The 52696-nt window shown below is 46.3% G+C and carries 58 protein-coding genes; 3 read left to right on the top strand and 55 right to left on the bottom strand.

The annotated features are described in order from the left end of the window. Positions 1 to 103 precede the first annotated feature (103 nt). From IEY34_RS19910 to IEY34_RS19890, 5 genes are all read right to left on the bottom strand, one after another. Positions 104 to 328, bottom strand: coding sequence for a hypothetical protein (locus IEY34_RS19910; protein ID WP_189014374.1), 225 nt, complete (start codon positions 326 to 328; stop codon positions 104 to 106). A 184-nt stretch (positions 329 to 512) separates the two neighbouring features. Then, positions 513 to 2018, bottom strand: coding sequence for an AAA family ATPase (locus tag IEY34_RS19905; protein WP_189014373.1), 1506 nt, complete (start codon positions 2016 to 2018; stop codon positions 513 to 515). Next, entirely contained in the window at positions 2011 to 2541 is a 531-nt protein-coding gene (locus IEY34_RS19900) for a hypothetical protein (RefSeq protein ID WP_189014371.1), read from the bottom strand. Before IEY34_RS19900 ends, IEY34_RS19905 begins: the two co-directional genes overlap by 8 nt. Positions 2542 to 2657: 116 nt before the next feature. Next, positions 2658 to 3146, bottom strand: coding sequence for a cell wall elongation regulator TseB-like domain-containing protein (locus tag IEY34_RS19895; RefSeq protein WP_189014369.1), 489 nt, complete (start codon positions 3144 to 3146; stop codon positions 2658 to 2660). Between the two features lie 42 nt (positions 3147 to 3188). Next, the gene (locus IEY34_RS19890; RefSeq protein ID WP_189014367.1) at positions 3189 to 4484 is read right to left on the bottom strand and encodes an amidohydrolase; all 1296 of its coding nucleotides are present in this window, start codon (positions 4482 to 4484) and stop codon (positions 3189 to 3191) included. A 256-nt stretch (positions 4485 to 4740) separates the two neighbouring features. Between IEY34_RS19890 and IEY34_RS19885 the strand changes: the two genes are divergently transcribed. Together IEY34_RS19885 and IEY34_RS19880 are read left to right on the top strand one after the other, a co-directional pair. Next, the gene (locus IEY34_RS19885; RefSeq protein WP_189014365.1) at positions 4741 to 5367 is read left to right on the top strand and encodes a DUF47 domain-containing protein; all 627 of its coding nucleotides are present in this window, start codon (positions 4741 to 4743) and stop codon (positions 5365 to 5367) included. Between the two features lie 61 nt (positions 5368 to 5428). Continuing rightward, positions 5429 to 6430, top strand: coding sequence for an inorganic phosphate transporter (locus IEY34_RS19880; RefSeq protein WP_189014363.1), 1002 nt, complete (start codon positions 5429 to 5431; stop codon positions 6428 to 6430). Between the two features lie 477 nt (positions 6431 to 6907). Here IEY34_RS19880 and IEY34_RS19875 read toward each other — a convergent pair whose 3' ends face one another. From IEY34_RS19875 to IEY34_RS19810, 14 genes are all read right to left on the bottom strand, one after another. Then, positions 6908 to 7528, bottom strand: a complete 621-nt coding sequence (locus IEY34_RS19875; protein WP_189014361.1) for a redox-sensing transcriptional repressor Rex — start codon at positions 7526 to 7528, stop codon at positions 6908 to 6910. After that, on the bottom strand, positions 7525 to 10392 hold the full coding sequence (gene dinG, locus IEY34_RS19870; protein ID WP_189014359.1) for an ATP-dependent DNA helicase DinG: 2868 nt from the start codon (positions 10390 to 10392) through the stop codon (positions 7525 to 7527). Before dinG ends, IEY34_RS19875 begins: the two co-directional genes overlap by 4 nt. A gap of 89 nt (positions 10393 to 10481) precedes the next feature. Further along, entirely contained in the window at positions 10482 to 11075 is a 594-nt protein-coding gene (locus IEY34_RS19865) for a tetratricopeptide repeat protein (protein WP_189014357.1), read from the bottom strand. 78 nt (positions 11076 to 11153) lie between these two features. Continuing rightward, positions 11154 to 11537: an aspartate 1-decarboxylase gene (gene panD, locus IEY34_RS19860; protein ID WP_189014355.1), complete on the bottom strand. Its 384-nt coding sequence runs from the start codon at positions 11535 to 11537 to the stop codon at positions 11154 to 11156. A gap of 5 nt (positions 11538 to 11542) precedes the next feature. Beyond that, positions 11543 to 12406 (bottom strand): pantoate--beta-alanine ligase, encoded by an 864-nt coding sequence (gene panC / locus IEY34_RS19855; RefSeq protein WP_189014389.1) that lies wholly within the window; start codon positions 12404 to 12406, stop codon positions 11543 to 11545. Positions 12407 to 12429: 23 nt separating this feature from the next. Further along, entirely contained in the window at positions 12430 to 13287 is an 858-nt protein-coding gene (gene panB, locus IEY34_RS19850; protein ID WP_189014353.1) for a 3-methyl-2-oxobutanoate hydroxymethyltransferase, read from the bottom strand. Between the two features lie 248 nt (positions 13288 to 13535). Then, positions 13536 to 14504 (bottom strand): biotin--[acetyl-CoA-carboxylase] ligase, encoded by a 969-nt coding sequence (locus IEY34_RS19845; protein ID WP_189014351.1) that lies wholly within the window; start codon positions 14502 to 14504, stop codon positions 13536 to 13538. Between the two features lie 366 nt (positions 14505 to 14870). Further along, entirely contained in the window at positions 14871 to 16163 is a 1293-nt protein-coding gene (locus IEY34_RS19840; RefSeq protein WP_189014349.1) for a CCA tRNA nucleotidyltransferase, read from the bottom strand. Positions 16164 to 16190: 27 nt separating this feature from the next. Beyond that, positions 16191 to 17363, bottom strand: a complete 1173-nt coding sequence (gene bshA / locus IEY34_RS19835; protein ID WP_189014347.1) for an N-acetyl-alpha-D-glucosaminyl L-malate synthase BshA — start codon at positions 17361 to 17363, stop codon at positions 16191 to 16193. 18 nt (positions 17364 to 17381) lie between these two features. Then, complete coding sequence (bshB1, locus tag IEY34_RS19830) at positions 17382 to 18074, bottom strand: bacillithiol biosynthesis deacetylase BshB1 (RefSeq protein ID WP_189014345.1); 693 nt, start codon at positions 18072 to 18074, stop codon at positions 17382 to 17384. Position 18075: 1 nt separating this feature from the next. Next, positions 18076 to 18495, bottom strand: coding sequence for a methylglyoxal synthase (locus IEY34_RS19825; protein ID WP_189014343.1), 420 nt, complete (start codon positions 18493 to 18495; stop codon positions 18076 to 18078). A gap of 26 nt (positions 18496 to 18521) precedes the next feature. After that, a complete protein-coding gene (dapB, locus tag IEY34_RS19820) occupies positions 18522 to 19325 on the bottom strand; it encodes a 4-hydroxy-tetrahydrodipicolinate reductase (protein WP_189014342.1) in 804 nt (267 codons plus the stop codon). 33 nt (positions 19326 to 19358) lie between these two features. Then, on the bottom strand, positions 19359 to 19862 hold the full coding sequence (locus IEY34_RS19815; protein WP_189014340.1) for a tetratricopeptide repeat protein: 504 nt from the start codon (positions 19860 to 19862) through the stop codon (positions 19359 to 19361). A gap of 63 nt (positions 19863 to 19925) precedes the next feature. Further along, positions 19926 to 20264: a nucleotide pyrophosphohydrolase gene (locus tag IEY34_RS19810; protein WP_189014338.1), complete on the bottom strand. Its 339-nt coding sequence runs from the start codon at positions 20262 to 20264 to the stop codon at positions 19926 to 19928. A 112-nt stretch (positions 20265 to 20376) separates the two neighbouring features. On the opposite strand from IEY34_RS19810, the gene IEY34_RS19805 reads away from it, so the two are divergent. Next, positions 20377 to 21249, top strand: coding sequence for a YitT family protein (locus IEY34_RS19805; protein ID WP_189014336.1), 873 nt, complete (start codon positions 20377 to 20379; stop codon positions 21247 to 21249). Positions 21250 to 21320: 71 nt separating this feature from the next. Here the strand turns inward: IEY34_RS19805 and IEY34_RS19800 are convergent, their stop codons facing one another. From IEY34_RS19800 to IEY34_RS19625, 36 genes are all read right to left on the bottom strand, one after another. Continuing rightward, entirely contained in the window at positions 21321 to 22199 is an 879-nt protein-coding gene (locus tag IEY34_RS19800) for a sporulation protein YpjB (protein ID WP_189014334.1), read from the bottom strand. 65 nt (positions 22200 to 22264) lie between these two features. Further along, on the bottom strand, positions 22265 to 22879 hold the full coding sequence (locus IEY34_RS19795; protein ID WP_229757732.1) for a DUF1405 domain-containing protein: 615 nt from the start codon (positions 22877 to 22879) through the stop codon (positions 22265 to 22267). A 111-nt stretch (positions 22880 to 22990) separates the two neighbouring features. Next, positions 22991 to 23881: a menaquinol-cytochrome c reductase cytochrome b/c subunit gene (locus IEY34_RS19790; protein WP_189014330.1), complete on the bottom strand. Its 891-nt coding sequence runs from the start codon at positions 23879 to 23881 to the stop codon at positions 22991 to 22993. A gap of 20 nt (positions 23882 to 23901) precedes the next feature. Then, on the bottom strand, positions 23902 to 24573 hold the full coding sequence (gene qcrB, locus IEY34_RS19785) for a menaquinol-cytochrome c reductase cytochrome b subunit (RefSeq protein ID WP_028554311.1): 672 nt from the start codon (positions 24571 to 24573) through the stop codon (positions 23902 to 23904). A 17-nt stretch (positions 24574 to 24590) separates the two neighbouring features. Then, entirely contained in the window at positions 24591 to 25136 is a 546-nt protein-coding gene (locus IEY34_RS19780; protein ID WP_189014328.1) for a QcrA and Rieske domain-containing protein, read from the bottom strand. Positions 25137 to 25418: 282 nt separating this feature from the next. After that, positions 25419 to 25850 (bottom strand): DUF2487 family protein, encoded by a 432-nt coding sequence (locus IEY34_RS19775; protein ID WP_189014326.1) that lies wholly within the window; start codon positions 25848 to 25850, stop codon positions 25419 to 25421. A gap of 70 nt (positions 25851 to 25920) precedes the next feature. After that, positions 25921 to 26946: an LCP family protein gene (locus tag IEY34_RS19770; RefSeq protein WP_189014324.1), complete on the bottom strand. Its 1026-nt coding sequence runs from the start codon at positions 26944 to 26946 to the stop codon at positions 25921 to 25923. Between the two features lie 606 nt (positions 26947 to 27552). Further along, on the bottom strand, positions 27553 to 27741 hold the full coding sequence (locus IEY34_RS19765; protein WP_189014322.1) for an IDEAL domain-containing protein: 189 nt from the start codon (positions 27739 to 27741) through the stop codon (positions 27553 to 27555). Between the two features lie 216 nt (positions 27742 to 27957). Beyond that, entirely contained in the window at positions 27958 to 29073 is a 1116-nt protein-coding gene (locus IEY34_RS19760) for a hypothetical protein (protein WP_189014388.1), read from the bottom strand. A 137-nt stretch (positions 29074 to 29210) separates the two neighbouring features. Next, entirely contained in the window at positions 29211 to 29792 is a 582-nt protein-coding gene (locus IEY34_RS19755) for a histidine phosphatase family protein (RefSeq protein ID WP_189014320.1), read from the bottom strand. A 50-nt stretch (positions 29793 to 29842) separates the two neighbouring features. Next, complete coding sequence (locus tag IEY34_RS19750; RefSeq protein WP_189014318.1) at positions 29843 to 30472, bottom strand: anti-sigma factor family protein; 630 nt, start codon at positions 30470 to 30472, stop codon at positions 29843 to 29845. A gap of 7 nt (positions 30473 to 30479) precedes the next feature. After that, the gene (locus IEY34_RS19745; RefSeq protein WP_189014316.1) at positions 30480 to 31061 is read right to left on the bottom strand and encodes an RNA polymerase sigma factor; all 582 of its coding nucleotides are present in this window, start codon (positions 31059 to 31061) and stop codon (positions 30480 to 30482) included. A 414-nt stretch (positions 31062 to 31475) separates the two neighbouring features. Beyond that, on the bottom strand, positions 31476 to 32348 hold the full coding sequence (locus IEY34_RS19740) for a polysaccharide deacetylase family protein (protein WP_189014314.1): 873 nt from the start codon (positions 32346 to 32348) through the stop codon (positions 31476 to 31478). 153 nt (positions 32349 to 32501) lie between these two features. Further along, positions 32502 to 33590 carry a prephenate dehydrogenase gene (locus tag IEY34_RS19735; RefSeq protein WP_189014312.1) on the bottom strand — a complete coding sequence of 363 codons (1089 nt, stop codon included), beginning with the start codon at positions 33588 to 33590 and terminating at the stop codon, positions 32502 to 32504. Positions 33591 to 33613: 23 nt separating this feature from the next. Beyond that, on the bottom strand, positions 33614 to 34714 hold the full coding sequence (gene hisC, locus IEY34_RS19730; RefSeq protein WP_189014310.1) for a histidinol-phosphate transaminase: 1101 nt from the start codon (positions 34712 to 34714) through the stop codon (positions 33614 to 33616). Between the two features lie 18 nt (positions 34715 to 34732). Continuing rightward, on the bottom strand, positions 34733 to 35548 hold the full coding sequence (gene trpA, locus IEY34_RS19725) for a tryptophan synthase subunit alpha (RefSeq protein WP_189014308.1): 816 nt from the start codon (positions 35546 to 35548) through the stop codon (positions 34733 to 34735). A 3-nt stretch (positions 35549 to 35551) separates the two neighbouring features. Continuing rightward, positions 35552 to 36748 carry a tryptophan synthase subunit beta gene (gene trpB / locus IEY34_RS19720; RefSeq protein WP_189014307.1) on the bottom strand — a complete coding sequence of 399 codons (1197 nt, stop codon included), beginning with the start codon at positions 36746 to 36748 and terminating at the stop codon, positions 35552 to 35554. After that, positions 36745 to 37443 carry a phosphoribosylanthranilate isomerase gene (locus tag IEY34_RS19715; protein ID WP_189014305.1) on the bottom strand — a complete coding sequence of 233 codons (699 nt, stop codon included), beginning with the start codon at positions 37441 to 37443 and terminating at the stop codon, positions 36745 to 36747. Before IEY34_RS19715 ends, trpB begins: the two co-directional genes overlap by 4 nt. A 24-nt stretch (positions 37444 to 37467) precedes the next feature. Next, entirely contained in the window at positions 37468 to 38265 is a 798-nt protein-coding gene (gene trpC / locus IEY34_RS19710) for an indole-3-glycerol phosphate synthase TrpC (RefSeq protein ID WP_189014303.1), read from the bottom strand. Further along, entirely contained in the window at positions 38255 to 39295 is a 1041-nt protein-coding gene (gene trpD / locus IEY34_RS19705; RefSeq protein ID WP_189014301.1) for an anthranilate phosphoribosyltransferase, read from the bottom strand. The genes trpC and trpD overlap by 11 nt, the downstream gene beginning before the upstream one ends. A gap of 29 nt (positions 39296 to 39324) precedes the next feature. Then, positions 39325 to 40872, bottom strand: a complete 1548-nt coding sequence (trpE, locus tag IEY34_RS19700) for an anthranilate synthase component I (protein ID WP_189014299.1) — start codon at positions 40870 to 40872, stop codon at positions 39325 to 39327. 287 nt (positions 40873 to 41159) lie between these two features. Beyond that, positions 41160 to 41546: a chorismate mutase gene (aroH, locus tag IEY34_RS19695; protein ID WP_189014297.1), complete on the bottom strand. Its 387-nt coding sequence runs from the start codon at positions 41544 to 41546 to the stop codon at positions 41160 to 41162. Positions 41547 to 41549: 3 nt separating this feature from the next. Next, a complete protein-coding gene (gene aroB, locus IEY34_RS19690; RefSeq protein WP_189014295.1) occupies positions 41550 to 42644 on the bottom strand; it encodes a 3-dehydroquinate synthase in 1095 nt (364 codons plus the stop codon). Between the two features lies 1 nt (position 42645). After that, complete coding sequence (gene aroC, locus IEY34_RS19685; RefSeq protein WP_189014293.1) at positions 42646 to 43809, bottom strand: chorismate synthase; 1164 nt, start codon at positions 43807 to 43809, stop codon at positions 42646 to 42648. Between the two features lie 169 nt (positions 43810 to 43978). Beyond that, positions 43979 to 44143: a hypothetical protein gene (locus tag IEY34_RS19680; protein ID WP_189014291.1), complete on the bottom strand. Its 165-nt coding sequence runs from the start codon at positions 44141 to 44143 to the stop codon at positions 43979 to 43981. Between the two features lie 133 nt (positions 44144 to 44276). Beyond that, positions 44277 to 45059 carry a CheR family methyltransferase gene (locus tag IEY34_RS19675; RefSeq protein ID WP_189014290.1) on the bottom strand — a complete coding sequence of 261 codons (783 nt, stop codon included), beginning with the start codon at positions 45057 to 45059 and terminating at the stop codon, positions 44277 to 44279. Positions 45060 to 45187: 128 nt separating this feature from the next. Further along, positions 45188 to 45631, bottom strand: a complete 444-nt coding sequence (gene ndk / locus IEY34_RS19670; protein ID WP_189014288.1) for a nucleoside-diphosphate kinase — start codon at positions 45629 to 45631, stop codon at positions 45188 to 45190. Positions 45632 to 45711: 80 nt separating this feature from the next. Then, positions 45712 to 46689 (bottom strand): polyprenyl synthetase family protein, encoded by a 978-nt coding sequence (locus IEY34_RS19665; protein WP_189014286.1) that lies wholly within the window; start codon positions 46687 to 46689, stop codon positions 45712 to 45714. Further along, positions 46686 to 47549, bottom strand: a complete 864-nt coding sequence (locus IEY34_RS19660; RefSeq protein ID WP_189014284.1) for a menaquinone biosynthesis protein — start codon at positions 47547 to 47549, stop codon at positions 46686 to 46688. Before IEY34_RS19660 ends, IEY34_RS19665 begins: the two co-directional genes overlap by 4 nt. Next, positions 47530 to 48141 carry a UbiX family flavin prenyltransferase gene (locus IEY34_RS19655; protein ID WP_189014283.1) on the bottom strand — a complete coding sequence of 204 codons (612 nt, stop codon included), beginning with the start codon at positions 48139 to 48141 and terminating at the stop codon, positions 47530 to 47532. Before IEY34_RS19655 ends, IEY34_RS19660 begins: the two co-directional genes overlap by 20 nt. Continuing rightward, on the bottom strand, positions 48138 to 49013 hold the full coding sequence (locus IEY34_RS19650; protein WP_189014282.1) for a UbiA-like polyprenyltransferase: 876 nt from the start codon (positions 49011 to 49013) through the stop codon (positions 48138 to 48140). The genes IEY34_RS19655 and IEY34_RS19650 overlap by 4 nt, the downstream gene beginning before the upstream one ends. Positions 49014 to 49020: 7 nt before the next feature. Then, positions 49021 to 49770: a demethylmenaquinone methyltransferase gene (locus tag IEY34_RS19645; RefSeq protein WP_189014387.1), complete on the bottom strand. Its 750-nt coding sequence runs from the start codon at positions 49768 to 49770 to the stop codon at positions 49021 to 49023. Between the two features lie 19 nt (positions 49771 to 49789). After that, a complete protein-coding gene (locus IEY34_RS19640) occupies positions 49790 to 50656 on the bottom strand; it encodes a heptaprenyl diphosphate synthase component 1 (RefSeq protein ID WP_189014281.1) in 867 nt (288 codons plus the stop codon). A 97-nt stretch (positions 50657 to 50753) separates the two neighbouring features. Next, entirely contained in the window at positions 50754 to 51287 is a 534-nt protein-coding gene (locus IEY34_RS19635; RefSeq protein ID WP_189014280.1) for a hypothetical protein, read from the bottom strand. Between the two features lie 115 nt (positions 51288 to 51402). Next, entirely contained in the window at positions 51403 to 51654 is a 252-nt protein-coding gene (gene mtrB, locus IEY34_RS19630) for a trp RNA-binding attenuation protein MtrB (RefSeq protein ID WP_189014279.1), read from the bottom strand. Positions 51655 to 51732: 78 nt separating this feature from the next. Next, entirely contained in the window at positions 51733 to 52650 is a 918-nt protein-coding gene (locus IEY34_RS19625) for a phosphatase PAP2 family protein (protein ID WP_229757737.1), read from the bottom strand. Between the last annotated feature and the right edge of the window lie 46 nt (positions 52651 to 52696).

Genomic DNA, 52696 nt, shown 5'->3' with positions numbered 1-52696 from the left:
TAACATGTCTGTAACTCGACCTTAGGGGTTTTTTTGTGTTTTGTCCAGAAAAATACATCATTTAATTACATATTTAGGAATATATTCTAACGAAATATTCATGTTAGGTTTTTTGCAAAGCTTCTGTCCACGGTGCTCCTTCTCTGACAGTAACGTTGTTTTTCAACGTTAAAGCTCCCTCTTTGGCCACAGGTGCCGCCATAACGCTATTTTTCATCCTTATCTCACCTGAAATGCCTCCACGGCGCTCCTTCACGTCGGTAACGTTGTTTTTCAACGTTAAAGCTCCCTCTTTGGCCTCAAGTGCCGCCATAACGCTGTTTTTCATCCTTATCTCACCTGAAGTCACCTAAAATGCTGTCCACACTGCTCCTTCACCGCCGGTAACGTTGTTTTTCAGCATTAACGCTCCTCTTTTCGCCTCCGCCTCCGCCAGCAGCGCTGCTTTTCATCCCGATCTCACCAGCTACACGCAAACACAAAAACCGTTGACCAATGGCCAACGGTTTTCTCTACGCAATCTGTGTCACAGATGCATCAAACAGCGTGCGGAATGTATCGCCTGACAAGACTTCTTCTTTCATCAGTATCGCGAACGAATGATCAAACACACTGCGTTGCTGTTCCAACAGCGACTTCGTACGAATCATAAGCGCCTCGAGAATCGCTGTATTCTCTTTCATTAATTGATCTTTGGTCACCATTTCACGATCGATAATGCCTAGAGAGGTCAAGCCGGAATCCATCATATTGCGGACCATGGACAACGCTTGTTCAAAGTCATTGCGCGAACCTGTGCTGCGCCCGCCATAGAAGATTTCCTCCGCGGCGGCTCCGCCCAAAGCAATCATGATCTGATGCTCAATATAATCTTTGGTATATAGATAATGGTCCTTAGGTGGATTATGACGCACATAACCTAAGGCTTTCCCGCGCGGGCTGACCGTAACTTGAGACACGGAACCGGGACGAACCAATTCGGCGATAATCGCATGTCCTAATTCATGGTAAGCAACACGTTCCTTCTCCTCTTGCGCGGTTTCTTTATCTGTTCTTTCCCCCATCATCACCTTATCAATCGCAGATGCCAAATGATGCTGTTCAATGGCTGTTTTTTCTTCACGCATCGCATAAATCGCAGCCTCATTCAGCACCCCTTCGAGCTGTGCTCCTGAGAAGCCAAACGTCTGATCAGCTATCGTATCCAAGGATACTCCCTTGGATAACGGTTTATTTTTCACATGAATATCCAGAATAGACAGACGGCCTTTCTTATCGGGCAAATCAACTTCAATATGACGGTCAAATCGACCAGGACGCAATAACGCGCTATCCAGCATTTCCTTACGATTCGTAGCGGCAACAATTAAAATGCGAGGTGCGTCATTCGTATGAATCCCATCCATTTCCGTCAACAACTGATTGAGCGTCTGATCATATTCTCTTTGCTGACCGCCATCACGCTTTCCACCGATCACATCGATCTCATCAATAAAGATAATCGCATTATCCTTGCCTTCTTTGGCAGCGCGCGATCTAGCTTCTTTGAATAAATCACGTACACGGCTCGCGCCAACACCCACATACATCTCCACAAACTCACTGCCTGAAGCGGCTAAGTAAACAGAATTCGTATAATGAGCAGCGGCTTTGGCCATTAATGTTTTCCCGGTCCCCGGAGGACCCGTAAGCAGTATCCCTTTGAGCGGGCGAATACCCAGCTTCTTAATTTCCTCATGTTTGATCAAAAAATCCAGCGCTTCCGTCAACTCTTTCTTCGCTCGATCCTGACCGCCAATCTCCTCGAAAGTTAAGTAGGATGGCGTGCGATTTTTGCTTTTGCGGTCGCCACCGCCAGTCGTAATCCCGACACCGCCGCGGCCGCGAATCATATAAAATAACGATACACCTAGCACGGCCACGAAGAGAATCGGTATAATATTCACACCGAGAAATATTAAAAAAGCAAGCAAAACAGGAATAAACCCAATACCAATTTCCTTATAAAGTTTACTCATTCGGCCACACCCCGATCTGAGAAGTTCTAGGCAGCATAATGAATTTCGTCGCATCACCATCTGTCAAGCGAATGTACACATACGTCTGATCCATTTCACTTTCCACTTTCATTGTCGGCACTTCACTTGCATACTTCTGCAAAGTAGTTGGTATATCGGCATAATGCTTCGTTTCCATCGCTTGAGCAACTTCAAATAAAGCTTTCGACCACCACTGGTCCAGCTTGTCTGAAGGGTTATCTTTGATATGAATATTAACCGTCCGTTTACCAATAATAGAAGCGCTATCCTTATGAATACGATCAACTACCGTTCTTAAATTCGCATCTTTATTTAGTGAAACTTCAATATCAACACGCTCACTATCCAATTTCATCGTCGAGCTCGTGACACCGGGAACTTTGCTTATGATGTCGTTTAACGGATTTTCCATAGCCAAGCTTGTATAGGCAAACCATCCACCAAACAAAACACCGGCAGAAATGATTACACTGATTACGACAGGTAAGAGACGCAGCTTCATCAGTCAACGTCCCCCTTTCTCCAAATTATTTTGTTTCGTCCTTTTCTATACGAATAGTATATCACGCGGTATACACCTTTGCTTTATGAAAAGAGTGGAAACGAAAAAACTCAGCCCTAGTGCAGGCTGAGTCGGTACGTATCCAGATAGCTTCCATCTTTGAATTTATAGTAATCATAGAAATAACGTGTTCCGCTATCTTCTTGCTTCTTATAGAACACTTCCCAAACATATTCCTGACCAAGCTTACCTGGGATTACCCGTTCAATTTCGAAGTCCGCGTCCTTTTTGAGCATCGTCTCCCGAACTTGGTCCTCCGTAATAGCATCCGCGGTCATCTCGGTGTGCGTATCTTTGTCAGAAACCCAGACAATGACGCCTTGACCTAACTTATCTTCCCCATAAACGATTTGCAGGGGTTCGTCTCCATAGAAGAAATCCACATTCGTCGCTTTGGTCATGATGCTTTTCTCATAAGCCTTTTCAACTGCTTTGCTTTTTTCATCCCAATGTTCATCCTGAACATTTAAGTAAAAGCGGCTAAGTACAACACCCAGTGTGACAACAATGAAAACACCGAGCATGATGGATCGCTTTGTATTCATGTTCGCGGATCACCTCCCCAGACGAACTTAACGGCAAGTGGCTTAACCAATCAGCCTGTCAAAGGACTGCACAAATTCACGCTTAATTTTTTCTTCATCCAGCGTCAAGCACTCGCCCTTGCGAACGATCCAATTACCATCTACACAAACATCAACTACATCTTTGGCGCAAGCCGAGTACACAATATGAGAAACGAAATCCGTCCGCGGCAGGAAATGCGGCTGATCGATATCCAAGGCGATGAAATCAGCCTTCATCCCCGGCTGCAACGAACCTACATCATCCAACCATACAGATTCTGCACCCATGCGCGTCCCGAGCAGAAGTGCTTGCGCCGCTGGTACTGCGAGCGGATCGCCGGAAACGCCTTTATGAATCAATGCAGCCAATCTCATTTCTTCAAACATATCCAAATTGTTATTGGAAGCAGCGCCGTCCGTACCCAGGGAAACCTTTACCCCAGCGCGCAAAAGCTCTGGAACACGAGCTACACCGCTAGCTAATTTCAGGTTGCTGCCTGGATTATGGGATACACGAACATCATATTGCTTAAGTATGCCGATTTCCTCATCCGTCAAATGCACACCATGTGCGACGAGCGTCGGTCTGCTGAACACGCCGATCTTCTCTAGGTGAGCAACAGGGCGCAGGCCGTATTGATCAACGTTTGCTTGCACTTCACGGCTCGTTTCCGACATATGCGTATGAATCGGCAGATTCAAATCATGGGCAGCCTGCACGATACGTTCGATGTAATCCGGCGGGCATGTATAAGGAGCATGCGGAGACATCATCGTGGTGATTCGGCCATTCGCTTGACCATGCCAATTTTTCGCAAACTCTGTCGCTTCGATCAGCTTGGAGGTTTGAACATCGGGCGGGCATAGGCCAATGACACCACGTGTGAGCACGCCGCGCATACCTGACTCCTCCACAGACTTGGCCACTTCATTCATATGATCGTACATGTCAACAACGGTCGTAGTGCCGCCTTTGATCATTTCCATAATGGACAGCTGTGTCCCCCATTTGACATCCTGGGATGTGAATTTGGCTTCCATCGGCCACATTTTCTCTTCCAGCCAAACTTGCAGTGCCAGATCATCCCCGTATCCACGCAACAGTGACATTGCCGCATGTCCATGTGTGTTGACGAGACCAGGCATGTATAGTTTGTTCGTTCCATCGATCACTTCATCATAGTTTTCGCGCGGTTCTGGGCTTTGATCACCAATGTATGTAATTTGATTGCCTTCAATCACCATACAACCTTGGATTGACGATTTCGCTTCATTATTAGAAATAAAAATTCCGTTCGTAATTAATGTTTTTTTCATACTAAAAAACCCTCTCTATGCTCATTCTAAAGACAAACACTGCTTTATAAACTTTACAACTTCGAGCATCTAAAATCAAGAATTCATCGCCATGTTAAGAAAATGTAAATTGTCACGGAATTTTCGTTGCTTAAAGTACGATTGATATGATACTTTTAGCATTGTGAGTTTTTTTCTACATATTGGTCTGTTTATCCTGAAAAAGACGATAATTTGATCAAAAATTTCTACATATAGTAAATAATAGGAGGATTATATGACAACGTTATTCACAAAAAAGAACGAAGTCGATTTCTTGCAACTACTAATACGTGCTGCTGAAAACGCACTCCAAACCGCACAATTGTTCCGCACAGCTATGATGGGTGATAAACCTCCAATTGAATATGTTAAACCCATTCACGATCTGGAACACGCTGGTGATTCGATTACGCACGAAATCTTCAAAGGCCTGAACAAAGTTTTCATTACCCCTATTGATCGGGAAGATATTATGGTCCTCGCTTCCAAAGTAGATGATGTGACCGATGGTATAGAAGCCACGATTGCTCGATTCGATTATCTCTCTGTCTCCCACACAGATTCCTATATGAAAGAATTTTCAGCCGTGATTGTTGACTCCTGTCAGCATATGCTGGATGCCTTCAAACTCCTTGCCAAGAAAAAATATATGCAAATCCCAGAGCACACCGTAGCTATCAACTCCCTCGAAAATGATGGAGACCGCTTGATGCGGGAAGGCATTCGCCAAATTTTCATCACGCGCAAAGACCCGTACGAAGATTTCAAATTGAAAGAAATTTATGAGCGTCTCGAAGAAACCACGGATGCTTGTGAAGATGTTGCCAATATCCTAGACAGTGTCGTGCTTCGTTATTCATAGGAACTTTCGTTGCTATGACGCGAAGAAAGTTTTCCAATCGGAAAACGCTTAGGAGGAAATCATGTTAACCTATTTAGTTATTATTGTCATTCTCGCTTTGCTTTTTGACTTCATCAATGGCTTTCATGATACAGCCAATGCGATTGCAACTTCCATTTCAACACGAGCGCTTAGCCCGCGGGTAGCCATCATCATGGCTGCAACGCTTAACTTTGTAGGCGCTATGGTTTCTTCCAAAGTTGCCAAAACGGTCGGAGGCAGCATCGCGAACCCTGCCAAGATTGAGAATGGCGTAGAAATTGTCATAGCCGCCTTATTGGCAGCTATTATCTGGAATCTTTTAACCTGGTACCTTTCCATTCCATCTTCCTCTTCTCACACTTTGCTTGGCGCATTAGCAGGTGCGGTAATTGCCGGTGCAGGCGTCCATGCGGTCAACTGGGATGGATTTACGCAAATCATCATTATCCTGCTTTTGTCGCCTCTCATTGCTTTTGGACTAGGTTATCTCATCATGGTGCTGATCAAATACATTGTCATCTGGTCGGGAAATACATCAAGATCCAAATTGAATCGAATGTTTCGTACGCTGCAAATTATTTCCGCGGGTCTGTTATCCTACTCCCATGGTGGAAATGACGCTCAGAAGGCAATGGGTATTATCGTCTTCGGTCTCGTAGCTGCCGGTGTACAAACCGATCTCGATGTCCCTCTCTGGGTAAAAATTTCAGCCGCCTTGGCGATGGGGCTTGGTACTTCCATCGGCGGATGGCGCATCATCAAAACGGTTTCCGGTAAAATTGTTAAAATTGAACCCATCAATGGCTTTGCATCTGATTTAACTTCATCCATTGTTATTCAATTCTCGACTTTCATCGGCAAACCCCTTTCCACAACACATGTCATTTCGTCCGCGATCATTGGGACAGGCAGTGTGCTGCGGTTTCATGATGTTCAATGGGGCACGGTTGGGCGGATGCTCATAACTTGGATCATCACCATTCCAATCAGCATCATTTTGGCCTTCTCGATTTACTTCGTATTGTTTAGACTTATTTTTTAAAGGTCCAATCTTGTTCGAATGAAGAAAAACGGCTTCACTGCCCTGATAGATCAGTCTCTTCTAGCGGCAAAACCTTGTAAGGGAACTAGAGGACGCTAATTAGGCAAAAAGTAGGGATGCGTGACTAATAGCGGAACTACAGGGTCTCATTTCCACGAAAACGTTGAAAATTCCCATGAAACGGCAAAATAGCGTACTGTAGTTCCCTCACCCTACCGAAAATGACACTTTTGGCTTTTTGGCTAGAATAGCGCACCATAGTTCCCTTACCTCCGCGCGAGGCAGCGGGAATAATTCCGCGTTCACTCCAAAACATATAAACTCTTATATATTTAAAGAAAAAACCGTCAGGTACATCCTGACGGTTTTTCTATGTGTACATCTAGGGGGGCTACCGCGTCGCGCGTTTCCACCCTCACGCCCACCTGTTCTATTTTGAGCTGCTGCTCTGCTCTGCACAGCTCTGCTCAGCTCCTGCTAATCCAGATAATACGCCAAGCTTTGCAGCTCCGTCGTGAAATCCGCGTAATGCACGCGCACTTCCGCAGGCACCTTGATGATAACAGGCGCAAAATTCAGGATCGCTTCAATGCCGCAGTCAACGAATTGATTGGCTACATTTTGAGCCTCGGCCGCCGGTACAGTAATAATCCCAATACGCACGCCCAGCTGCGATAATACGCTCTTCATCTCGGACATCGGCTGGACGATCAAATTATTGATCATCTCCCCCGCTTTTTCAGGCATCGCATCGAACAAAGCGACTATTTTCATATCATTACGCAGATAGGTATTATAATTGCACAACGCACGGCCCAGATTGCCCGCCCCGACAAGAGCTACTTGAATATGCCGGTCAAGCTTAAGAATTTGTCTAATTTTCTCGATCAAATAAGAGATGTCGTAGCCGATGCCTTTTTTCCCGAATTCTCCGAAATAAGCCAAATCTTTGCGAATTTGAGCAGGATTCAGATCCAGCTTTTGGCCCAAATCCTGCGAGGATACCGTCGACACATTTTTCATCGAAAGCTCATTCAAATACCGTAAATAAATGGGCAATCTGCGTACGACAGCCTCTGATATTTTCTGCGTTTTCATCTTTCGGCATCCCCCATCCCCATCCACTGCTCAATCCTTGGTAACATTTGTTCCGTCGTCATATGCTCTATCTTAGGCCCAGGCAGTGAGTAGAGGAAGTGTTTGCCATAGTAAGTATCGATGACGCGGGTATCGTAGATGATAACGATTCCTTTATCAGAAGCCCTTCTGACAAGCCGTCCAAACCCTTGCTTGAAACGAATGACAGCCTGCGGCACCGAGAATTTCATAAACGGATTTTCATTTCGCTTCTTGATGTTCTCGCATTTGGCTTCGACCAACGGGTTGTTGGGCGGTTGGAACGGCAGTCGAATAATAGCCAAGCAGCTGAGCGCGTCCCCAGGAATATCGACACCCTCCCAGAACGAGCTGGTGCCCAGTAGAACGCACATCGCATTATCTTGGAACATTCGGGTCAACTTACTGCGGTTGCTGCTGTCAATGCCCTGTCCCAGCACGGTGATGCCGTATGGCTTGAGCAAGTCCTTCATCCCTGCATATATTTGCTTCAACATCCGATTCGAGGTACACAGGATCAACATGCGTCCCTTCGTAACTTGCGCTACATCACTAAGCGATTGGATAAGGGCATTGATGAAGGCAGGATCTCCCGCACCTTTGATCATTGGAAAATCACGCGGAATCACGACAAGCGCTTGCTCACGGTAATTAAAGGGCGAAGGCAACTGCACCGTTTTGAGTTTGCCTCTCTCTTCATCTTCTGGAATCGCCAAGCCTAATTGATCAGCGGAGTACTGAAAGGACTTATTCACGGATAAAGTCGCTGAGGTTAGGACAATACTATCTTTCGTTTCAAAAAAATGCTGCTGCAGCAGTCCGCTTACATCAATAGGTACGGAGTTCAACTGCAGTGACTTGGCTTTGGCATAGGTGCCAGCTTCCATCCAATACACATAGCCTTCGTCAGCCATCTTCATAAAGAAGTGCAGCGCGTCGCGATGTTCGTATAATTCCTTAACCGTACCATTCAGGTCCGTTACAAGGCCTTGAACGCCAAGCACATCCTGCATCTCTTTGACTTCACTCAGCAATTTATCGAGTGTCCGCAGCAAATCGTTGGCATTCAGATAAATATTGTCTTCCATAATCACTAGCTCTCGCCAGTTGTCAGGCAGCGTCTCTGACTTCACCCGCAGAACATACTGCGAATTTTCCGTTTGGGAAGGGTCGCTGTTCGCAGCCAAAAGTTCATACAGCGATTCGCTCAATCGATCCCAATCTTCTTTAATCTTAATGATTTTAGGGAAGAGACTGTCAATCGTTTGACTCCAGGCTGCTGCGCGTTCTGCATGCTCATTGGACTTCTGCAATCGAAACCGGAGCATCGGCAATTGACCACTGCGATTATCTTTGTACAGCCATAATAAGGAATGGTAAAAGGCCGAAGAATGAAGCTCAATTCCCAGGTGCTTGCTCGCGACTTCTTCAAAATGATGCGCCTCATCAATGACAAGGTGCTTGTAAGACGGTAGAAGGCGGTTCTCAGCCTTCATATCCGTGAAGAGGAGGGAATGGTTGGTGATGATCACATCGGCCGTATTGGCGTCATTGCGTGCGCGATGATAGAAGCATTTCTTATACCATGGACACATCCGGTTCAAACAGGAGTCGGTATCACTGGCAACCGTATGCCAGAACTGCGCACCCTTATTTCCAAAATGCAGCTCCTCATCGTCGCCATGTTCGGTTTCACTAAGCCAAACAACCATTTGCGCGGCCGTTATCGGATCTTCCTTGCCATTCTCATAATCACGTGTCGTCAATTTCGTTTCGAATTTGCGCAGGCAGAGGTAATGGCTTCTGCCTTTGAGCACCGCGGCTTTGAAAGGCACCGGAAAGATCGCCTTCAATAGCGGAATATCCCGCTCCCGCAGCTGTTCCTGCAAATTGATCGTGTGCGTCGATACGACCACTTTCTTCTCATACTTAATGCCATAATAAATGGCCGGGATCAAGTAACCCAACGATTTGCCCGTACCTGTGCCAGCCTCAATCATCAAGTGCTGATCGTTCTCAAGCGACTTCTCCACTTCATGGATCATCTGCTCTTGAGATTCGCGATCTTCAAAGATCTCGAACTTCGCTTGCAGCGCAGTTTTGAGTCCTTGATGGAACGCCTTGAATGAAGTCCCCAAACCAGCCTCATCGGCTGGCGTGCGAATATCTTCTTCCTCGCCCCAATCAGAAACATTCAGCGTGAATTGCCGGAAGTAACGATTCGTATCCATATCTACACTTGTGATGGACTCTTTGTACAAACAGATTTCATCCAAGAACCAGCCTAAATCACTGTTCCCGTTTTCAAAAATATGCTGCAAGCGTTGAATCGTCAGCAGCGGCAATCCAATTAATCGTTCCAAACACATGACCCAGATGGCAGCGGTCACTTCTGCATCGCTATCCGCTTGGTGCGGCCTCTCATGATCAAGCCCGAACAAAGCAGCCACCATACTAAGTTGAAGGCTCGAAATCGAAGGAAACAGCATACGCAGCATATCGATCGTATCCAAAACGCGTCCTGAGAAAGGCGGATACCCCGTCTTCATCAAACCTTTTTGCAAAAAGGACACGTCGAAAGCAGCATGATGTGCTACCAGCACGCAATCAAATAGAAGCGGAAACATATCTGACATGACTTGATCAAGCGTTGGGGCATCGGCCACCATATCTTCCGTAATGCCAGTAAGTGTTGTAATGGAAGAAGGTATACTAATCCCTGGATTGACCAGAGAAGTATACCTGTCTGTGATTTGAAATTGATCTATAATGACTAATCCAACCTGGATAATCTCATCCGCGGGCTGACTTCCTGTCGTTTCAAAATCCAAAACTGCAAATTTCATGACGTGTATCTTCAATCCCTTCGTCCTGCACTTCTCCTAGCATACCAAATCTGATGAGGAAAAGGGAATACCTAGTCGCCGTTTAGGTCTTAAGATTCGTCCAGATTGATCAGCGGCTCCATACATGAAGGATCGGTGTGATACGCTTTTTGGAAATACTCAAAGGCTTTCTCCATATTCTGATTCTGAACTTGTATACAGCCCATGGCATTATAGGAGATGGCCTTCATTTGGGAATTATCGGTTAAGGGAAGCAGGAATTTGAAGTGTTGATACGCTTCTCCAAACTCCCCTTTCCGCAAATGTCCCATCGCTAAATACACTCTGGCCAACAAGAAATCAGGCTGCTTCTCAATCAATGCTGCAAACTCTTTAATCGCCTGATCGTACATGTAAAGCTTGTAATAGCCCTGCCCCCGCACGAATTCATCCGTCTGCTTCCCGGACAAATCAAGATCCATCAGTTCTTTATGAAGGGTTTGGGTGCTGATCGGTACGTCCCCATAAAACTTTCCCAGCTTCTCCTCAAAAAGCAGCCACGCCTCGATGAACTCGTCGCTCATCGTTTTCAACACCTGCAATTGTTCGTCGAGCTCCGCCTTTTTTTCCACATCACTATTCGGATATTCTTTTTGGATTTCTTCCAAAACCTCGTTCATTGTGGAAAATAAATGCTTAAACATTTGGCATCCCACCTTTGCTTCGAAAGCTTATCCTCATTCTTTGTAAACAGAGCCGATTTCATGCATGGAAGTCAGGACTTAAAGGATCGTGGAGTGCTCTTCCTCTTTCAGCAGCTGGACCACTTTATTATTAGCCCCCATGATCGCAATTGTCGGGTGATGCTTCTTAGCCTCTTCATCGCTCAACATCGCGTACGAGACGATAATAACGGTGTCTCCAGTCTGCACCAACCGGGCTGCTGCTCCGTTCAGACAAATAACGCCAGAGCCGCGCGGCCCCGGAATAATGTAGGTTTCCAGGCGTGCGCCGTTATTGTTATTGACGATCTGCACTTTCTCATTGGGCAGCATGTCAACCAAATCAATCAAATCTTCATCGATCGTGATGCTTCCGATATAGTCCAAATTGGCTTCTGTAACGGTTGCGCGGTGAATTTTGGCTTTCATCATTGTGCGAAACATCGTCGTCACTTCCTTACTTGTAAAATGAGATTATCAATTAGCCGGGTTTTGCCGAATTTAACAGCTAAAGCAATAATGATAGAAGAGGTATGATGGCTGTTGTCAAATGGTTCCAAGCTCGGATAAGCAAGCGCCTCGACATAATCAATATCAGCTAATGAAGCCGTTGAAATATGGCTCCTGACAAGTTCTTCAAGCTCTTCGGATGTAAAACTGGCCTGGGCAAGACTAAAATCCCGGGCTTTCTGCAAAGCTTGCGACAGCACCAAAGCTTGCTTGCGCTCATCTTCAGAAAGATACACGTTTCGGGAACTCATGGCAAGCCCATCCGCTTCCCGCAGCGTTGGGCAAGGAACGATTTCTACAGCAAGATTGAGGTCCAGCACCATTTGCTGAATCACTGCGATCTGTTGGGCATCTTTAAGACCAAAAAAAGCTTGATCCGGCTGTACAATATGAAACAGCTTGCTGACTACAGTGGCTACGCCGTCAAAGTGTCCTGGACGCGATGCTCCGCATAGTCTGGCTGTTAGTCCGGTTACATTCACTGTTGTGCGCGTCGGAGACGGATACATTTCAGCTACGGAAGGCATAAAGACCAGATCAGCGCCAGCCGCTTCAGCCAATTGGAGGTCCTTCTCCGTATTGCGCGGATACCGTTCGAAGTCCTCGCCCGGCCCGAACTGCAGCGGGTTGACAAAAATGCTCAAGACAACCAGTCCGCTTTGTGCCCGCGCCTTGCGCAATAAACTCACGTGTCCTTCATGCAAATACCCCATCGTCGGCACGAAACCCACGGTTTGATCGTTTGTACGCCGGAAATCTTTAATCCGCGAACGCAGCTCGGCGATGGAATGAACAACTTGCATTGTCTGAGTCGCTTCCATAGCGATCAATCCTCCTTGTCGCCATACAAATATTGCACGACATCATTGTCCATGTGGAATGTATTCTCGGGACTTGGGAAAGCGCGTGTTTTCACTTCTTTCACATATTCGGCAATACCTTTTCGAATAGTTTCCCCGATATTAGCGTAAGCTTTGACGAACTTTCTGGGTGCACTGTCAGAACCATACTGCAAAAGGTCATGATAGACGAGCACTTGTCCATCGCAATGTACCCCAGATCCAATCCCAATTGTCGGGATCGTCAGCTGCTTGGATATCCATTGCGCCAACTCATCGGTAACCAACTCCAGAACAATGGCGAATGCGCCCGCTTCCTCAATCGCTTTGGCATCGCTCAGCAGCTTCTCCGCTTGCTCCGAGCTTCTCCCCTGTACACGGAAACCGCCGAGTTGATGAACCGACTGAGGTGTTAAGCCCAAGTGTCCAACGACTGGAACGCCAGCTTGTGTAATCGCTTTGACCGTCGCAGCGATTTCCGCTCCGCCTTCCAGCTTAACCGCCTTCGCTCCGCCCTCTTGCATTAAGCGGGCAACGCCTTTTAACGTCACATCCAAGCTGCCATGGTACGTAAGGAACGGCATATCCGCTACGACAAAAGTGCGAGATGCTCCCCGCACCGTCGCCCGCGTATGGTACACCATATCATCCAGTGTCACCGGCAGTGTGGAGTCGAACCCGATCACGACATTGCCCAGTGAATCACCAACAAGAATGACATCAATGCCAGCCTCTTCCGCCAGTCGGCCTGAAGGGTAATCATAGGCTGTGATCATCGTGATCGGCACGCCGTCCTGCTTCATTTTTCTCATCTTCGTTGTGGTTAGCGGCTTACGTTGTTCCATGTCAATCCCAACTTCCTGATATAAAATAAAAAACCTTTTAGCTAAGAGCTAAAAGGATCGCATGCAGAAAGAATCTAAGGTGATCCTTCTGTCTCGGTCCCATAAGGCTCAGAGCAGAATCCAACATCTTGTATAACGGTTATTCAAATGTGCAACAACATACGGTCAAGCTGCAAGTGCCGTTCCTTTAAGGATACCGCCTTGTCACCCTATTATACCAAATCCTGCTGCCATTTGATACCTTATCTTTATTTCAGTTCGATATCTCCAGAGTAAATCTTGATCTTCTCTCCAGAGGGTGTAATGACCGTTAAGGCACCTGAGTCGTCCAAGGAGTCAGCAATGCCTTCGATGAAACCGGAAGGCGTAGACGTGCGAATAGGCCGCTTCAGTGTCACACTGAGCGCTTCCCAGAGCAGCCGTATAGGCGCGAACCCTTTGTCCATATAGAGCGCATATAGATCTTCAAATTCCAACAGGAAAGTTTGGACCAGAAGTTCTCGTGAAATCACTTGGCCGGATTCAATCGCCAGTGAGGTGGCAATGCTCCGCAATGCCTCCGGATAATCTTCCGTGGTCAAATTGACGCTGATGCCGATCCCGGCAATGACATATTTGAGACGTTCATCTTCACCGCTGCTTTCAAGCAAAATCCCACTGACCTTCTTGCCCTTGATAAGGAGATCATTCGGCCATTTGATGCCAATCTCAACTTGGCATACTTTCTGGATGGAGCGGCACAAGGCAACGGCGCTGAGCAGCGTTAATTGCGGCATAAAATAAACAGGGACACGCGGCGTAAGCACAATACTCATCCAAATGCCTTTACCCGACGGAGAATGCCACGCACGGCCCATTCGGCCTCTCCCGGCTGTCTGTTCCTCCGCTAGCACAATCGTGCCTTCCTGAGCCCCTGAAGCAACCAGCGCATGGGCAATTGTTTGTGTGGAATCTACAGAGCCATATACATGAACTTTTTGTCCTAGCACTTTGGTTTGCAACCCGGCTAGGAGCTTATTCACTTGCCAACGGTCCGGTTTGCTCACCAGTCGATAGCCTTTGCGCGGCGCGGCTTCAAATTCGTATCCGGCTGCCCGCAGCTCTTCGATATGCTTCCATATCGCCGTGCGGCTAACGTTCAGCCTGCGGCTGATTTCTTCGCCAGACACATACGCTTCCGGCGTTTCTTGGAACAATTCCAAAATACGTTCATTCATGTTTGGTTCACTCGCCATCTATCTGGATTATGAGAAAACCTCTTTCGAGGCCGTTCAAAGATGAGCTTCTTAAAAGCAGCAAATCCTATTAAGGGAACTACAGTCCGCTATATAGGCAAATAGCAGGGATGTTAGGGTCGTAGCGGAACTACAGGGTCTTATTTCGACTAAAGTGCTGAACTTCCCACCAAAACAGCAAAATAGCGCACTGTAGTTCCCTCAACCACTCGATAGTGACGCTTTTGCCTAGAATAGCGGATTGACGTTCCTTTACTAGCCTGCGGTTAGACTTCTACAATGGTGAGCCCGGCATGACCATCATGAAGGGAACTCCCAAACCATATTGAGAAAAACCGCGCTGCGCTGCTACTTCGCAGCACGCGCGGCTTGTAATAGCGCATCTCGCTCGTTCGGAAGCTCACCGAGCGCGGTTCGTTCGAGCAACTGCTGCAGCAAGGCGCCCATCCAGGGGCCAGGCTGCAGCCCAAGCTCTCCCGCCAGATCCTTGCCGGATATGGCGAGCTGTTTGAGGCTGAAGCAGGGAACCTCGCTCAGCCAATCCGCTCCGCAGCGCACCAGTTCGGGTGCTGCGGTTTGCAGGAAGCGCGCGAGCTCGCCGCGCTGCTCGGCAGTATGCGGCAGCGCGCGCAGCAGCCGCAGCAGAGCGCGGGCAGCGGCTTCGCCGCGGCGCACCGCGCCAAGCTTCCAGACCCGCTCCAGCGGAGCAGGGTCTGGGTCTGCCACGCCGGCGGCCACCGCATCGCGCAGGGCGAGAATCGCCACGACCGCATCGCCGTCGGCGCGGGAGAAGGTCAGCTCCTGGAGCGCCGTGCGGACTGTGTCCGCCGGCACCTCCAGCAGCATCAGCAGCATCGCCCAGCGGTCATGCTGCCCTGCAAGCGCGCTGACGGCGTCCAGCGCGTCATCCCAGGCGAGCCAGCGCTCAAAAGGCAGCGGCAGCTGCTTTTTGAAGTGTGCCGTAAGGCGGCTCGCCAGCAGCAAGCGGATGGCCCGCGCCGGCGCAGGGCCTTCGATCATGCGCGCGAGCTCGCTGCGCACCCGCTCCAAAGCGATGTGGCGCATAAGCGGAGCTTGCTCCAGCAGCGCCAACCAAGTGCTTTCCTCGACCTGCAAATCATAGGTCGAAGCAAAGCGAATGCAGCGCAGCATGCGCAGCGCGTCTTCGCCGAATCGCTCCCGGGCTGCGCCTACGCAGCGCAGCACCCCGCGGGCCAAATCTTCTTGCCCCCCGAAAGGATCGAGAATCTCGCCCTGACCATCCATCGCCATCGCGTTCATGGTGAAATCGCGCCGCTTCAAATCCTCGTTCAAATCCGAGATATACGTTACGGAAGAAGGTCGGCGAAAGCCTTCGTATTCCGCTTCCTTCCGGAATGTCGTCACTTCATAGGTTCCCTCGCTCAAAACAACCGTAACCGTACCATGCTGTAACCCCGTTGGCACCGTACGGGAGAAGATTGCCATCACCTGTTCAGGAAGCGCTGAGGTTGCAATATCAATGTCTTTGATCGGTCGCTTAAGAACCGTATCACGCACACAACCGCCGACCAAATACGCCTCAAAACCGGCTTCGACAAGCTTCTGAATTAAGAGCGCAGCCCCGTGATCCAATCTATCTTTGTTATCTACTTCCGACATGTTACTCCTGACCAGCTATCTTCCCCTTTATTGGCAGGCAGAAGCTGTAATGCGATGAGATTCCGGAAGTTCTCTTCCGAGTACGCGATAATAAATTTCTTCATATTGCACGGTTGTAATATCATTACAGAACGTATGTCTGGCGCGGTTCAAACAATTCGCGACCACTTGTTCATACAAGACCTGATTGCTTAACAAATTAACGGCAAGATCAGCCATTTTCTCCGTATCGCCTACTTCAGCCAAGTACCCGGTCTCACCATGTGTGATGAGCTCTGGAATTCCCCCGGCATTGGAACCGATAGTCGGCACACCGCAAGCCATTGCTTCCAGTGCAACGAGACCGAAGCTTTCCTTCTCTGAAGGCAGAAGCATGAGGTCAGCAAGTGAAATCACCTGGGCAACATCATCCTGTTTACCACAAAACGTTACCTTATCCGTAAGCCCAAGCTCTTTGACTTTGGCGATCATTTTCGAAAGATCCGGTCCTTCCCCTACAAATAAAAGCCTTGAAGGAATCCGTTTGCTCACATTGGCAAAAATATCAACGACATCCTGCACCCGTTTAACCGGCCTGAAATTGGAAATATGAATTAATATTTTTTCTTCCGGACGCGCAAATTCGCCTCTTAGCTTGGATATATCCCTTGGATAATACACGCGTTTGTCAACAAAGTTATAGGTTAAATCAATATCACGGTCAATATCCAAGGATTCCCTGGTTTCTTTAATTAAATCCTTCGAAACAGCTGTAACCGCATCGCTCTCATTAATCGCATAACGAATTAAATCAGAAATCGATTGATCCTGGCCGAGAACCGTAATATCTGTTCCATGAAGCGTAGTTACAACTTTCAGTTTAGTTCCAACCATCTGCTTTGCCAGCAGTGCGCAGACAGCATGTGGAATCGCGTAATGCACATGCAATAAATCCAATTCTTCCATCTTGGCAACTTGCGCTAACTTGCTAGCCAGCGAAAGATCATAGGGCGGATAACGGAATACATAATATTGACTGACTTCAACTTCATGATAAAAAATATTTTTATGAAATTTCCCCAAACGGAAAGGCATGCTGTGAGTAATAAAATGAACCTCGTGTCCTTTTTCGGCAAGCAGCTTGCCAAGTTCTGTCGCAACAACCCCGGATCCGCCCAAAGTCGGATAACAAGTGATGCCAATTTTAAGTTTGTCGCTCATCCTACACCTCTTTTCCGATCACTCGAAGCGATCTACCACATAAGGTAATTTGGAAACGAAACCTTCCGCATAGGTAATCATTCGTTTCTGCCCCATCAGTCGATCCCGAGCTTCTACTCGTTCTATATAACCTTGATTTAATGGCGTTGCAACTGTGCCTTGCCCTGTTACAAACTGTGAACGATAGGCGCCTAGGGCTATTATTTTTTTATCATACCATTCAGTGACATTGACCATAAGATCAGCGTCATACACATCATTTATAAAATAAAAGTACAATTGTTCGACATTCACCGGTTCTGACTCCGGCAAGTACTTGCGCAATTTGGCATTAAACACGGCCTCTTGCACCAGAGCTGAACAGGCAATGTGATCAGGATGGCGGTCTTGCCAATAGGGCGCAAACACGATGCGCGGCTTATATTTACGTATTTCCCGGGTAATGCGTTCAATATGGCTAGGCTGGTTCGACAGACCGCGATCCGGCAAACCCAGATTAGAGCGGACCGTTAAGCCCAATAGTTCAGCCGCTTCCTCTGCTTCTTGGATTCTGGACTCGACGGTACCATTGGAAGACATCTCCGCATAGGTTAGATCACAGATGCCTACTTTGACACCCTGAGCGGTGTGCTTGGCAATGGTTGCCCCCATGCCAATCTCGGCATCGTCTGCATGTGCGCCAAAAATAAGGATATCAAGTTTGTCGCTCATCTTATTCAATACCCGGTTTATATTTATGTACGAGTTCGCGCCAAGCGAAATCACCGCGATCCAAGGCTCGAACGAGCAATTCTGCCGTCGCTACATTCGTTGCACAAGGAATCCCTTGTACATCGCACAGACGCAAAAGCGCAATAATATCGGGTTCATGAGGCTGAGCCATTAATGGATCGCGTAAAAATATAATAAGATCCATTTCATTTTGTGCCACTAAAGCGCCAATTTGCTGATCCCCGCCAAGTGGACCTGACATAAAGCGATGTACACTCAATTTGGTAGCATCCATGATGCGTTGCCCCGTTGTACCCGTTCCATACAGCTGATGTCCCTCAAATACATGTTCATAAGCTGTTATAAAGTTCACCATTTCGTCTTTCTTCCGATCATGGGCAATTAACGCAATCTTTAACATCCTACATTCCACTCCCCTAGGGCTCTTTAATCTATAAAATGCTCAAATCCATAAATCATTCCGCTATACGTCATCACTTTACGAACAGCAATTGCAACGCCTGGCATATAAGCGGCACGATCATAAGAATCATGTCTGATCTTAAGAGCCTGACCTGGTTCGGCCATAATCACTTCTTGCTGAGCAAAAATGCCTGGCAATCGAACACTATGTATTCTAAACCCATTGTAATACCCGCCGCGCGAGCCTTCAATTGTTTCTTCTTCCTTAGGGTTGCCTTGACGTCGTTCTTCTCTGACTTCGGAGATGAGCTCAGCCGTTTTGACAGCTGTTCCAGATGGAGCATCTAACTTCTGATCGCCATGGTATTCAATAATTTCCAAATTAGGGAAATACTTGGATGCTTGCGCGGCGAACTTCATCATCAGAATAGCGCCAATCGAGAAATTAGGCGCGATAATGCCGCCAATTCCTCCTTCTTGACACTGCTTGTCCAATTGTACGATAGCTTCAGGCGTGAAACCAGTCGTCCCCATGACAGGGCGAATTCCTAATCGAATGGCTAAGTTTGTATGGGAAACCGCCGTCTGCGGTCCAGTGAAATCGACTAAAACATCTGGTTTGGATTCGATTAAAGCCTGTTCAACATTATTGCTCATGTAAACATCGCATGCTTCCAATCCAACCATTTTCCCCAAATCAATTGGGCCAGAGGAGCGGCTGACACCTGCCACCAACTCCATATCGGACTCTGTCAATACGGTCTTAACGACCTCTCGCCCCATTCTTCCACTTGCTCCAATGACTGCTACTCGAATTTTACGATCCATGCGTCGTGTATCTCCTTTTTATGTGTTTCCATCCTACAATTTCAGCTTGAGTTGATAGCGGGCAGCCTGCTGCTTCGCCAGTTCATGATTGGGCTCTAGACGAAGAGCATCCATTACAACCTGGTAAGCTCTGCTATAATCATTGCGAAGAGCGAATACCTCGCCTAGTATAAGATACGCTTCAATCGCCAGAGGATCAAGAACAATTGCTTCTTTGAGCAGAAATATGGCCCGCTCCCCATGTTCGGATTTGGCACTTATTTCTTTTTGTGCTCTATCAACTAGTTCTCGTGCGTGTAAAACTTGCAAGTGATAACGGTAAACCTCGTTGTCCCTTTCCAAATCCAGAGCCTTGCTGGCATGTTCAACCGCTTGAAACAGCTTGTTGCTTCTAGCAAAGGTAATCGAAAGTTTGTAGTGATAGGCAGCATTGTCTGGTTCCGCAGCTATCGCTTTTTCAAACCATTCAATGGCTTTTTCGAAATCATGCCCAAGTATGGATTCGTACGCTTTCTGTATCTGATCTTCTCCATTCATCTGCCCATCCTCCTTTGCGAAAGCGAGTTTCCCGTTAACAGGGGATAGTACAGTTTATGAAGCTTACGTGCTTTCGGTGTTAATTTTGGTCCAACGACCTGCGTCCCGTGTATTGAATTTGTGCATGATTTTATCATGGGCTTCGGTCAGATCGATCCCGAGTGAATTAGCGAAACAAATCGTGATGAATAAAATATCGCCAAGCTCCAGCTCGATGGAATTATCCGCTTCGGTACTTTTTTTAGGCTTTTCCCCGTAGGTATGATTGACCTCTCGAGCTAACTCCCCAACTTCTTCGGACATCCTCGCGAGCATCGCTAACGGACTGAAATATCCTTCTTTGAACTGGGAAATATAAGTATCAACTTCTTGCTGTATATCTTTAAGTGTACGTTCTGACATGTTCACCCTTCTCTCCATCATCTTCACCAAAGCTATCATTACTATGTTAAACTAAACAAGAAAAGTTGACAAATTTTTTTGACGATCTCATCACCTATCTGGAGGAATAAGAATGATTTTCAAAGAACGATTTGCAGATCAATTTACGAACGTGCTTGCGATTATGGTCGGCACTGCGATCTATGCGTTCGGTTTGCATTATTTCGTCATTTCCAACGAGTTAATGGAGGGCGGTGTCACAGGCATCTCATTGCTGCTCAAATATGTGCTGAACGTTCCCCCTTCTATCTCCACGCTAGTCATCAATATACCGCTATTTTATTTGGGGTGGCGCTTCTTCGGCAAAGGCCCGATGCTGTATACGATTTTCGGTGTTGTTTCCCTATCCTTCTTTCTCTGGATCATGGAACTGCTCATTCGCGCCCAATGGCTAATCCCTTTCCAAACGAGTCAAGACTACTTCCTTGCGACTTTGTATGCCGGGGTCACCATCGGGATTGGCCTTGGTCTCGTCTTCCGCTTTGGCGGTACGACAGGCGGTTCGGATATCTTGGCCCGCATCGGGCAAAAGAAAAAGGGCTGGAGCGTTGGACAAGTCATCCTGATTATCGATGTCATTGTCATCGGATCATCCTTTCTTTACTTGCCTAAGGAAAAAGTGCTATATTCGCTTGTCGCTGTATTCGTCAGCTCACGCATCATTGATTACATATCTGAGGGCGCCTATACAGCTAAAGCTTTTACGATCATAAGCGAACTGGCTGTCCCTTTAGCCAAATCTATTACGCAAGAACTAGACAGAGGCGTGACCATATTCCCTGCCAGGGGAGCCTATTCCGGCAATGAAAAAGAAGTCGTTTATTGTGTTGTCTATCGCCACGAAACGAGAAGGCTTCGCGAACTCATCCACGCCATAGATCCGCGTGCCTTTATCATCATTGGCGAGGTCCATGATGTGATTGGGGAAGGCTTCAAAACACAATAAGCTGCCAACACAAAGGAGCTAAGCGGATACAACCCGCTTAGCTCCTATTTCATTCAATATCATCAACAATCCTATCGATTCTTGCCTTCACGCGTTTGTTTGACAGGCACAAAACTTCTTCCTGGCTGATACATTCTCCAACCGACAAAAGACAACACACTTACGATGATTAGCCCAATGCCTAATGACCAAATAATCGGCTGTCTCGGGTCTGTAATCGGCACGAAGGCGATTGCATCCTTGTTCTTCAGAAACAGTTCGTCCAAAACCTGGTGGAGATGACCCAATCCAGATTCTACTTGATTCGCTGCCATTGGTTTCTCATTTATGTATTTATGTAAAAAAACGAGCAGAGAATCGAGTTTCTCAACAGAACCTGCATCTCGACTAATGAGAATAGCTGGATGAATAATGGCTACATGCTGCGATAATTTACCAAAATCAGTCAGCATTTCATTTTGTTTATTCGCTTTGAGATCCTGCGACAGTAAGGTTGTATCATTCTGCAATACTTTGTAATATTGCAGCCACATCGGTTGATTCTTATGGGTCAAAGCGTCTGTCGCAAGGCGAATTTTGGCTACAGCTACTTGTCCTTCATCAGGGGAATAATTAACCGCATTGTAGACCCGCTTCGCTTCTGTAATCGTTTCAGTTAAGGCATTGAGACCTTCAACCGAAGTAATGCCCTCAAAGTGAATCTTAGGAATTTGATCGGACATTTGCTGCAGTTTATTTCTCGCTTCCGCCACTTGACCATCCATCGTTTGCTTGTACATATCGTCTGCAATCTGATTTAGAAATTCCACCCGCTGTACTTGCTCAGCATCTATCGGTTTCGCAGCTTGTCCACTCGTGCGAGTGTTGGCTCCGCAAGCCGCGCTGATGCTTACAACCAAAGACAGCACAACGACAGCTGCCAGTTTTCTCTTTTTCGTAGAATGAAACATGGGACTCCCCTCCTTCACCATCATCTTATGGAGGTTCGTCCCATTTTAGACCAGCTATCAAGTAATTATGAACTTGTTTTTCGCCGCACGATTAAGCAGTAAACAGCAATCAGAATGGCTACAACGCTCAAGCCAATGGTGAAGGCTTCGATGGTCCGATAGAAGTTATCCACCAAGACGCTCGGCAAACTTGGGAAAACCCCTCTTTCATAATCCATGAAATCATTCCAGAACGTCCATGCCGCAACCAACACGATCGCTCCAACTCTGTAACGGTACCAACGTACAAATAGTAACGCTTCCAAAGCCATTGCCAAATGTGAGCTCGTTAACATCCAGCCATCCCAACCTACCGCGACGCCTTGCCAAGCTCCAGCCCAAATCATTGTAACGGCCCAAATGCCATATTTAAAAGAAGTAATTAATGCGAAAGCTTCGATAAAGCCTCTAATGGCTTGATATAATTTGCCAGATTGTTTAATTGAAGTGTGATCCAGAAGCAAATAACCAACAGATAAGGTAAAAAAGAGACTGGCAGTAGGGCTGTCAGGCACAAAATATACGTACCAGAACGGTTTCTCGGCAATGGTATTCGTCATTTGAATCCAATACCATTCATAACCATATACGGTTCCAAGAAAGTTAGAAATGAACAGCAGCCACAATATTTTTTTACTCAATAGAAAATCCTTGCTCCAAAAATAGCTGGCAGATAACCCCATCTGTGCGTATGCTCCTCCTCTTATTGATTTAAAAAAACCTGACCGCTTAACGCGATCAGGTTTCCCATATTATTGGGCTTTTTGTTTGGATAGCCATTCTGCAAGCTTCGTGACATCGGCATCTGATAAACCTTTGTCAAGGTTAGCTTGGTATTGTTTACCCATGTTACCCTTACCATTTTTGATAATTCCAAGAATCTCCTCTTGGGAATGCTTGTCACCTACACCCAGAAGGGCTGGTACACCTGAAGCCGGCATCCCTTTAAGTCCCGCTCCATGACAAGATAAGCAAGTAGCTTTCTTGTAAATTTCAGCGCCTGGATCATCAGCTGCAACGATTGCTGCACCTTTTTTCGTATCTTTGGAAGCGCCGCCGCCAGCAGCAGCACCTTTGTTAGCGTGCATTTCTTCCTCACGCTTGATGTGCTCTGGAACGATGTTTTTCTCTTTCAATTCTACTTGATAATGCGACCATGACGTGTAAGTCAAGTATGTACATGCTACCAAAGATAGAATCATTAGACTTGAAGCAATCGGTCTTCTGTAGAAACGACGTTCTTTGCCCGTATCCAAGAATGGAGCAAGCAGCAAACCGCCGAACAATAGACCAGGAACAACAACCGCACCCAGTACAACATAATCACCAGATGTATATGGGTATTTCAGCAATTGATACATGAATAAGAAATACCAATCCGGCATCGGAATGAACGCTGTGTTCTTAGGATCCGCAGGATAACCTAGCGGAGCTGGATCGGACATGACCAGTACTAGCATACCGACCAATACAACGACACCAACCATCCATTCTTTCAACAAGAAGTTTGGTACGAACGCTTCTGATTTCCCCGGATATGCAGAATAATCTCTAGGAATCAGTCGTTGCTCTTGTGTTTTTTTAATTACGCGGGAATCTCCCACATAAACGATTTTTTCGTCAGACTTATGACCATGCGCCACGCTATTTGCCCCTCCTTCAATTATAGCGGTCCTGAAATACCTTGTTTGCGAATCATGAAGAAATGTCCAGCAAGCAAAGCTAGCAGAACGCCGGGTAGGAAGAATACGTGGATAGCGAAGAAACGAGTCAATGTTTGCGCACCAACGATGCTTCCACCTTGCAGCAATGTTTCAATGTAAGGTCCCGCGAACGGCACCGATGCTGCGATCTTCATACCTACTTGCGTAGCGAAGTACGCTTTGTTATCCCATGGAAGCAGGTATCCGGTAAAACCAAGACCTAACATAACGAAGAATATCAACATGCCTACAACCCAGTTCATTTCACGAGGTGCTTTATAAGAACCGGTGAAGAACACGCGCAGGGTATGTAAGAACATCATTACGATTACTAAGCTCGCTCCCCAGTGGTGCATACCTCTGACGATAACACCGAAAGCTACTTTATGCTGTAAGTAGTCAACGCTCGCATAAGCGTTGATAATATCAGGTGTGTAATACATCGTTAAGAACATACCTGACAAAATTTGAATGACTGTAATGAAAAACGTCAATCCGCCGAAACAATATACGAAAGCGGAAAAATGATGAGCAGGGTTAACGTGCTCTGGAACCTCGTGGTCTGCTACATCCCTCCACATTGGCGTAATATCAAGACGTTCGTCAATCCAGTTGTATACGTTTTTAAACATCTGATGCTGACGCCTCCTTATACTCTTGTGTTGGCATGTAGTTGTCCCACATAAACGAAACCATTTTCTACTTTGGTCGTATATTCATCCAATGGCTTAGGCGCTACTGCAAGGTTTTTACCATCTTGCGTATAGTGAGCACCGTGACAAGGACAGAAATACTGATCTTTGTAGGCAGGATTGTCGTTCCAGTTGACTGTACATCCAAGATGCTTACAGGTTGGATTCAACGCAAAGAGCTTGCCGCCGCTGTCTTTGGAGATCCATGCAACCAGTTCAGCATCGCTTTCGTACCAACCATCAACTTGATGGACTTGGAACGTAAACGCTTGTGGAACATTTGTAATTTTACTTTCTTCGACAACTTTAACCCAGTCTGAAGCACTCTTCTTTTGAAGGACAGGATCTACAGCAAACCGTATCATCGGTATAATGATACCAGCTCCCATGAATCCTCCAGCGCCACCAAGGGTGTAAGAAAGAAATTGTCGACGAGACATTTCGCGTTTGGTCCCGGGCTTCTTCCCATGCTGTTCTTCATTGTGATTGTTATGATCACTCATTCTCAGGTCTACCCTCCTACATTGGCCGATATCCGAACCCTCCCGGACATCAGTTACCTCTATCACGTGTCGTTCGACATTACACTACATAACTAGGACATTACTAATAATAGCCTAGGACTACTAGGTCGTCAAGAATCCATAACTCCTTTTAGTCGAATGAAATCTTGGCCTTTGAACAAATTTTAACGAAATTGTCACAACTTTTTGACCGCGGTTGTACACCGCTGCTCCCCTTATCCTGCGCAATTTTTTTTCCAATAATACGCTTAGCAGTTAAAGTTAATCACTGCGCTGCCACAAGTGCTGAACTTGCTTAGAAATACTGGATTTAATCTGCTCGGACTCCGTTGCCCAGCGATCCATATCGACCGCAATGAATAAATCTGTTTCGTCTGCTTTCCATTGCGTCGCTTCTTTATGTACGGTAAGAACAATGACATAACGGAAACCCATTCTTTTCAAATGCAGCGAGACGGCATCCAACTGATCTTTGATCTGGACACCCGTTACATAATGCACCGCAGGATAGGTCACGACTCTTCCTTTATAGGGAATCTCAATCGCTTCCAACGCATCGCGCAAATGCTGCAATCTTTCGGTTACCTGCATGGGATCTTCGAATCCGCTCAACCCTGAAACAGGCAGCAAGCAAGTATCTAAATACGGTTTCAAATCAATCCAGTCTTTCGCGGGAACTTCATCAAACTTCAAAACGTCTTACCTCCCTATCGTTTGCCAAAAAGGGGCATGCTATGTAATATCTTGAATCTCATCTTGTACTTTAATCCGTCCTTACCTGACTGTCAATTGAAAGAGCGTTTTGACCGCGCAAAGCATGAAGCGCTTCGTTCAAATCCTGCTCCTTCACGACCAAATATGGACTCTCCCACTCGCCTTCGAAATGGATGTATTGCACCGTTGCCGGCTTTAATTCACGGTACGATTTGGTCATTGTCCGCAGCTCGTCAGCAGGAATATCCGTTTTAATCGAGCTACCAATAATATCGAGAACACCGCTCCATGCTGTGATTCCGTTCAGTGAGGTTAATTTATCAAGCAATCCATTAAGAACGAACTGTTCTCTTTGATTTCTAACGGTGTCCGAGGACTCGGCAGTCCCTAAATTTGATTTGCGATACCGGATGAAATCGAGAACTTGTTTGCCATTCAGCAGTTGTTCACCTTTATTCAAATGTATATTCGTACCGTCACTCTCATCTTCGTATCGCATATCCATATCCACATTTACCTTCATACCACCGAATTGATCAATCAGTTTGCGAAAGCCATCGAAATTAATGACCGCCATATAATCGATCGGAATATCATAAACACGGCTGTATAATTGTTTCGTCTCTCTAAGTGCTGTCGTCTTATCTTTATTGTAATAATAAGCATAAAAATAGTTCGCCTTGTGCGAATCGTCAAGCCCCGACTTTTGCGCTTCGATCTCCAAATCCCGCGGAATCGAGACAACGGTCCCTTGATGAGTCTGAGGATCGACCCGAGCGAGCATCATCACGTCCGTATTTAGCGAACCTTCGCTTCCTTCACGTTCATCAACTGCTGTAAGCAGAAATGTCAGCGGCTTTTGAACCATAGCGATCTCCTTGCTCAGAGGTTGGGCATTCACATTGATGCTAGATATAGTTGATGTTTCGGGCGCTGCGATATGATCAAGGGTTTGATTGATTTTATTGGTCAAAAATGCAGCATATATGGCTAAAGAACCTGCAACCAGTAAGCTTGCAGTTACACCAGCGGTTATCCATTTTCTTTTTCTGGAACTTCCCATTGTTAGTTTCATCCGTTTTCTCCTTATGTATAGAAATTAAGCTTATATAAAAGACGCATGGGAAACCAATTTAGTTCTTTCTATAATAAATTAGATAAGAAAAGCGGCTTTGCAGCCCTGAGAGATGAGCGTCTTCATAACGATTTTCAACAATATAGCCCATCCTAGTTCCGTTTGGGCTTTGCAATGACAGTGAGCGTCGTGTGAAAAGGAACTATGATCCTCTATATGGCGGGAACTGGGGTAAACGTAGCATGAAAGGGAACTGAGCTCCGCTATTTCAGCGGAAACTGCTGATTCCAACCGGGAAATGGTGACATAGCGGATCGTAGTTCCCTCTGGCGTGGAATATGACGGTTTTCAGAATTATAGCGTACTGTTGTTCCCTCAAACTCGCGATCATGACACAATCCAAATCAGCAGCAATTCGAACGCATAAGTACGTTCACAGCTACCTTGTTCTCATCTCATCGAACCACTCCTTCGCGATGGGATGACCTACAACCCAAGCCTGGAGACTAGAGTCAATCTCCGACTACGGGACGTATCTTTATGCCATATCTGAGCTGGATCAAAAAAAGACACGTGATCAATCTCACATGTCTTCTCTATTGGCTGCTATCCGGATGATTGTAAGCTTTTGAGTTCTGATGTAAGCGCAAGAAACTTCGTTTGATCTCCTTTGGCCAAAGCGCGATCAATCTCTTTATAAAGATTTTCTTCTTTATATTTGCGAATGGCATTATCCCAAACCATTTCCGCGAAAAGTGCCAGCAGCGCGTTGTTAGATACATTCATTTTTCCCATGAGACCTACCTCCAAATGTTGTCCGCGGTTTGTCAGGAGCTTCTCTTTCGCAAAAACATGTTGAATTTCCACCTTGGTGCATCGCATCCCCTGTGTAAGGCTCCTACTTCATCATATTCAATCTGATCTTCAACGCTTCCTTCAATAGCCCGATTCCTGAGGAATGTGCCTTTACCCACTAATGAATCAAATAGAGATGCTGCATCATCGTTCACGCTAAAAAAGGGCAACCTTGTCCTCTTCGGCTACCAACGTCCCTTGAATCACCTTGCTTCCAAGTTTTGAAACCTGAATAACGGTGCCGTCCGACAGATCTTCTCCGATTCGGATCAAACCCAAATGCATCATCATTTGCAGGATACGCTGCTCCACGATAGACGCTGAGGTATCATAATAGAAAGGTTTTACCAATGGACAGAGCACTTCAGCCAAGGTCTGCAAGGTAACCCACTCGCTGCCCAGACGTTCCACCCATCCCGCCATACTTTGAATATTGGGTATTGGATTCTTGTAGAGACGCAGCCAAAACTTGTACACATCTGCTAGATTTTCTTTCTTTCCCTCGCCGATCCGGGATTTCCCTTCATCGGTCAGATGCAATACGTGGTTATGCTCCGTTATTAATTGTCTGTAAAAGCAATAATCATAGATGAATGAAAATCGGTTCGGGTATTCCTTAAACAACCGTCCATAGCCGAATCTCCAGGTCCCTTTGGAAACCAATTCTTCCTGTACAGATAATCTGTCCAATAGTTGCTGCAGCTGCCTTTTGTACATAGCACCCTCAGCGGTCAGCGGTATTTCCGGTTGGCCCGCCACATACGTCAAAAAGTGATAGATATCATCGATGATAAGCTGCTGCTCATCGCGATAAACACTAGGCTCAGCAGTTTTCTTCAAACTTTGTTTGAACTGCCTTGCCAAAGCTTCACTAAATTTACGCTTCAAGTCTTCGGGCATGTGGAACAAAAACTTCGTTTGCTGGGAATAGCCATTAAACAGCCATCCCAACTTCTTGAATTTCACAACCATATCCCGCGGATTCCAATCACCCAATTCTTCTTTCTGGAATCGCGATTGTTGAACTCTAGCAATCAGCTCTTCGATACTGAAGGCATTGCGTGGATCGCTCAGAAGAGAATTCAAGAATCGAATATCTTCCAAGTTGAGGCTTTGAATATGCTTCTCAAAAACTTCTCTGCGCAGCGCTGTACTAAGAATCGATTGAATTAACTCATTCTTCGAATGGCCGTTGCATTGGCATTCATAGGTATGAGCAATTCGACCTAAATCATGAATATCAGCGTAGCTGAGCATATCCGCTAGGTTCATTTTCATCCTACAACCCCCAATTAAGAAGCCTATAGCTCCATGGTTTCTAGTAACCATTATGGGATTTTTTCCCGAAAATATTCCAAAGCCAATAAAAAAACATGACTCAAAAGATGAGCCATGCTAGTAAGTCAACCTTATTCCGTAACAGATTGCAGATGATTCAAACAGTTATACAGTTGTAATTCCCAGCCTGTTTCTCGTCTCAAGAGAATCGTGAGCGAAGTGTTCTGGAGATAATCCTCACTGTCCATTCGTAAAACTCTAAGCACCTGAACAATAAACCCGCCATGCGAAATAAGCAAGATGTTCTTATCCGGATAGTCCTTCAGCAATTCTGCTTCTAGTTCTGACCATCTCGCCCACAAGTCATCATCGGACTCTTGACCTAGTTCCTGAAGCTTCCAATCGGGTCCCCAGCGCTCTTCTCTCTCTGCGACAGTAGTTCCTTCGGCCTGGCCATATCTACGTTCTCTTAGGCGCTTATCCGTCCTTAGGAACGGGATGCCCGATAGCTTCGAGACAATTTCCCCGGTTTCTCTTGCCCGGGTCAAGTCACTGCTAATGATCCCGTCCCAGGCTTCCTGCGCTAAACGCACGCCTAACAACCTGGCTTGTTCTTGTCCTTCCTCGGTTAAATCGGTGTCCAGCTGCCCTTGCAGCTTGCCAAGACGATTCCACTCTGTACTGCCATGCCGAATAAATCCAATCGTAGTCATCTCTCGATCCTCCATCACCAGTTAAAATGAAAAATGCCCCTCTCGGAGCATTATGCTTTCGTTCGTGACAACCAATTCATAATAATAATGGTCGCAATCAATCCTAACAGCGAAACTACGAGCATATAATGCGGATAGGAATGAATGGGACCTACATGGAAGCGCAAAGGCTCCATAAAGCTCGGATTCAGACTTGCTACGGCATCACCCATCTTATGGCCATTCATCGATTCCGTAGTCGTCGATTTCAAAGCTTGTGGCGCTTGCATATCAAAAAGCGAATTATCCGCCGCAGCGATGGAAGACTGAGGTGTTCCATCATACACAACAGCGAACAGGAAGCTAAATACAAACAAAGCTAAGCAAAAGGCAATGACTGCTGTAAGATTTCTACGCAGCTTATATGATATCGCATAGATACGCTCCGAAACCGGCATGCGCCACGATTCATCCTCGTATATGCGATTCATTACCTTACTCGAAACCATCGGTTCGTAGTCAGCTAAATCACTTTCGATCGTTGCTGTGCGTATAAGCATAGTACTTTCTTCCCATATTTGAAATTCTTCCGCACATTCGGTACAGGTCGCTATATGCGCATCTACCGCGGCCCTTCTCAGGTCATTATTCGGCAGATCCCAATAGACTCCAAACAACTCCTGGATTTCACTACACTTCATCGCACTTTCATCCCTTCGACTCTTCGAATATCGGTTCACTAAAATAGGGATCTAACTGTAATTTAACGGAGGCTCTTGCTCGAAATAAAAGTGACTTCACTGAGCTTACAGTTTGACCTAGTATATTGGCGATTTCTTGATAATCCATCTGATCGTATTCTCTAAGAATTAGAGCTGACCGTTGTTTCTCCGGTAAACTATTAATTGCGTCGCGAACCATGGACACTTTCTCATTGCGGAGCATAGCTTGCTCAGGCATCGCATCGAACGATGCGTGTGGCGTCAGACCACTCTGCTCCAAAGAAACTTGAACACTTTTATTTTTGCGCAGCTCGCTCAAAACCGTATTTCGAGCAATCGTGTACAGCCAAGTTGAAAACGAGGCTTCAATTTCTCGGAAGGAATGCAAACTGCGATACGCTTTATAAAATGTTTCATTACACAGATCTTCGGCAATCGCCTCCATCTGTGTACTTTTGAGCATATGAAAGATAAATGCAAGGATTTTACGCTCGTAACGACGCATAAGTTCATTATATAATTGAACATTTCCATCCTTGATTTCTCTGATCAATTGGGAATCGGTCATTACGTGGCGACCCTCCTACCGGACCCAGGCACCACTCCATCTCCTCATACATGTTGTACTGAGGTTGGAGTGAAAAGTTGCGGTTATTTGTAAAAACTTTATGTGCGAATAAAAGAATACAATTTGCCCTTTAAATGCTTCGGGATGGGCACCCTAAATTCCTGCTCCATTCGACAAATTGTTGGATAAAGTTCATAATTGTGTTTTTGTCAGCTAAACACAACAATGCGTCTTTCCTATTATATAATAAAATCCCAAAAATATGGTATATGTGAACAAAAAAAAACCGCCAAATTGGCGGTTGCACTTATAGTGCCATTATCGGATAGGAGTGGAGAGAAACCATACTGTACTTTTATTATATGTATACGGTTTCATTTTGTCAACGTTTTTTTGAAAACGTTTACTACGTGTTTAATTTTTAGTAAGATCCGGTATTTGATGCCTCAATGCTTGCTTAATCAAATTGTTGATGGAGAGCGGCCGAATATAGGGACTGCCCGCATTGATCCGTGGAACTTGCATGGGATCGGTTTCTACATTGGTCATCCCAGCTTTCGTCGTGAAAGCGAATTTGACGCCAGCTTCATGCAGAAATGAAATCGTTTGGTCATCAAAGCTGCCAAAAGGATAAGCGTAGGAATCAACCGACTTCGCCCCGTTAATATCTCTAATTTTCGTCATGCATTTTCTTGTATCATTGATAACTCTTTGTTTAAAGTCATTATCCGTTTCTGTTACACCATTGGTTGTAATTTTATTCGACAACAAGGGTTTGCCGTCTTTCATCGCATGCATCTGATCAGAGTGAAGTTGAAAATCAACACCTGAGAACTCTTTTCTCATCTGTTTAATCTCATCCCTGGATAAAGAAGCAAGCAATGTTCCTTTCGGATCTTCCAATCCTTTCGTAATGACGAAATTCACGGCCGGAATTCGCATTTTCTTAAGTATCGGAAAAGCCTTGGTGTAGAAACTTTCGTAACCGTCGTCAAATGTAACCAGCACGGCGTTGTCTGGGACGTCTGCCTTCTCCGACATAAACTTCTTGAACTGATCCATCGTAATAAAGCGATACCCCTGCCTAAGCATAGCCTCCATTTGTTTCTCGAATAGCTTCGTCGAAATGGTCACGGGGCCTTGAACTTGGTCATCGATGTGGTGGTACACCAGTACTGCGACTTCATTCGTATACATCACTTTATCAGCGCTCACGAAAGAAGGAAAAAAATTAATAAAAAGCAGAATTGCAATAAACAAACTTTTCCACATCATCCAGATTCTCATCGACGTCGCCCCACCATACAAAAATATAACAACAGATGTCATTATAGCATGAGACTATTTTTTTGAAAATCAAGTTCATATAAATAAAAAAAACTGAGATTTCCTCTCCTTTAGAACTCAAATCGGAGGAGAAATCCAGTTTTTTTTCTGACCTTACACATGTACAGCATATTGCTGCCCAAGCAGCGCTGAAGCGCGATCCGCATCCTCTTGATTGCGAAAAGAAAGACGTAAAACCCCAGGAACATCTTCGCGGCTTTCAATAATCTGAATGTTGCTCAAATTAATGCGAGCATTCCCAAGCAATGTCGTAATTTGGCCGATAATCCCAGGGTGATCCGGAATATCCACATAGATATCAAATAAGGACGTAATCATACCTTTTCTTCGTTCCGGCAATTGACTTCTGAATTCACCTGCTAAACGGAAGTGCTCAGCTATGCCATCACCGTCTCCAGCTTCCAGCAACTGAACAAATTGCGCGATTTCTAGATGCCAATCCTTCAGAAGCCTCAACAGGACCTCCCGATTGTTGACCAGGATATCCCGCCAGATCATCGGCTCACTGGAGGCAATACGCGTGATATCGCGAAATCCGCCGGCAGCCAAATTCTGATAAAGCGGATTCGTTTCGTTATATCCTCTGACTTGATTCACCAGGGCGACCGCGATAATATGCGGCAAATGACTGATGGCGCCGACAATATCATCATGTTCCCTGGCGCCGACACGGACGATCTGCGCCTTTGTAATTCTTAACAGTTCCGTCAGACGGTCAACCTCAGCTTCAGGTGTCCCCTCCGCAGGTGTCAATACATAGAATGCATTCTCGAATAGATGCGAGGAAGCCGCCTCTACCCCATGGCGTTCAGAACCGGCCATTGGGTGACCGCCAATAAAATAAATATTTTCCTTTACAATCTTGGCAGAGCTTTCCGTTACGGAGGCTTTGGTACTCCCCACGTCCGTAATGATACAACCTGGCTTGAGGGGCAGCTCAACAAGCTGCCGAACATAGTCTTCCAGCATACCGACAGGTACGCATAGAAATATGTAGTCAGCGTCTACTACTGCTTCAGCCATGTTGGTAGTCGCGATATCGACAACATTCCTCTTGAGAAGCTTCTCAACTGACTTAGGATTGGGCGAATGACCGACGACAGTAAATCCTGGCTTTCCTTTATAACAGAGGGCAAGCGAGCCACCGATGAGCCCGACCCCGAAAATCGCAATTTTTGTCATGAAATCAACCTTTGTGATTTGAATTAGGCTTGAACAGCAACCTCAGCAAGTACTTGCTTAAGCGCTGTGATGAACTTTTCATTTTGCTCGCGGGAACCAATCGTTACTCGAATCGAAGTTGGGAACCCCAGCATATGCCCCCCGCGAATAATGATGCCTCTGCGCAGCAAGCCATTGAACACTTCCGCAGCAGGGCGACCCACATCCACCATAATAAAGTTGCCATGAGCTGGAAATGCCTGTAACTTCAATGCTGCAAATTGCTCATTCAAGTACTGCAGTCCGGCCGTATTGGCTTCCCGGCAACTGGTAATGAAATCTTGATCTTGAATAGCTGCCAATGCCGCTGCTTGGGCAAAGCGCGATGTATTAAACGGTTCGCGAACTTGATTAATCGAACGAATAACATCCGGGTGACCGATCCCATAGCCGACACGCAGTGAAGCCAATCCATAGATTTTGGAAAAAGTACGCAGTGCAATGACGTTGCGGTACTGGGCGATAAGCTTAATGCTATCCGGGAATTCGCCCGTTGTGTTGTACTCACAATAAGCTTCATCCAAAACAACCAAAACATGGGCAGGAACTTTGGCTAAAAACGCTTCGATTTCAGCATCTGTATTCATCGTTCCTGTCGGATTGTTGGGATTACAAATCCAAACGATTTTGGTTTTCTCCGTGATAGCCGCCAGCATGCCATCAAGATCATGAGTGCCATCGATCAAAGGAACTTCGATCGACACAGCTCCCTCAATCTCACAGTTGTGCTTATATTGTGGAAATGTATGTGATGCCATAACGGTCTCATCGCCTTGCACGAGGAAGGCGCGAGCCAACATCAGAATAACTTCGTCAGAACCTGCGCCAAAAATCACTTGATTGGTTTCCACACCGAGTGACTTCGCAACCGCATCTGTTAACTGAACAGCGCCACCGTCAGGATAAAGACTGATATTAGCGATTTCCGCTTCCAAGGCTGCTTTCACTTTGGGCGAAGAACCGAAAGGATTCTCGTTGGATGCCAATTTAACGACTTCAGTCAGACCTAACTCTCGTTTCACTTCTTCAATTGGCTTACCTGGTTGGTAAACCGGTAAATGTACAATCGTTTGTTTCGGTTTCATAGCTTGTCACCTCGTCAATTAGTTGTCCGAACCCTTTAATTTTCCCACAAAGTTGCGAATTTGCAAGAGGCCTTCCGGGTGCGCAGCATCGCTTTCCAAATGAGACAATGATCCCTCAATGGTTCGCACAATCGCACTTCCTACGACAACGCCGTCACACAGTTTCTCAAAACGTTCTACCTGCTCGCGATTCGAAATCCCGAAGCCGACGACAATCGGCACGCTCGCTGCTTCCCTCACCGTTGATAGGAAATCCTCGATGCCGCCAAAAAATTCTGCGCGTTCGCCCGTTACACCCAACGATGACACACAGTAAACGAACCCTCGTGCTTCTGCCGCGATTCGTTTGACACGCTCATTCGAAGTAGGAGCAACTAGCGGAATCAAATGAACATTATAGGCATCAGCGATGGCTCTGGTCTCACTATCTTCCTCTAACGGAAGATCTGGAATAATAATACCGCTGATTTCATTTTCTTGCATCGTTTTGAACATACGTTCAAGCCCAAGTTGCAGAACCGGGTTGTAATAAGTAAATAAGATAAAAGGCAGCTTTGAACCTCTGCTTCTGGCTTTACGAGCTACATCAATTACGTCAAAGATAGTGATTTTGCGTTTCAGCGCGCGTTCGGAAGAACGTTGAATGACAGGACCGTCTGCCAGAGGATCCGAATAGGGAACTCCTAGCTCGATTAAGTCTGCGCCAGCGCGCTCCATCTCTAGAATTAGCTCTAGAGAAGCTTCTACGGAAGGATCTCCTATCGTCAGGAAAGGAATCAAAGCCGTCTCTCCGCGCTCTTTCAGTTCGGCAAAGCGTTGATCAATACGGTTCATCTTCTAGCTCCTCCCCTTATCAAGGTAACTCATAATGGATTCAACGTCTTTATCGCCGCGTCCAGACAGACTGACGACAATAATTTCATCCTTAGACATCGTAGGGGCCAGCTTCACCGTTTGGGCAATGGCGTGAGCACTTTCCAGGGCAGGAATAATCCCTTCGGTACGGCTTAGCAATTGCAGGGCATCCAGCGCTTCCTGGTCCGTAATCGGATAATACGTCGCTCGCTCAATATCCTTCAGATAGGAGTGCTCGGGTCCGATACCTGGATAATCCAATCCAGCCGAGATCGAATGCGCAGGCAGTACTTGCCCATATTCATCTTGGAGCAAATAACTCAAGGAACCTTGGAACACACCTGGTGTTCCCTTCGTCATCGTTGCCGCATGCTCTTCCGTATCCACGCCGAGACCCGCTGCTTCAACGCCGATTAATTGGACCGACTCATCCTGCACGAATGGATAGAAAATCCCCATCGCATTGCTGCCCCCGCCTACACAGGCGATAACCGCATCAGGCAGTCTGCCTTCAATTTCAAGAATTTGTTCACGAGATTCATCACCAATAACACGTTGAAAATCACGCACCATCATCGGATATGGATGAGGTCCTGTAACCGAACCCAGGATATAATACGTATCCTGTACATTGCTGACCCAATAACGCAGCGTTTCGTTGCAAGCATCTTTCAGGGTACGAGTTCCTGAAGTAACTGGGATAACCTCTGAGCCTAGCAGCTTCATGCGGAAAACATTCAACTGCTGACGTTTGGTATCCTCTTCGCCCATGAAAACCTTGCATTCAAAGCCCATTAAAGCAGCCACCGTAGCTGAAGCAACGCCGTGCTGGCCTGCTCCTGTTTCGGCAATGATTTTTTTCTTCCCCATCCGCTTAGCGAGAACCGCTTGTCCGATGGTATTGTTGATTTTGTGAGCACCGGTATGATTCAAGTCTTCGCGCTTCAAATAAATTTTGGCGCCGCCCAAAAGCTCAGTAAGTCGTTCCGCATAGTAAAGCGGTGTAGGACGACCTGAATATTGCTTTTGCAAGTAACGGACCTCTGCCACGAATTCAGGATCATCTTTATATTGGTTATAAGCTTCTTCAAGCTCGGTCAATGCATTCATCAATGTTTCCGGTACATAACGGCCGCCGAACTTGCCGAATCTGCCATGCTGGTCAGGTACTTGCGTCACTTTCGGTTCACCCTTTCCACAAATGCGGTAATTTTCGCAATATCTTTCACACCATCCGTCTCAACGCCGCTCGATACATCCACGCCGTCGGGCTGATAGGCCGACACTAATTCATTCACATTATCAGGCTGCAAACCGCCTGCAACAAGCAGTTGTACTTGCGCCTTTCGAGCCCATTCCTGATACACAGGAATACAGTCCCAAGCAAACGAAGTGCCGGAGCCGCCACCATAAATGGGATCAAACGTATCCAGCAGAACAGCATCAACGGTCCCGATGTAGGGATCAAGCTGAGCAGACACGTCGGCCAGCAGCGGGATTCGATTGTCCGACTTCGATATCGAAACGGATTTGAACACTTTCACATGAAATTGTTCACGCACCCAGCGGCAAAATGCCGGCGTTTCCTTGCTGTGCAGTTGAACGACATCCAGAGGGGCTACAGCTAGAATTTGTGTTAGCTGTTCTTCGCTCGGATTCACGAAAACGCCTACCGTTAACGGGATCGGCACACCATTCATTGCTTCTGATTTCAAGTAAGAAATCAATTCTTGCGCCTTCTCAGCGGTTACTTGCCGCTTGCTTGGTGCAAAAACAAAACCGATATGAGCTATCGGCAAATGCACGATTGATTTTAACACTTCAACGCTTTGAAGTCCACAAATTTTTACGCTCGGAACCGTCTTCACGGCCATACGATTCGCCTCTTTCCACTCGATCTAGTTCGCTTGCTGAGCCCGCTCACCCATCAAATCGTTCACAGCCTGTTCTACGCTCGGCTGACGCATAAAGTGCTCTCCAATCAACACGGCTTTGGAGCCAATCTGCTGCAAATAAGCCATATCCTGCACAGTTGAAATGCCACTCTCACTAACGACCGTCTTGCCAGGAGGAACAAACTGAATCAGTTCTTCCGTTGTGTGCAGATCCGTCACAAATGTTTTGAGATTCCGGTTATTCACACCAATCAGCTGCGTATCTAGTTCAAGCGCACGTTCTAATTCTTCACGATCATGAACTTCAACAAGCGCGTCGAGGCCTAGGTCGCTGGCCAATTGCAAGTACTGCTTCATTTGATCTGTCGTTAAGATGGCCGCAATGAGCAAAATGGCATCCGCTCCGATCAGACGAGCTTCATAAATTTGCTTGGGATCAATCGTGAAATCCTTACGCAGCAGCGGCACATTCACAGCTTGCCGAACGGCCTGCAAATACGCGTTGCTGCCTTGAAAATAGGACACATCCGTCAGCACCGAAATGCAATCCGCTCCTGCGAGTTCATACGACTTTGCCAATCCTACGGGATCGAAGTCTTCACGAATCAATCCTTTGGACGGTGAAGCCTTTTTCACTTCTGCAATAAGACCCATAGCGCGGTTTTTGCGTGTAGTCAAAGCTCGCTCGAAACCTAAGCAAGGAGGAAGCTCGGCAATGAGCTTCTCCGCCTCCTTGATGGAGAAACTGCTCATCGCTTCAACCTCGGCTAATTTCGTCGCAACAATTTTATCAAGAAACATGGCATAGTTCTCCTGTATATTGGATTAAGTCATTCAGTTTCTGTTCAGCGCTTCCGGAGTCAATCACATTCGCGGCCAACTTCACACCTTGCTGCAGGGTTCCTACATGACCGGTTACATAGAAGCATGCGGCAGCATTCGCAAGTACGATATCACGATGAGGTCCTTTTTCACCAGCGAAAATATGACGAATGATTTCAGCATTCAACAAAGCATCTCCACCCATCACATCTTTGATGCTGTGCGCGCGCAAGCCAAGATCATCCGGCGTAATTTGGTATGTCGTGATCACATCCGCTTTCAGTTCCGTCACTTTGGTAGGTGCCGAAATACTGAATTCGTCCAAACCATCCTCACTGGCGACAACCAATGCACGTTTTAAGCCTAGGGCTTGCAGTGCCTGCGCAATCAATTCGGTTTTCGTGCTGTCAAACACGCCCAGAACCTGACGGTCCGCGCCTGCCGGGTTCGTCAAGGGACCCAGCAGATTGAACACAGTCCGGAATCCCAGTTCGCGGCGCGGCGCGGCCACATGCTTCATGGACTGATGATAAGCTTGAGCGAACATGAAGCAGATGCCGGTTCTGTCCAAGCATTTGGCTGCCTGCTCACCGCTTAATGTGATCTTCACGCCAAGCGCTTCCAGAACGTCCGCGCTGCCGCTTTTGCTCGACATGGCACGGTTGCCATGCTTCGCTACACGTATGCCGCCTGCTGAAGCTACAATCGCTGCTGTCGTTGAAATATTAAACGTTTCTGCCCCATCTCCGCCCGTCCCGCACGTGTCGAGCAGATCGCTTTGCAGCACGTTGACTTGCATCGCTTTGCTGCGCATCGTTTCCGCAAATCCAGTGATCTCTTCCAGTGTTTCGCCTTTGATGCGCAGCGCAGTCAACAAACTGCCGATTTGCGCTGGCGTAGCTGCTCCGTCCATAATCTCGGACATGACGCTGCGCGCCTCTTCACGGGAGAGATGGCTGCCGCCAATCACTTTCCCGATCGCTTGCTGTATATGAATAAGTCCACTCATGACTCTATTCCTCCTATGTTTCTACTCCCTTAAGAGTTAACAAAGTAATCCTTGTTAATATCACTAACCGGCTTTGGTTCAGGACTGAACATGGCCTCAGCCATCCGAATTGATTTGAGCAATGCAGTCGCTTTATTCACCGTTTCTTGGTACTCACTTTCAGGAACCGAATCCCAGACAATGCCAGCCCCAGCTTGAACGTAAGCTTTGCCATTCTTGAAAATAATCGTACGGATCGTGATGCAGGTGTCCATATTCCCTGAAAACCCTAGATAGCCGATCGCTCCGGCGTATGAACCGCGGGACTCTGGCTCCAATTCAGCAATAATCTCCATAGCTCGCAGCTTGGGAGCTCCAGAAACTGTCCCCGCAGGCATGCAGGATAGAAAAGCATCGAAGAAATCTTTATCTTTGGCAATTTTACCCGTTACATTGGAAACGATGTGCATGACGTGCGAGTAGCGTTCAATATCCATAAAAGTATCGCATTTCACTGTCCCGAATTCGGAAACACGACCGATATCATTCCGTCCCAAGTCAACCAGCATCAAATGCTCCGCACGCTCTTTCTCATCGGCAAGCAGCTCATGTTCCAGAGCTAAATCCTCAGCAGGCGTCTTGCCTCTCGGCCGGGTGCCAGCGATCGGCCGCGTTTCAACCTTATCCTCTTCGACACGCACCAGCAGCTCTGGCGATGTGCCTACGATAACTTCGTCATCCATTTTGAGCACATACATGTAAGGCGAAGGATTCATAGTGCGAAGCACACGATACACTTGCAGCGGTGAAACACTCGTTTCAATCTCAAAACGCTGCGATAGCACCACTTGAAAAATATCGCCTGCACGAATATATTCTTTGGCTTTGTTTACATTTGCGATGTATTTCTCTTTGGTAATATTAGAACGAATTTCGCCGAGATCCGGTTCGCTGACGATCGGATTATGAGTCATCGTGTCATAGCTCAGCGGACGCTTAATTTTCTCAATTGTAGCATCGATTTTGGCGCAAGTCGCTTGGTAAGCATTGACGATGTCAGCATCCGTTGCAAACTGCGGCACATGTACGTTGGAGATAACCTTAATCTGCTGCTTGAAATGATCGAATACGACGACTTGATCACAGAACATGAATTGGATATCGTTCATCTGCAAATCATCAATCTGATGCGCGGGCAGTTTCTCATAATATTGCAGTAAATCGTATCCGAAAAAGCCGACAGCACCACCCGTAAACCTCGGCAAGTCCGCTAGCTGCGGACTGGAATACGAACGCAAGTAAGCTTTCAACACGTCGATGGGCTTCTCATCGGTAATCTTATTCTCCGTGTGAGTTTCAATCATCGTTTTTCCATGCTTCGCCTTAATCATTAAGAAGGGATCGCTGCCGATGAAGGAATAACGAGCCCATTTGACGCCGCCCTCTACACTTTCCAATAGAAATGCTCGCTTTTCTTGATACAGATGTTGAAAAACACGTATCGGCGTTTCGGTATCCGCTAATAAATGGCGCACAACCGGAATGAGATTATAATTTTTGGCTAAACGAATCACTTCTTGAATTTCAGGTGTATACATGGAAACATCCCCTCTCAGCTTACGAGCAGCTCGTCTTTGCGGTGCTCATCCCTCTATTTGGTGAATCAAAAAAACCTCTACCGGAGTAGAGGTTGACTTTAGTTACAGTAGAAGATCAAGAAGAATATGAAAAAAGAAGACATGGCTATGTATGAAGAAATAGACGGCTCCCTGGGAGTCGCAATCCACCTATACATACCTCTGTTACCTTTTCTCAGCTCATCTGGGCTCAGCTCTACTCGACTAAACTCTGCTCTACTTGCCTCAACTCAACTAATTCCACTATACTACCGTGTTGCTTCATTTGTCAATTTAACAATATCAGGTCTTAATGCCTTAGCTTCCTTTAAATAAACATGGTTGATTTCGGCTTGGCTTTTCGTTGTGTTGACCTGCACCATTAAACGAATGCATTTGGGCAATGAATTCTCAACCGGTACCTCAAGTGAACACATGAGTGGAACTAATTCCCAACCATCCAACGTACGAATCGCGCGCGCTGGGAACGTTGCTGTAATATCCTGAGTCACCGTAATGAATACGGAACAAATATCTTCCGGATGAAAATCATTGGCTTCTACAATAGCACGCAGCAATTCTCCGGTAGCCGTTAAAATTTCTTCTGCTTCATTATGTTCAACCGTCGTCGCACCACGAATTCCCCTCAAGAACATGAACTAACTCTCCTCTTTTAGAAGCTCGACAATTTCTCTGACTTGATGAACGGTAACATCCTTGCGGATTTCCACTTTACCGATTTCCGTCGGAATAATATAAACCATCGTGCCTTCTTTGAATTTCTTATCATGCGTCATAGCGCTCATAATGCTGTCTGTATCCAAATGAGCAGGTATGCGAACTGGCAAGCCATACTTTTGGAACATATCTTTGGTTACTTTGTGGATTTCTTCCCCGTATCCGAACTGCTGAGCGAGCTTGGCTGCGCCAACCATCCCAATCGCGATGGCCTCGCCATGCAGCAATTCCCCATAACCAGCAACAGCTTCCAGCGCATGCCCAATCGTATGTCCTAGATTGAGGATCGCACGCAGATCGTTTTCTCGCTCATCTTGAGACACCACGATCGATTTCACTTTACAACCTATGTATAGCGCATAACTCAGCGCATCCGGATCAAGGTCAAGCAGCTCATCTGCATGATCAGCGCACCACTGCGTGAATTCCGCGTCCCAAATCAAACCATGCTTGATCACTTCCGATAGTCCCGCTTTTACTTCGCGGGGCGGCAGGGTTAACAACAATTCGATGTCGAACAGCACGAGTTCGGGCTGGTGAAACGCCCCGATGATGTTCTTCGCCATCGGATGGTTCACTGCCACCTTGCCTCCGACAGAGCTGTCGTGGGCAAGGATCGTCGTCGGGATCTGCACGAAGCGGACCCCGCGCATGAAGCTCGCCGCGGCGAAGCCGGCGAGATCGCCGACCACGCCTCCGCCCAGGGCCAAGATCGCCGAACTGCGATCAAGGCCCGCCTGGAGGGCGGCTGTGATGATTCCCTCGAGCTGCGCGAGGGACTTGGATGTTTCGCCTGCCGGGACGACGCAGGCTGTAACCGCGAAGCCGCCTTCGCGGAGCAGCGTCAAGACGCGCTCCAAGTGCAGAGGAGCCACAGTCTCATCGGTCACGATGAGCAGTGGCGACTTGCGGCTAAGCTTCGCACGGTCGAAGTATGCAACGATTTGGTTAATAATCCCTTGACCAATATAAATCGGATAGGACCTTTCGCCAAGTTCTACCGTGAGTTCTCTCATATTAATAGCTCTCCACTTGAGCTAGGAAGTTCGTCAAGTTCGCACGAATTTCCTCGATGGAGTCGCCGCCGAATTTGTCCAAGAACGCATTCGCAACTTCCCATGCGATGACATTTTCCATAATGACGCCTGCAGCCGGCACCGCACAGGTATCGGAACGTTCCACTTGAGCAGTGAAGACTTCCTTCGTATCGATGTCTACGCTTTGCAGCGGTTTGTAGAGCGTTGAGATAGGTTTCATTACACCGCGAACGATAATTTGCTCGCCAGTCGTCATACCGCCTTCGAAACCGCCTGCGCGGTTCGTTCTACGTCTAAAGCCCTCTTCCTGCGTGTACAAAATTTCATCATGCACATTGGAGCCTCTGCGTTCAGCCGCTTCGAAGCCAATTCCAAATTCAACACCTTTGAAAGCTTGGATCGAAAGTACGGCTTGTGCGATTTTACCGTCCAATTTGCGATCCCATTGCACATGGCTGCCAAGACCTACAGGTACACCCTCAATGATAACTTCAACAATTCCGCCAAGTGTATCGCCATCTTCTTTGGCTGCGTCAATAGCCGCGATCATTTGAGCTTCTGCTTCTTTATCCACAACGCGTACTGGCGATTCTTCTGTAAGGCGAATAAGCTCATCAACAGGAAGCTCTTGACGCTTAACTTCAACATCGCCAATTCGAATCACTTGTCCTGCGACTTTAATCCCGAACTCAGCAAGCAATTGACGTGCAACCGCTCCCGTTGCTACACGCATAGTCGTTTCCCGCGCGCTTGAACGCTCCAGAATGTTGCGTAGATCCTTTTGATTATATTTAAGACCGCCGTTCAAATCGGCATGACCAGGACGAGGACGATTAACACGACGTTTGCCTTCGTTGTCCTCTTCAACAGGCTCAATGCCCATTACGGTTGTCCAATGTTTCCAATCGTTATTAACAACAACAAGGGCAATTGGAGCTCCAGTTGTTTTGCCATGGCGCACACCGCCTGCAATCGTCGCTGTATCTTTTTCAATCTGCATCCGACGGCCGCGACCATACCCCTTTTGACGTCTATGTAGTTGAAAATTAAGATCTTCAAAGTTAAGGGTTACATTGCTCGGAAACCCTTCAATAATCGCAGTAAGCTGCGGTCCATGCGTTTCACCTGCTGTTAAATATCTCACTATCCGTTCCCCCCGTATCCAACACTTTAGCGCTTTGACGCGCGATTACCTTTTGTCATTATAGTATAGCTACTGAGGTTTGGCAACAGCACAAACGCAAAAAACACGCCTCGCATCTAAGGTAAAATCCCTTTAGCGTAAGCGTGTCAACATCTGATCAGGAGCTCTATTATCCGAGCATCGGCTGCTTTTGGACAACTCTTGGAAGTTCTGCCATCTGGGGATCATTCATCAATCCCGTAATCTGTGACGAATCGACGCCCAAAATTTGCGCACACTCCTGAATAGAAATCATTCCCCTGCGATAAGCGGTGATCACCTTGCGTTTGTCCATATGAGCCCCCTAAGAGTTTCTGCCTCAGCAAATAACGATACCGTAAACTTAGCTGATGTTCTTCTAGAATTACTTGTTGCATCAGGATAAGCTTAGACTTTGTTACTCTTAGTATTGGAAGATATGGAAGATCTTATACACCCTTCTTGCGATAAAAGAAAGTATCTGCTGGTTCCAGATCGTATTGCGCGGGTGAAAAGATTTGCTCTGTTGAACCCACGAACAATAACCCGCCTGGTTTAAGTGCTTTGGAAAACTTTTGATACAGGACATGCTTGGCTTCTTCTGTGAAATAAATAATTACATTCCGGCAAACGATGAGGTCGAACCCAGCATCAAAGGTATCGACGAGCAAATTCTGCTTCTGAAATTTAACCGATTTCTTCAAATCATCTGTAATATGGTACATCAGTTGATCTTGACGGAAATATTTCTTCACATATTTGTCCGGAACATCTCTTAAAGAGCGATCCAGGTATACCCCTTTGCGCGCTTTCTCCAGTGCCCCGTCATCAATATCTGTGGCAAGCAGTTGAACTTCATTCAGTGCCCCTTGCTCTGCCATGATCATAGCCAGCGTATAAGGTTCTTCCCCTGTTGAACAAGCGGCGCTCCATACTTTCAACCGACGGTTCTTCTTCAACATATCCGGAACAAATTTCTGTTCAACCAATTCCCAACGATTCGGATTGCGCCAGAACTCCGAGACATTGATGGTCATGCGATCCAGGAATTCATAAAATAACTCTTTATTTTTCATCATCGCATCGAAGAAGCTGACGAAGGTATCGTATCCGCGTTTCATCCGCAATGTGGTCAATCGTCTTTTCATCTGCGCTTCCTTGTATAGGGCTAGATCAATGGACGTATGTTCTTTTACTTTTTTTATAAATAACAAAAAATCTTGATCTTCCATGTTGTCCACCCACCTCGGTCATATTCTCTTCCATAACATTCTGTAGGCGACTCCTAGAATCCTTCACGAAACGACAAAAAAAGAACCTGCATCCAAAAAGATGCCAGATTCTTAGTTCTTTACTCCTATTAAATCCATTGTTGAATCACTTTGCTGTATGTAAGTAGCTCGTCCGGCTGAAAAAAGTTGCCGATTTCACGCTCAGCGCTTTCCGGGGAATCCGACCCATGAATCAGATTGAAATTCGTATGTACCGCATAATCACCGCGAATTGTTCCAGGAGCAGCTTCCAATGAATTGGTTTTGCCAATCACTGTGCGCGATAGTGGAATCACTTGATCGCCTTCCCACACCATTGCAAAAACCGGTCCGGATGTGATGAAGTTCACCAGTCTTTCGTAGAAATCTTTCCCTTTATGCTCGGCGTAATGGAACTCTGCTTGCTCCCTTGTAACAACCGTCAGTTTGCTACCTACGAGTTGAAAACCCTTCTGTTCGAAGCGTTTTACGATTTCACCGATAAGACCGCGCTGTACACCATCTGGTTTAACCATCAAAAACGTTTTTTCCATATAAGGACTTCCTCCTTAGCTAAGTATTTACCACTACTTTACACTTTTTGGCTGCATTACTCAAATCGTCAACGGTCTGACTAATAAGAACGGTTGCCAAAGAAATGGGCGATTTCAATCAAATCTTTCTTGGCTTGCGTATTCGGCAGCAAATCTAGTGCGGCAATCGCTTTATCAATGTACTTCTGCGAAAGCGCCTCCGCTTGCTCAATTCCTTTGCTGTTGCGGATCGCATCCAAGAAGCGAGTAACATCCGTTTGCCCATCCAACTTATGTATGCGTTCTAATTCGGTTAAAATAAATGGCTTGAGTGCTGGATCCTGCATAGCGATCAATACGGGGAGCGTTATATTCCCTTGTTTTACGTCACTGCCTGGAGGCTTGCCGATTTGTTTCTCGGTTCCGATCAAATCTAGAATATCATCGCGGATTTGAAAAGCCATGCCTGCATTGTAACCGAAGGAATACAGCTTGTTGCAGATCCATTCAGGCGCATCAGCAGCCACGGCTCCTAATTGGCATGATATAGCAATTAACAAAGCCGTTTTACGTCTAATCCGCAATAAATAGTCTCTGATGGTTTGTTCAGAATGAAAAAAGAAGCGAATTTGTTCCATTTCTCCAATCGACATCTCAACAATGGCTTTGGACATAATCTGATGAACAGCAGGCTTAGGAATTTGTGTAATGACGCCAAGTGCTTTGGCAAAAATATAGTCCCCCGTAAACATGGCAATCCGGTTATCCCATTTGGAACGGACTGTCAGCTGTCCGCGTCTAGTATTCGCATCATCAATCACATCGTCATGAACGAGGGAAGCCATGTGAATCAATTCCAACGGCACGGCAACCCGCTTCATCGTTTGCAGTTGATAGTCCCCGAACTCTCCAGATAACAAGACGAAAACAGGGCGGATCCGTTTGCCGCCTGCTTTCAATAAATGCACGGACGTTTCTCTTAACATCGAATACTCCGTATAGACGCTTTCTTCGAGTTCTTTTTCGATTGCTGCTATATCTTTTCTCTTTCTTGTATAAATGTCCATTAAATTTTTCATTCAGTCACCCGTGCCACTTTATTCTCTGACCATAAAGAGATACTTACTGGCTTCGGCAGGAAACCAAGCTCATAACAGTACTTGTAATAGGTAGCAAGTCCTTCCCATTGTTCCGTCCCGAAATCGTAACATAACGTATGAAAATAATGATGCCAATATTCAGCTGTTCCGCCGACCGTACTTTGCGCTTTTTGAATCATTTCATCCGGGTTAAGATGAGCTTTGGCCTTGCTCGCCATGAAAGCATTGAAAGCTTCGGCTACCAATTCCGGATATTGCTCCGCGGTTTGCTTGCGGATCGCCCACACAGCGAAGGATATCCATTGTCCAGTCCATTTGGCCCATTCTTGCCCAAGATCGGTAATCATATACGCTGTGTTGCGCCAATTCTCCTTAATCGCATCATCACCGATAAGTAAAGCAGCATCTGCCTCTTTCATCATTTGAGTAATGTTGGGCTGTGCATATTCGTAAGTTGGCTTCCCTTTGTAGAACTTTTCCAGAATAATCTTGAGCAGGTTCACAGAGGTAGCCGAAGTTGTTGGCAGTACAATTCGGCCATTCGCAATCTCCCGCAGCGGCTTCTCATGGAAAAGCAGAATCGAGTTCACCTCTCCATATGCGCTAACCGATAAATCTGGGTACAGAAGATACTGCTCAAAAGATTCCCCATAAGCAAAAGAGGATATCGGCCCCATATCGATGTTGCCTGCCGCCATAGCTTTATTCAACGAAGTTGGCACCTGTTCGATAATATCGACTTCTGTACTGTTCATCAATTCGGGAAAATAATAATAAATGGGCCAAACATTCGTGTAATTAATCCGGCCTATGCGTATTTTAGGGTCTAGGTTGCTCATGGTCTTCTCCCCATCTCCGATACAAGGAATGCTCGATTTCCATGCTGTCCAACACTTTACCCACCAAAAAATCGACCATCTCCTCGATGGAGCGCGGACGATTATAGAAAGCGGGCATAGCCGGCAGCATGCGTACGCCCATTTTGGACAAGGTCAGCATGTTTTCCAAATGAATGGCATGCAAGGGCGTTTCCCTTGGTACCAGAATTAATTTTCTTCCTTCTTTTAACATCACATCGGCCGTGCGTTCGAGTAAATTATCGGATGAACCATGCGCAATGCCAGACAACGTGCCCATGGAGCAAGGGATGACTACCATCCCTTTGGTCCGAAACGAACCACTCGCAACACTTGCCCCGATGTCGGCAATCGGATGAAACTCATATGCCCCTAGTCGATTGCCAAAATGCTGCTGCAGCATTTCTTTGCGTTTGGTAACTTGCCAATCTAGTTCATCGTGCAGGACTCGCCAGCCAGCCTCTGTAATGATCACATGCACCTGCATGCCCAGATCCAAGAGAACTTGGATTAACCTTACACCGTAAGCAGCCCCGCTCGCGCCCGTAATCCCGATGACCCAATTCCCACTCATGAATGCTGCCTTACAAGCACATCAATCAAAGTGAAAGCGAACATAACCAGACTTAACACTCCGTTCATTGTGAAAAAAGCTGTATTCAGCTTGGACAAATCTTGTGGAGAAACAAGTCGGTGTTCCTTGTACAGAATCACGTAAGCAATAACGAGACCAATCAAATAGAACCAACTCAAATGAGTAATAAAGAACAAGGCGACTAAGCCAACTGCGGTTAGAACATGTAAGATCCGCGCCGTGTTTAAGGCCGCTCTGATGCCAAAGCGACTTGGCAAGGAGTGCAGACCTTCCTTCTTATCAAATTCAGCATCCTGACAGGCATAAATCAAGTCAAACCCTGAACTCCAACATACAACTGTCAAATAGAAAATGAAAGAGGACCACGTGAAATGACCCGTAACAGCAATCCAACCGCCGAGTGGCGCCAGTCCCAAGGTAAGACCTAGGAAAAAGTGGCATGTCCACGTAAAGCGTTTGGTATACGAATAAAAGACAAGAAAAAACACTGCGATTGGCAGCAGCTTCATGGATAAAGCACTTAAATTGGATGTTGCCCAGAAAAGCAAGGCAAATGAGATGATGATATAAATAATAACCTGTTGAATCGAAATAAGTCCTGCTGGAATTGCCCGATTTTCTGTCCGTGGATTCTTCTTGTCAATTGCTTTGTCAATCACACGATTCAAGGCCATCGCGGCCGTTCTTGCCCCCACCATTGCCAACGTGATCCAACCAATTTGAGCCCAGCTGGGCAGATGTCCATTTAATACAACGGAGCCGAGAATAGCTCCCATGAATGCGAATGGTAAAGCAAAAATACTGTGTTCGAATTTAATCATTTCCAAAAAGATTTTTAATTTAGTAAGCATATGCTGATTACACTCCTGATTTCGTTTTCCCCTTGGTGCCTACATGTAATGCTGCAACTCCACCTGTTAACGGATAAGCTTGAACACTTTCTAAACCTTGCTTCTTAAAGATGGCCGCCAATTGCTTATGATCCGGAAATTGCACCAAAGAATCCGGCAGCCATTTGTATTGCTCATACTTTTTGACAATTAATCTGCCCAAGAAAGGCAGCACACGTTGAAAATAAAAATAATAAATGGACTTGAAAGGCTGCCACGTCGGCTTGGACAACTCCAACGACACAACTAGCCCTCCTGGCTTAACGACACGCTGCATTTCACGAATGACCTGCTCCAGATCGGGCACATTGCGAAGCGCAAATCCGATCGTCGCATAATCAAACGTATTGTCGTCATAAGGAAGACTCATCGCATTGCCGCGAATCAGCTGGATCTGCTGTTCCAAGTGAAGCTGTTTAATTTTCTCAGCGCCATAATCGAGCATGTTCTGGCTAAAATCCAAGCCAACCATTTGGCCGCTGCCGCTTGCTTGCGCCAAGCTAATCGTCCAGTCACACGTTCCACAGCACAAATCAATCGCGGTTTGTCCTGGCTGTACATTCATCTTCTTCATCGTGAATTTGCGCCACGCTTTGTGCCGGCGAAAACTTAGAATACTGTTCATCAAATCATACTTGGGGGCAATGCTTTCAAAGACGGAATGAACGAATTCCTCTTTGGATTTTGACTTCTTCGTTTCATTGGTAGCTTTTGTCATACTCATCTGTTTGTTCACCTCAAATTTCTTCCAATACTTTGGATGGTTTCGCTAAAAACCGGAGAAACGGCTCCCCTATGTGAAACAGTTCACTTATTAGTTTGTCCGAGTCCAGCTGCTGCACCATGGTCTGCAATTGCTTGGTATGGGCATCAAGCATGTTGTATAGCTGCGATTTGATATTGTACTTATGCAAGAGTGTGCGAACTTTGGCTTGATCGGAATCTTCCGCTTGCAACTGCTTTCGTTCTTCTTTGGAACCTATCTGCAAGATATGCCAGAAGCCCCAACTCCACCGAAAGTTATCAACGGAATCGACTCGGAAAATTTCTTCAAAGATCATTTCACACTTGGCATAGCTGCGGAATATATCCGGCCACGCTTGATCATACGCCCCAGACATAAGGTCAGAGAAAGACAAAAAAAGCTGAGATTTAATTTCCACGGACTGGTGGACGTAATCTTCTGCCGTCAATTTCATTTGTTTCATTTTGATATACACATTCATCTTTAAACGATTCACTTCACAGATGGCATCAGATAACTGCTTGATCATCTCAATTTGCCCTGCTTGAGCCAACAGATGATAGAATCTGGAACTAAAGTAATCGCCTGCCAGAACCTTTAGCTGCCTGGATCTTGCTGCCTTCTTCTCTTTGATATCATTGGATGCCGTCACCATATCATGCGTGTCCAGACCAAGCTGTACCAGAGACGTTGCCAGCGTGTACAACTCGCTTAGCTTGCTTAATTTACTGTTTCCATTCAAAAAGGCAAACAACAGACGTGTGCGGAGCTCCGGAAAATCGGGCAAGTCTGTGTGAATTTGGATCATATCGTACTCTGTGTACTGCTTGGCGATCTCTGGGATCCGATAAGAATTCATGCAAAAGCCTCCGTAACCGTGTGCCAAATCTCTTCAACATTCTTCGATGTTTCAATTCAAGTCATTATATCATAACACGTAAATAGAAGCACTTTAATTATAACGGATATTTTTGCTGCCATCTCGACGTATAGGTGAGTCGGAATCGATTCTGCAATTGCTGTTCCAATTGGATCAAGCTAAGGTCACTCGCATTCTTCTCCATATCTTTCCCGTTTTCGCGTTCAGCAACCATCGCCAGCACAAGCTGCGTTGAGGCCGATTCTTTGGAACCTGAATAGTCTATGACACGCACCCATACCTGATCCACATTTTTGGTTTTGGACAGCATCGTTTGAGCAAGCGTATATAAATCCCGATAGACTGAGACAGAATCTGCATTCTTAGGCAAACTCAAGTCAAGTGACATGCGTGAATGGCTAAGCTCCACTTTACGTATCCTCAATTGTAACGGTACTTGAACGAGAAGATCAACCACATTCTCATTCGTCAACTGTCCTGCCCGATTGCTTGACCAATTTGAAGGCGCGTGAAGGCCTGTGGAGCGATCCATTTGGGGAAGCAAAGACAAACAGATCACCATAGCAACGGATATCCCTAAAGTCAACACAATGCGCATCGTCCATTTCATGCAAAACACCTCCTACGCGATTCCAAGAGCAAGTCTTATTTCGTAGCGTTTGCATGTTGCAAGCTCTATACACCATTGTACAAAGAAAAAAAGCAGGCTATGCCTGCTTTTTAAATTATTCTTCCGTATCGATCGTTCCGTATTTCGTCATGATCAATGCTTTTCCCCGCACTTTGACAGCTGAGGTGTGCTCGGTAAACTGAGCGATCATCACTTCACCCTTGTCCAATTTCTCCGTATGATGAAAGCGAGTATCTTGACCGCGGGTTAGTCCGATGACATGCACGCCGTTATCCTTGGCTTTAATAACGAAATACTCGTTGCCATTCGAATTCGCGGGATTTGTTTTATTGTTGGGTTGTTCCACTGTCCATCCTCCGTTCTCGCCTAATCTACAAACACTTATCTAATGATGCCAAATAAAGGTGCAGGAAGTCAACTCACATTACGCGGAAAGCTCATTACCAGGAGTTTTCGGACTCTTTTGATAAAAACGCTTGAATTTGGCAGGCAGAATCCGATTGGAACCCACACGAATCAATAGATCAGACAGCTTTACCGTCCCATAAGCGAACAGCATACCAGCGAACACGTCAATCAACCAATGAATCTGCAAATACAACGTTGAGAATATTATGGATGCACAGTATGTGACCATCATCGTTTTGAAGATACGATCCTTCTCCCTCAATGCCAGCAGCAGCATGGCAAAGGAAATGGATGTGTGCATACTAGGGAAACAATTCATCACAGCAACAAGCAAGGAATTCTCGTCGGCAAACACACGATGCAGAAGATCCGGTTGTTTATTCACATACCAAACCTCGTGCAGCAAAATTAAATTGTAAAAGGGCAGAATTAACGGGAACTGCAGCATATGCCCAGATAACGCATAAGATAGCATTTTCTTAATACTGCGTGTCCAGAAGCTTCGCACGATGCAGATCCACAGCGATAAAACAAAACCGTAATTATAAATCCATACCATCGCTCGATCCAGAAAAGGTGTTGCAATCCATCTTGCCCACCCTCCCGTATTCAGTGGGATAGCATTCATATACGCATCCCAGTGCCACGGATGACGGTTATTCTCAAACATCCAATTGGCGATTTTCCACCAAAAGCCATTGCCCGTTCCATAGAAGTAATAAAAAACACCAAGAAGTGGAATACCAAAGATAAAAAAACGTCTCCAATCCACATCGATCTGATCTTTGCGGACACCTAGCAGGCATATAAGCAGTAGAATCCAGCATTCCTTGCTCCAGTTTCCAACAACACCGATCCGCCAAACCAAATAAATAGAAGCAATAATGCCGAACATCGTCCAATCTTGCGATTTCACGATCTCATTCAATTTCACCTTACTCAAGACTGTTCCCCCTAAAATCATCTCAGAAGCGCTATCT

Source organism: Paenibacillus marchantiophytorum, assembly GCF_014640555.1.
Taxonomy (GTDB): domain Bacteria; phylum Bacillota; class Bacilli; order Paenibacillales; family NBRC-103111; genus Paenibacillus_E; species Paenibacillus_E marchantiophytorum.
This window is presented reverse-complemented; position numbering and strand designations above follow the sequence as displayed.

Excerpts from the sequence above, each read along its gene's own strand:
- panB (WP_189014353.1), bottom strand. The coding sequence starts at position 13,287 with ATGGAACAACGTAAGCCGCTAACCACAACGAAGATGAGAAAAATGAAG.
- ndk (WP_189014288.1), bottom strand. The coding sequence starts at position 45,631 with ATGGAAAAAACGTTTTTGATGGTTAAACCAGATGGTGTACAGCGCGGT.
- IEY34_RS19880 (WP_189014363.1), top strand. The coding sequence starts at position 5,429 with ATGTTAACCTATTTAGTTATTATTGTCATTCTCGCTTTGCTTTTTGAC.
- bshB1 (WP_189014345.1), bottom strand. The coding sequence starts at position 18,074 with ATGAGCGACAAACTTGATATCCTTATTTTTGGCGCACATGCAGACGAT.
- IEY34_RS19890 (WP_189014367.1), bottom strand. The coding sequence starts at position 4,484 with ATGAAAAAAACATTAATTACGAACGGAATTTTTATTTCTAATAATGAA.
- trpD (WP_189014301.1), bottom strand. The coding sequence starts at position 39,295 with ATGAGTGGACTTATTCATATACAGCAAGCGATCGGGAAAGTGATTGGC.
- trpC (WP_189014303.1), bottom strand. The coding sequence starts at position 38,265 with ATGTTTCTTGATAAAATTGTTGCGACGAAATTAGCCGAGGTTGAAGCG.
- IEY34_RS19660 (WP_189014284.1), bottom strand. The coding sequence starts at position 47,549 with ATGAGCAACCTAGACCCTAAAATACGCATAGGCCGGATTAATTACACG.
- IEY34_RS19650 (WP_189014282.1), bottom strand. The coding sequence starts at position 49,013 with ATGCTTACTAAATTAAAAATCTTTTTGGAAATGATTAAATTCGAACAC.
- IEY34_RS19910 (WP_189014374.1), bottom strand. The coding sequence starts at position 328 with ATGAAAAACAGCGTTATGGCGGCACTTGAGGCCAAAGAGGGAGCTTTA.
- IEY34_RS19800 (WP_189014334.1), bottom strand. The coding sequence starts at position 22,199 with ATGTTTCATTCTACGAAAAAGAGAAAACTGGCAGCTGTCGTTGTGCTG.
- IEY34_RS19885 (WP_189014365.1), top strand. The coding sequence starts at position 4,741 with ATGACAACGTTATTCACAAAAAAGAACGAAGTCGATTTCTTGCAACTA.
- IEY34_RS19635 (WP_189014280.1), bottom strand. The coding sequence starts at position 51,287 with ATGAAATGGACGATGCGCATTGTGTTGACTTTAGGGATATCCGTTGCT.
- IEY34_RS19840 (WP_189014349.1), bottom strand. The coding sequence starts at position 16,163 with ATGTCGGAAGTAGATAACAAAGATAGATTGGATCACGGGGCTGCGCTC.
- IEY34_RS19865 (WP_189014357.1), bottom strand. The coding sequence starts at position 11,075 with ATGTTTAAGCATTTATTTTCCACAATGAACGAGGTTTTGGAAGAAATC.
- IEY34_RS19675 (WP_189014290.1), bottom strand. The coding sequence starts at position 45,059 with ATGGAAGATCAAGATTTTTTGTTATTTATAAAAAAAGTAAAAGAACAT.
- trpE (WP_189014299.1), bottom strand. The coding sequence starts at position 40,872 with ATGTATACACCTGAAATTCAAGAAGTGATTCGTTTAGCCAAAAATTAT.
- IEY34_RS19845 (WP_189014351.1), bottom strand. The coding sequence starts at position 14,504 with ATGAATGAACGTATTTTGGAATTGTTCCAAGAAACGCCGGAAGCGTAT.
- panD (WP_189014355.1), bottom strand. The coding sequence starts at position 11,537 with ATGTTTCGCACAATGATGAAAGCCAAAATTCACCGCGCAACCGTTACA.
- bshA (WP_189014347.1), bottom strand. The coding sequence starts at position 17,363 with ATGAGCGACAAACTTAAAATTGGCATCACTTGTTATCCGACTTTGGGC.
- panC (WP_189014389.1), bottom strand. The coding sequence starts at position 12,406 with ATGCAAGTTGTTCATTCCATCGCCGAGCTGCGTTCGCGGATTAAAGAT.
- IEY34_RS19760 (WP_189014388.1), bottom strand. The coding sequence starts at position 29,073 with ATGAACCTAGCGGATATGCTCAGCTACGCTGATATTCATGATTTAGGT.
- IEY34_RS19735 (WP_189014312.1), bottom strand. The coding sequence starts at position 33,590 with ATGACAAAAATTGCGATTTTCGGGGTCGGGCTCATCGGTGGCTCGCTT.
- IEY34_RS19780 (WP_189014328.1), bottom strand. The coding sequence starts at position 25,136 with ATGAGTGATCATAACAATCACAATGAAGAACAGCATGGGAAGAAGCCC.
- IEY34_RS19740 (WP_189014314.1), bottom strand. The coding sequence starts at position 32,348 with ATGAGAATCTGGATGATGTGGAAAAGTTTGTTTATTGCAATTCTGCTT.
- IEY34_RS19900 (WP_189014371.1), bottom strand. The coding sequence starts at position 2,541 with ATGAAGCTGCGTCTCTTACCTGTCGTAATCAGTGTAATCATTTCTGCC.
- dapB (WP_189014342.1), bottom strand. The coding sequence starts at position 19,325 with ATGGATCGTAAAATTCGAGTAGCAGTCATTGGAGCAAGTGGAAGAATG.
- IEY34_RS19905 (WP_189014373.1), bottom strand. The coding sequence starts at position 2,018 with ATGAGTAAACTTTATAAGGAAATTGGTATTGGGTTTATTCCTGTTTTG.
- IEY34_RS19815 (WP_189014340.1), bottom strand. The coding sequence starts at position 19,862 with ATGAATGGAGAAGATCAGATACAGAAAGCGTACGAATCCATACTTGGG.
- IEY34_RS19810 (WP_189014338.1), bottom strand. The coding sequence starts at position 20,264 with ATGTCAGAACGTACACTTAAAGATATACAGCAAGAAGTTGATACTTAT.
- IEY34_RS19665 (WP_189014286.1), bottom strand. The coding sequence starts at position 46,689 with ATGAAAAATTTAATGGACATTTATACAAGAAAGAGAAAAGATATAGCA.
- IEY34_RS19875 (WP_189014361.1), bottom strand. The coding sequence starts at position 7,528 with ATGAAAACGCAGAAAATATCAGAGGCTGTCGTACGCAGATTGCCCATT.
- IEY34_RS19825 (WP_189014343.1), bottom strand. The coding sequence starts at position 18,495 with ATGTTAAAGATTGCGTTAATTGCCCATGATCGGAAGAAAGACGAAATG.
- IEY34_RS19645 (WP_189014387.1), bottom strand. The coding sequence starts at position 49,770 with ATGACAAAAGCTACCAATGAAACGAAGAAGTCAAAATCCAAAGAGGAA.
- trpA (WP_189014308.1), bottom strand. The coding sequence starts at position 35,548 with ATGAACCGTATTGATCAACGCTTTGCCGAACTGAAAGAGCGCGGAGAG.
- IEY34_RS19805 (WP_189014336.1), top strand. The coding sequence starts at position 20,377 with ATGATTTTCAAAGAACGATTTGCAGATCAATTTACGAACGTGCTTGCG.
- IEY34_RS19715 (WP_189014305.1), bottom strand. The coding sequence starts at position 37,443 with ATGGCCGTGAAGACGGTTCCGAGCGTAAAAATTTGTGGACTTCAAAGC.
- IEY34_RS19745 (WP_189014316.1), bottom strand. The coding sequence starts at position 31,061 with ATGACCGATTCCCAATTGATCAGAGAAATCAAGGATGGAAATGTTCAA.
- IEY34_RS19750 (WP_189014318.1), bottom strand. The coding sequence starts at position 30,472 with ATGAAGTGTAGTGAAATCCAGGAGTTGTTTGGAGTCTATTGGGATCTG.
- IEY34_RS19680 (WP_189014291.1), bottom strand. The coding sequence starts at position 44,143 with ATGGACAAACGCAAGGTGATCACCGCTTATCGCAGGGGAATGATTTCT.
- dinG (WP_189014359.1), bottom strand. The coding sequence starts at position 10,392 with ATGAAATTTGCAGTTTTGGATTTTGAAACGACAGGAAGTCAGCCCGCG.
- aroH (WP_189014297.1), bottom strand. The coding sequence starts at position 41,546 with ATGTTCTTGAGGGGAATTCGTGGTGCGACGACGGTTGAACATAATGAA.
- IEY34_RS19895 (WP_189014369.1), bottom strand. The coding sequence starts at position 3,146 with ATGAATACAAAGCGATCCATCATGCTCGGTGTTTTCATTGTTGTCACA.
- IEY34_RS19640 (WP_189014281.1), bottom strand. The coding sequence starts at position 50,656 with ATGAATTCTTATCGGATCCCAGAGATCGCCAAGCAGTACACAGAGTAC.
- IEY34_RS19655 (WP_189014283.1), bottom strand. The coding sequence starts at position 48,141 with ATGAGTGGGAATTGGGTCATCGGGATTACGGGCGCGAGCGGGGCTGCT.
- IEY34_RS19755 (WP_189014320.1), bottom strand. The coding sequence starts at position 29,792 with ATGACTACGATTGGATTTATTCGGCATGGCAGTACAGAGTGGAATCGT.
- aroB (WP_189014295.1), bottom strand. The coding sequence starts at position 42,644 with ATGAGAGAACTCACGGTAGAACTTGGCGAAAGGTCCTATCCGATTTAT.
- qcrB (WP_028554311.1), bottom strand. The coding sequence starts at position 24,573 with ATGTTTAAAAACGTATACAACTGGATTGACGAACGTCTTGATATTACG.
- IEY34_RS19770 (WP_189014324.1), bottom strand. The coding sequence starts at position 26,946 with ATGAAACTAACAATGGGAAGTTCCAGAAAAAGAAAATGGATAACCGCT.
- hisC (WP_189014310.1), bottom strand. The coding sequence starts at position 34,714 with ATGAAACCGAAACAAACGATTGTACATTTACCGGTTTACCAACCAGGT.
- IEY34_RS19765 (WP_189014322.1), bottom strand. The coding sequence starts at position 27,741 with ATGGGAAAAATGAATGTATCTAACAACGCGCTGCTGGCACTTTTCGCG.